Below are 57,671 nucleotides of genomic sequence, written 5' to 3'. Positions count from 1 at the left end.
TAAATGATTATCTCCTCGTGCTAAATTAGCTAATTCAGCGATATCATAATATGCTTTTGCGATATCATTATGCTTGTCAGATAGTAGCGTAAGGTTTTGCAAAATACGTTTTTGATTAGTTAGCTCTTGTTCTACTTGATGAAGCTGTTGCATCGTTTCTTCACATTTTTCATTCGCTTCGTTTGCTGCTTTTTCTAGTAGATCCAAGTCAGGTTTCTGATTTTCTTTTAATTGAACAGATAAAGTAGCTAGACGATCTTTCACACGGTCGAGGCGTTGTTCGTATTCTTTAATCTCTTGTTGGAATTGCTCGATGTGTTCACGCTTCTCTTTTGCTTCTTGGTAGGCTTTTTCTGACTCAAACCCATATTCTTTTAAGGCAGCAGTAAATGCATCGTGTTCTTTGTTCCAAGCTTGCTTCGTTTCACTTAAAAAAGCTTGATGAGATTTTACGGACGATTTCACATCAGCAATTGCTAAATTGTGTTCGTCAATCTGGTGTTTCAGTCTTTTCCAATCCGTAAACCATTGTTCGACTTCTGTTTTTTGGACTTCCATCTCCGCTTGCCACGCTTGCCTTGTTTTTTTAACAGTTGGTATTTCTTCTTTTAATTGTTCGAGCTTTCCTGCTAGTTTAATATATTTCGTATGAATTTCTTCATTTCTTTTTGCATTCTTTTCTAATTCAACTTGTACATTTTCTACCTGTTTTGCTAGGGTTTGCTTCTGTTTCTGCTTTTGATCCATTTCCCCGACTTGCTTTTCTAATCGTTGAAGTTCTTGTTGTTTAGCTTGCTGATTTTTTTGACATGTTTGTCCTAATATTAATAGCTCTTGATCATTTAACTTATCAAAAGTAGTATCGAACGGTTGAACTAGTTCTTCGACCAGTTGTCGTTGACCTTGACCGTTCGATTTTGCATCAATTAATTGATCTTGACAGAGTTCCAATGCTTTCGTTAGCTTATTTATTTCTTCTTGTACTTGCTCATTTGATTGATTAGCGGCAGCTTCATTTTCTGATTTTGCTAGTTTTGGATGTTCCTCAGATCCACAAACAGGACAAGGTGCACCCTCTTCTAGATGTGCGGCAAGTAGCAATGCATGTTGATTTCTTTTTTCTGTTTCTATCTCTTCTAACTTTTTTTGTTGCTTTGTTAACGCTTGTTTTTGGGCTTGGTACTTTTCTTCTACTTTTTTATATTCGGAGCGCAACTGTGTTAACTTAGTGAAGGCAGAAGATAATCGTTCAAATTGTTCTGTCTTTGTAACTGCTTGCGATAACGCTTCTTTCGCTTGGAAATATTGGTTCGTAATTGTTAGATGATCTTCTAACTGTTTTTCTAACGCTTTAAGCTGATCTTGATTGTCTTGCTTTTTCTGTTCTAATTGTTTTTGTTTAGTTCGAGCTTCCTCCTTTGCTTCTTTTACTTGTTTGAGTTCATCGGCGATTTTTTCGTATTGTATCCACTTGGTCAATTGACTCATTTTTGTTTGAATATCTTGCCGTTTTTGCTCCATCTTTTGTTCATTTTGTTGAAAAGCTTGGTATTGAGCGGCAATCGACTCACTTTGTTTCTGTAATTGTTGCCTCTTGTTTTCTAGCGAGGATAAGCGTTGTTGCTGCATTTCCCACTCTTTTTTTCGGTTCTTTAATTGTTTTTCGATCGGCACAATTTGTTCGGCTTTTTCAGCTAATGATACGATCGTTCTTTTGTCTGTGATCTCCGCATTCTTTTGCTCTAATTTCGTTTTTTCAATGAACAGTTGACTTTGTTCATCAAATAGTTCGGCTAATTGTTTACCTTGAAAGAAGTGAGCTTGTCTTTCTTTTCGTACTTCTTCCCTTTTCTTTTTTTCTTCTTCAATCGATAACTTAAGCTTTTGATTTATTTCTATCCGTTCGGTAAGCTCATCCATTACTTCCTTCGTACTATGGTCGGACAAGCCTTCCTCATGCCCATCCAATTTTTCGATTTCTTGTGTTAGTTTCCACTCTATTTGTTCTAATGCTTCTTTTTTCTCTTTCGCTTCTGCTTTCAATGTATCGGTGATGTCACGATAAAAATAGGTGCGAAAGATCTTCTGCAAGATTTCTTCTCGATCTTTACTATTTTCGGCGATTAATTTGCGAAATTCCCCTTGAGGAATCATGATCATTTTTCGGAACTGGTCATAATCTAAACCTAATAACTGTTCGATCGTTTCGTTCACATCTTTTATTTTTGTATGAAGAATCTTTTCTTCCTCTTCTTCGACTTGATAGAATTCTGCTTGAGCTGGTTCTTCCCGCAATCCTTCTCCGCGCTCTTTTGGTCGCATTTGTTTCGGTTGACGTTTCACTAAATACGTCTTTCCTTTTAGTTGAAAAAGAAAGCTAACAGCAGTTAATTGATCGCTAGAAGCAAAATCACTACGAAACGTATCATGCTCTCGTTCACTACCACTTGCTTTCCCATAAAGACAAAAACAAATCGCATCAAATATCGTTGTTTTACCTGCACCAGTAGGACCAGTTACCAAAAAAATTGATTCCTCACCTAGCTGACGAAAATCAATAACTTGTTGCTCATTATAAGGTCCAAAAGCTGTCATGGTTAACATTAATGCACGCATGTTATTGCTCCCTTTCTTGTTTCATTAATTGATCAACCGTTCGATGAATGTGCTCAGCACGATTTGGTGGAATCTCTTCCCCCTTCATTTCCTGGTAAAACGCTTCAAAGAGTTGGGTGTGGGACATTTGCTGTTTTTCTCGAATTTGCTTCATTTCATGTAGACCGAGATTTGATTGCTTTGCTTTACGTTCTAGTCGCAACACATTCGGAAATTTTTTGCGAAGTTTACCGATTGGATCTAATAATTGACCATCATCAAGCAATCGAACGTGCAAATAATCTTCACTAGGGGCAATGTCTTCATTCGAAATTATATCATTGAAATAACCTTCTATTATACGCATGTCTCGTTTCGGGTGGAGTGGAATCCGCTCGATATCCGCTTTGCCACAATCATCGAGTTCAATCATCGTGACCGACTTCTTGTGATTCGCCTCTGAGAAGGAATACTTTAAGAGGGAGCCACTATAACGGATGGTTTCTTTACTCACTTTTTGTGGTTGATGTAAGTGTCCTAAGGCAACGTAATGAAAATCATGGAAAATGTGAGCGTCAATGTAGGGGCTGCCGCCAATCATCGATAAACGTTCTTCTGAATCCGATTCCATTCCCCCTGTGATAAAAGCGTGTGCAATCAAGACATGACGTTCATTCATATCTTCATTACTTTTTATCTGCTGAACTATTTGTTCCATCGCTTCTTGATGCGTCTGTATTTTGTGATCAGGAAACATCGGGCGTACATCTGCTGGTTCTACGTATGGTATAAGATGAAAGTGCACAGGGCCAGATTGATCCGTTAGCGTAATCTTAGGAATTTTTTCTGAAAGTTTCGTTTCAATAAACAGATTGTTCTCTCTAAATAAGCGACTACCAAAATGAAGTCGATCTGGGCTGTCATGGTTACCGGAAGTAATCAGTATTGGCATATTAAAATCAGTGATTAATTCGGTTAATGTCTGATCTAATAATTCAACCGCTTCTTTTGGAGGTACAGACCGGTCGTAAACATCACCAGCTATAATCATGACATCCGGTTTTTCTTGACGAATGATCTGAATTACTTGTTTCAGAACTTCTGCTTGGTCCTCTGTCATATGAACACCATTGACTATTTTGCCAAGGTGCCAATCGGCTGTATGTAAAATTTTCATAACTTCTCCTCCTCTCCTATCTTGTAAACAAGTAAAACTCATTTATGTGAAAATAGACTCTTAGAAAAAGAGCCTATCTTTGTGTTTCGATATAGTCCTCCCATAATTGATCAAACAATCGAAGGGCATCGGTAAATGGAATATTCCATTCTAAATAGCGACTGATTTCATCATAATCACAACTATGTTTTGGGAAGTCGTGATCATGAAACATCCATTCCGCTAATTCGCGTTCTTTTTTTTGACTAGCTAATTTAGCTCCTCGATAACGCATCATGTATTCATGAAAAGATTTCATTCGTAATTACCTCGCTCACTAGCATCTATTTTTTCCGGTCATATTGGATGAAATAATAATCGTAAGGGTTGGCATCATCCTTAACCCCTTTTACTTTACTCGTTTCCTGCCATTGATCTGGATCATACGATGGAAAATACGTATCTCCGGAAAAAGTTTCATCAATATACGTCACATACATTCGATCCGTATAGGGAAGGAATTGCCGATACACTTCCCCTCCACCAAAGATAAAAAAGACCTTTTCTGGATTTTCTTTGTTCCAATTCAATACGGTTTCCATCGAATGAATAACCGTACATCCAGCTTGTGTGTATGCATGATTACTCGTAATAATAACATTCTCTCGTTCTGGTAAAGGGCGATTAAACGTTTCAAATGTTTTTCGCCCCATAATAATCGTGTGATTTTTTGTTGTATCTTTTACAAATTGCAAGTCCCTAGGTATGTTCCAAGGCATCCAATTGTCTTTGCCTATGACGCCATTCTTACTCATTGCGGTTATAATTGCAATCATTTACTAGCTCTCCTTTCTATTCAATTTTTTATACAGCAATCGGAGCTTTGATTGCTGGGTGACTTTGATAATCGACTAATTCGATATCCGTTAATTCTAAATCAAAAATGGATGGAAGTGCTGGATTAATTTTTATTTTTGGTAAGGCATAAGGTGTCCGTGATAACTGTGTTTTCACTTGATCGACATGATTTTGATAGATATGTGTATCCCCTAGTGTATGAACAAATTCCCCTACTTCTAGTCCACATTCGTGTGCCACTAGTTGAGTGAGAAGTGCGTAGCTTGCAATGTTAAATGGTACACCGAGAAAGACATCAGCACTTCGTTGATATAATTGACAAGAAAGTTTCCCATCCGCCACATAAAATTGGAACATCGTGTGACAAGGAGGCAGTGCCATATTACTTGGAACATCTTCTGGATTCCAAGCAGATACAATATGACGTCTAGAGTCTGGATTCGTCTTAATCGAAGCGATCACCTCTTTTAATTGATCAATGGTTTCTCCTTTTGATGTTTGCCAAGCCCGCCACTGTTTACCATACACCGGGCCTAGATCACCATATTTCTCAGCAAATTGGTCATCTTCAATTACACGTTGTTTAAATGCATTCATTTCTTCTCGATAGCTTGCAGCAAAAGCATCATCCACTAAACTACGATTACCAAAGTCCGTCATATCAGGTCCTTGATATTCATCGCTCTCCACCCATCGTTTAAACGCCCACTCATTCCAAATATTGTTGTTATTTTTTAATAAGTATTGAATATTGGTATCTCCTCGAATAAACCAGATTAATTCAGAAGCGATTAATTGAAAGTTAACCCGTTTTGTCGTAAGTAATGGGAATCCTTCTGACAAATCAAATCGCATTTGTGCCCCAAAAACAGAATACGTCCCTGTCCCTGTACGATCTTGTTTTTTATTTCCTTGCTCTAAAATGGTTTGACATAAATCTAAATAAGCTTGTTCATTTTTTGACATGATATCCCTCCGTTACTATTTACCTCTATTGTCTCATATTACAGAATTATTTCATTTGATTCAATAAACATTTCTGACCAATTTAAATCATAGGATAAAGGAGAGAAGAATGTTGTTGATAAAGGAGGCGTTATTCTTGTTAGCAAATGCAAGTCTTGAGCAGATGTTAAAACATTCTGTTGCCTACGGATATGTCATGACACAACCTTTTTCATTCTACGTAGATGCATACCCCATGTTGCAAAATGAGCTATTTAAACAAGATGAAGTTATTATTGCTTACGGGGACCATAGTAACATGGTGCGGGTACTTCAGCAAAAGTTAAACGACTTAACTTACTATGATGAAGAAATTGATGGAGAATTCGGGATATTTACAGAATATGCCCTAAAAAAATTTCAATCCGACCATGATATTACGGCAAATGGCGCCGTTGATGTGGAAACAGTCCAACGACTACTGGAACAGGAAAGGCAACGATACTTAGCCCCGTTAAGAAAAATTGATCAACCTTTAGAGTATGGTGAAATCGGAGACCATGTCAAAACGATTCAAGAAGCACTGTATTACTTTGGGTACTATCTGGAAGAAGTGGATAGCATTTTCGGACCTAAAACAAATAAAGCATTGACCGATTTCCAACAAGATCATGGTCTTACTGTAACGAATGCGGTAAATGATCAACTAATTCAAACAATGGCGGTAGAAAGTGAAGTTCGTGTTTCTTCAGCGCCAAAAGAAGTTTCAGAACAAGAAGAAACGGTAAAAGCTGCGAACAAAAGCGACTATCAAACGTTTGATGTCAATCAGTTGTTACAAGGTGCAAAAGATCATATTGGCACAAGGTATAGTTGGGGCGGTACTTCTCCTGATGGGTTTGATTGTAGTGGATATATTCAATATGTTTTCAAGCAAAAAAACATACAGCTACCTCGTACTGTATCAGAAATGTGGAACGTAGCAACTCGTGTAGATCAACCATCTGTTGGTGACCTTGTCTTTTTCGAAACATACAAAAAAGGACCTTCTCATGCAGGGATTTACATGGGAAATAATCAATTTATCCACGCCAGCGAATCGCGTGGTGTGCAGATTTCTGAACTCAGTGAGAGCTATTGGCAAGAACGTTATCTTGGTGCAAGAAGAATTCAAGTGAATAAGTAAAGAAAAGAAATTCCGTGAGCAAGTAGTAATGTTACTACTTGCTCTATTTTAATTCCACTCAAACAAAGTTTCCTTCATCAAGAAAATACCATTCTCGTTTAAACTGTTCAAGAAATGTATGAAGAAATTCATGCCGGTCATTAGCAATTTTTTTTGCTGTTGTGGTATGCATCTGTTCTTTTAATTGTAATAATTTATCATAGAAGTGTTGGACAGTCGACTGGTCATCAGTTCTTTCTTCTCCTTTATATATCGGTCTGTGTTTACTTCCACCATAACTAAATGCTCGAGCAATTCCAATCGCCCCCAAAGCATCTAGCCTGTCCGCATCTTGAACAATTTGCCCGACTTTTGTTGTTGGTGTTTTCTGTTTACGAAAGGATACGGTTATGATTGCTTCAAAAATTGCTACGATTTGTTGTTGGGATAGTTGAAGTTTCTGTAATAACTGAAGCATCTGTTGTTTTTCTCGTTCTGGATTATCTGTTAATTTTTCATCAATAAGGTCATGAACCCAACCACTAATTTCACATACAAAATGATCCGATTCCTCATGAATCGCAAGGAATTTAACCATTTTTGCTACACGGTACATATGTTCCGCATTATGTCCTGTGGTATCGAAAGCGAATTTTTTTGTAATATATTTCTCTATCTCATGGATTACTTCTTTTTCTTTCATGAATTTCCCCTTTTCTGATTTGTGGCTTAGGAATATTAACTTTAAGTGGAACTTTCTTTAAAAAAATTAGATAAAAAAATAATTTCATGAAGTAATATTCCTTCATTTTTACATAACTATCTACCGTTTTCAATTTCTTGACGATAAAAAATAAGTACGCTATATTATAGCTAAGCAAAGAAGATGTATGGATGACAGATAGCTTCTACAGAAGAAGTGGATGCACGAATGATCCTACGCTTCTGTGTAGCTATCTTTTTTCTGTCCGTCCATATGTTTTATTTGTATTTACTCCCACGTTTAATCGTGGACATTCTTAGGAGGATTGTGTACATGCAAAGTGGTATAGTAAAGTGGTTTAACGCAGAAAAAGGCTATGGTTTTATTGAAACGGAAGATGGTAATGATGTGTTCGTACATTATTCCGCTATCCAAGAAGAAGGATTTAAAACACTAGAGGAAAGCCAAGAAGTAGTCTTTGAGATTGTAGAAGGCGATCGTGGACCACAAGCAACAAACGTTGAAAAAAAATAATCGTAAGACGGTGACAGTTGTCGCCGTTTTTTTCTGAATAGTAAGGGGAGTTATCGATGTTAGAAGTATATGTAGATGGAGCTGCCAGCGGAAATCCTGGTCCAAGCGGTGCTGGAGTAGTAATTAAAAACAAGTTGATTTATCACACGGGACAGTTTTTCTTAGGCGACTTAACCAATCATGAGGCGGAATGGTATGCGGTCATTAAAGCACTAGAAATATGTCAAAAAACCTATCCAGATCAGATTATATCTATTCGTACTGATTCAAAGTTAGTTGTTGATATGATTGAAAGACAGTTCACGAAAAACCCACTTTATCAACCACTTTTGCAGGAGATTCTAACGTTAATGGATGTTTTCCCTTTTTGTTTTATCAAATGGATTCCTGATCAGCAAAACAAAGCGGCAGATAAACTAGCGAGGAACGCCATTTTCACAAAACAAACGATTGTTACTTAATCCCTCTTTCATGGAAAAGCTTTTTAGCTTGCGCAATGGTAATAATATTATTTTCTTTTAATAATTCAAGTAAGCTAATATAAAAGCTCCCATCAAAACTATATTGAATTCGCAGTGTTGTTTCTAAAGCAATTCGAACTAGTTTGTCACTTGCATTCGTATATTGTTTACCAAAATAAATGAAGTGTACTTGTTCGTCAGTTAACTTGAATCCTTTTACCCATAAGTGTTCAATATAATCAGCTAAAGTTCGATCGTTTTTCATCCAATCCTCTCCCCGTTGCTACGCTTGGACAATTTTCTTTCTTTTTTCAAGGTGAACAACCATACTTTCACCTAGTATAATACAAATCAGATTTTGCTGTAAAGCTTTTTATACGAACATACATTTCCGTTCGTGACTTCAGCAGTTTTTATCGTAAAGGCTCTGTTATTGTTTAATGTTGAAATTTGATACCTTGCTAAATTCTTGATATAATCAAATTGAGAACGTACATTCGATTAGTGGCGTGTAAGAATGAGCAAACCGTTTAATAACTTGTTAAAGCACATAGACAAACTGACACATACAGAAAAAGAACGTATTTTTCAATGGGTTAAACGCTATGTTGAACCTTCCTCATCTGTCGGTGGTCGCCTAATTAACGAAATGCGAGAAACTCGTTTTAAGGAAGGGTTTGAATGCCCACATTGTGCTTCAGGACACGTAGTTAGGTTTGGAAAATATAATGACCGCCAACGCTATCGCTGTATGTGTTGCAGTAAAACATTTACTGATACAACAAATACTGTTCTTTACCGAACACGAAAAGGGAATGAGTGGATTACATTTGTTGATTGTATGTTCAAAGATTATTCCCTACGAAAATCTGCCGAAATCGTAGGGGTTACTTGGGTTACACTATTTTATTGGAGGCACAAACTATTAAGTGCCTTAAAACAATTGGATTTTGAGCAATTTGAAGGTATCGTTGAAGTTGACGAGACCTATTTCTTATACTCCGAAAAAGGTAAGCGTGGCATTTCTGACCGCAAACCTCGTAAGCGTGGAGGGAAATCTAAACACAGAGGTATTAGCCACGAACAGGTCTGTGTTCTTGTTGCCAGAGACCGAACAAAAGCAACCGTCTCCAAAGTTGCTTGTATGGGTCGAGTTGTGAAAACTAAGGTCGATAATATGATTGGGTCTAAACTTTCAACAGAAAATGTGTTTGTAACTGACGCTTGGAGAGCATACAAAACCTATGCGAAGGAAAAGGGAATAGAACATTATAGAATTAAATCAAATGATGGGAAGCACGTTATTAAAGGCTTGTACCATATTCAGAATGTAAATGGACTACATTCTCGTATGAAACAGTGGTTAGACCGATTTAAAGGTGTTGCTACAAAATATCTCGATAATTACCTATCTTGGTTTTTGTTCATTGATAGTCGTAGTAATGAAAGTACAAAACACAATATCAAAGAATTCTTGTTATCATCATTTGTATTTGAAATGATAGATACTTATGATAGTTTGCGTCTATCAAAGTTTAGTGTGTAACACTTATTATTTCAACGAAAGAAAAATAATGGGGGAAACGTAATGAAACATATCTTTGCTTTTGAGGGTATAGAGGAATATGAAAAACATCAGGATACGATACAACGATTTAATGAAAAATTGAAGGAATATCAACAGGTACTCGAAAACGAATATGCTTTGAGGGATTTTCCAAAAGCAATTTTATGGACTAATGAAGAATTAGCCACTACTGTGTTCTCGGAAATACCTATTCCTGCCTATACAAATAAAAATTTAATATATATGTCGCCTGATATAGTAACGTGGAGGAATATTCTTGTAAAACAATTAGACGATAAAGAACTTCCAGATGTTAGAAAGTTTTACAAGAATTTTTCTGAAAACCAAGTATTTATCATATTAGCACACGAACTAACACACCATTCAGACTTATTTTTAGATGAATTTGAAGACGAAAGAGAAGATAGTATTTGGTTCGAGGAAGGGATGTGTTTTTATCTACCTCGAAAAATACTATTAAGCGAGAAAGAATTTAATGATATAACTTTTACAGAAATGAAATTAGTAGAAACATTCAATGATAAATACGGAAAACATTCAATAGACAACTTTGGTAGTAATTCATATGAAGGTAATTTATCAAGTATTATGTTTGATTATTGGCGAAGTTATCTCGCTGTAAAGCATTTAGTAGAAGTTCGTGCTAACAATAATCTGAATGCTGTGTTTAAGGAGTATCATAATTGGCATAACGAAGGTCGAAAAGTTCCTTTAACACAGTATTTTGGATTAAATTCTTTCTTTGATTAACCTCTTAAAAGTTATTTTGAATTAATGGAAACCTTTGTAGCATTGGTTTCCATTAATTTTGAGAAAAAACAACACTATAATTTAACAGAGCCATCGTAAAAGAAAAACCGAATCTAACTGAATCATTCAGAAATAGAATCGGTTTCTCTGTTCAATATTCACTTTTGTCATCAACGAAACATTATAACTGATAGATTTTTGAATACTTCTCTGTTAAGTACGCAATTAAATGATCTGCATTCAACCCTTCACCGGTTACATCACGAATAATCTCCAATGGCTTCTTCATTTTTCCGTGCTGATGCACATGTTTCGTCATCCATTCTTTAATTGGAGCAAAGTCACCAGATTGAATGATTGTTCCTAGATCAAGTTCTTGTTTCATTTGATGATGCAATTGAGCAGCATACATATATCCGAGCGCATAGGTTGGGAAGTAACCAAAATCTCCTGCAGACCAGTGAATATCTTGTAATACTCCTTGTTTATTGTTCTTCGGACGGATTCCTAAATAGTCTTCCATTTTTTGATTCCAAGCTTCTGGTAGATCTTTCACTTCTAACTCACCATCAATTAAGTCCTTCTCTAACTCATAACGAATAATGATGTGTAAGCAATAGGTTAATTCATCTGCTTCGATTCGAATAAAACTAGGTTTCACTTCATTGATTGCTTGATAAAATGTAGTGAAATCTAAGGATTGAAAAGCTGCTGGGGCAATACTACGAAATAGATCAAAGTGTGATTGCCAAAAACCTTCACTACGACCAACGAAATTTTCCCAGAATAATGATTGCGATTCATGGATTCCCATCGAAGTACCTGATGCTAATGGTGTTTGATACAATTCAGGAGAGATGTTTTGTTCGTATAATGCATGACCTCCCTCGTGAATCGTACCAAATACAGCCATTCTGAAATCTTTTTCATCGTAACGCGTAGTAACTCGAACGTCTTGTGGATTTATTCCAATTGCGAACGGATGAATGGTTTCATCTAATCGACCAGCTTGAAAGTCATATCCCATCTTTTCAAGAATAGCTAAACTAAATTTTTCTTGATCTTCTTTTGGGAAATGATGCAACAATAGATCAACATCAATTTCAACCTCAGATTGCTCGATTTTTTTCACTAAAGCTGTCAAAGCTTCCTTTACTTTCTGAAAAACTTCATCTAATACGGATGTGGTTAAACCAGATTCATACTTATCTAATAAACCGTTATATTTATTTGTTTCATAGCCCCAGTAAGTGGCGAATTTTTTATTATAGGCAACTAACTGCTCTAAATATGGTTGCAATAAAGAGAAATCATCCTTTTCTCTCGCTTCTTGCCAGACTGATTCTGATTTTGAACGTAATGTTACAAACTCCTTGAATTCATGATCCGGAATTTTGCTGCTACGCAAATAATCTTCTTCACATTTTTCTATCACTTTTTCTAAAACGGCATCGTTTGTCTTCCCTTTTAACTCATCAATATAAGTCTTCATTTGAGAGGAAGTAGATAACTGATGAATTTTTTCAGATAATAACCCAATCACCTCTGCACGTTGTTCCATCCCGTTTTTCGGTATTTTCGTTCGTAAATCCCATTGAATTAAACCAAGTGCTTCTTTGTATGCGTTTTGTTCTTTTAATAAATCCGTAAACTGTTGTTTCATCTTTTCCATTTTAAACCCTCCGATTTACTTGTGTTTGCCGAAGTATTGGTAATAATCGACTTTAATAAAACCATTAAATAATTTTCTTTTTTTCGTTGCTTTTTTTCCATACAATGCTTCAAAGTTTTCATGTGATGTTAATACATAACTACTCCACGAATCGTTTTGGTTCATGACTTTTCCTAATTCCCGATAGATTTTCTCTACTTGCGGTCGATCACCAATTCGTTCCCCATAAGGAGGGTTAGAAATAAGATACCCATTATTTTTTTTTGGAGAGAAATCAGCTGCATGCATCTGTTTCCATTGGATTAAATCTGCTAGTCCTGCCTCGACTGCGTTTTTCTTCGCAATATCTATCATTTTAGGATCTAGATCCATACCAGTAATGTCTAAGGCTTGATCATAATTTGCTTTCTCTTCGGCCTCTTGGAAAGCTTCTTCCCATAAAGATGATGGCAGAAAGGACCAATCCTCACTTGCGAATTCTCGATTAAAACCTGGGGCAATATTTTGTCCGATTAATGCCGCTTCAATTAAAATCGTTCCTGAACCACAAAACAAGTCAACTAACGGGTAATCGGGCCTCCAATTGGTTAATTGAACAAGAGCAGCTGCCATGGTTTCTTTTAAAGGTGCTTCCCCTTGTCCAACACGGTAGCCTCGCTTATGTAATCCTGCTCCAGAAGTATCCAAGGTTAATGTTACAACATCTTTTAAAAGAGCTACTTCAATTCGATAAAGCGCACCGGATTCTGGCATTCTTGAAGCTACTCCATGTTTTTGTTTTAATTTCTCTACAACCGCTTTTTTTACGATCGCTTGACAATCGGATACACTATATAGCGTTGATTTCACTGATTTTCCAAGGACAGGAAATTTACCTTCCTCCGGAATATAATACTCCCAATCCAATGCTTTTGTCTTTTCAAACAGTTCATCAAATGTTTTTGCTGTAAATTGCCCAACAACTACTTTTAAACGATCCGCAGTTCGCAGCCACAAATTGCATCGTGGGATAGCAGAAATATCTGCATCAAACTGAACTTTGCCGTTTTCTACCTGTACATCCTGATAACCAAGGGCTTTTACCTCGTTAGCTACAACCGACTCCAACCCCATTGCTGCCGTTGCCAATAATGTTACTGTTTTCTTCATTAAACTTATCCTCTCTATTTCCGTAAATATGCCTATGAACTATTATAACTCCTATACTAAACAAAAAACCTTTCGACAGCAACTATGCTGTTGAAAGGTTTTTAAATCTTTAGTTAACCAATGAATGTTTTATAAGCCATGTTCTGTCCCAAAGTACTACAAACGGTGGTCAGCCTTGTACCTTGGTGATAACCATCTATCTACAAGTAATCTTGTTACTTGTCCTTGTTTCGGTTCGTTTCCCTACTACAAGATGCCCCTACCAAAATTTGGGTTGCTCACTCGTGGGGTTTACCTCGTTCCACTCAAACTGTTTCCAGTCTGACTACGTCACTGTGGCACTTTCAAGGATATCATAGCATATCTTAAAAAAGACTTAGCTACTTATCCTGCCGTTAATCGAATACTCGATTCCCTTGATTTATGAATTCATCAAGCACGAACACTACAAGCATCGCAGCCTGTGTGAGCATGGACTTTCCTCTGAGCACATACATGCACAGCGATTATCAAAACATTCATTATCTATACGATTCTCATATTCTAATGATTGAACACTAAAATATAGTATAACACGTATACAAAAGAAAAACACCCGTTAAGATTTACCATCTAACAGTCGCTTACGAATCTACATATTTCTTTCCAAAAACAGCCTTTTCTAAATTAGATAATCGCTTTAAAATGTCATAGTTCACTTGATGATTAGATGTCTGCGTGCGAGGTCTTGTTTGTTCTGCTTTTGATTTCAAACGATCGTTTTCTTGTTTTAATTGTTCGATTTGATTGGCGAAAAATTCATAATCTTGAATAATTACATCTAAGAATTCATCCACTTCTTCTTGATTATAGCCTCGCATGGATGTTTTAAAGTTTTTATCTAGAATGTCTTTTGCTTGTAATTGATTTGTTTCTGTTGTCATTATTATTCACCTCTTATTCACAACACTTATTAGTATTTTTTCAAATTTAGGCGCAAATGTCAATCATTCATTCAATAAATTGTTATTATTTTCATTCCATTCTCTAACAATTTCCTCTAAATCAAATGGTGTTAGGTAATAAATTGAATAACTATTGTGCTTCTCTTCTTGTTTCGCTATGTCTAAATAGTATTGAACACTTCCTGGAAATTCCTCATCCACTAAAATTAAGCTAGCATCGCTTTTTTCCAGTAACCACTTATTTTTCGCTTTGAACTGAAATGGACCTTGGTATGGACCTTGGTATAACAATTGAAAAAAATCTGCCTCAGCAACAATCTTTTGATACATTTCTTGTTCCCCTTCTGACCAACGCTTCTCCTGTTCATCAAATGGTGGAATTACTGCATACTTTATTTCATAATTATCTCTAAGATCACGGATAACTTCAGCTGCCCATAGTTCAACGCCTAACTGACCAGAAATCAAAATCCATTCCCCACCATTTTCAATAAAAGCGATGATGGCTTTTCTTAACGCTTCTTTTATAAAAAAAATCTTCGGATCGCTCAGCTTGGCTATATTTAATTCATAGGACTTATATCCAGTCACCGTCATTACTTTTTCCATCTCGCTATCTTCCCCTTTATCCCGGAACGATCGTCCGGTAAGACTCCCGTTTCAAAACATCGAGAATTACCAAACTGTTTAAGTGAACGTAAACCTAGAGGCCCCGCAGATTGATGTTTCACTTTATGTAAAGATACAAAAAAGCTGGAGTCCCAGCTTTTTTGTATCGAAAGTTATCTATCGCCATGGTCTTGCTACTGGTTGTTGCGGTGGGAAAAATGCACCACCATACTGGTTAACATGACTTACTGTATTTTGGTATGATGTCGTGTGTGGATAGAAGTGCGTATTTTTCACTAAATGATGATTCAATACGTTTGTATGCGATGGGTGCACATAGTTCACATTGCTTTGACTACAAGTGTTCACTTGATTAAACTTAGTCGGACAAACCACCGTCTTTGTTGGTCCACAAGTTCCTGGATACATAAATGATCCCCTTTCTGTTATAATAGCTTTTTCTTCAATCAATTAACTTATCTGATTGGTTCACTATTAACTTATGTTAAGAAAGGCGAAGACGTCTAAGACAGATGACCATATTCAGGATATTTTTTTTACTCAATTACGAACTGCTAAGTCGAAAACGTAAAATACAGACTGAAATAATTCCATATACCTTTTTTTGTTAACATCAATATAATAACTATGCATCAACAACAGCTCCATGTTCTCTTTGGTGGAGATAACTTGTTGAGGATGGACAGAAGTAATCACACGCTTTTGGATAAGATCATTTGCCTCTTCTTCCCACGTATCGATCAACTGAAAAAGATGGCTTGTTTCTGCTTTCGCCATGGCAAAAAAATCAGGATCACGTTTGTTCTCCGGTTTTTCTTCGGTTAGATATCTTTGCTTTAACTTTTCTAATTCGCTCTTTAATTGACTCGTGATGTCGAGAAATTTCTTCATTTCAAAATGCCCCCTTCTATTCACTTTATCACGAATTGTATAAAAAGGGGAATCAGTTTGCAACACGCAGCATCCATTGAAGCATTAAAATTGCACTTTATCTACGACTTACAAATTTCTAGCTGGAATAAATAGTTTGGCCAGTGAAAATCGCTTTAATTTCGTTACTTTATTTTTTATTTGTGTTTCCTCAACAACAGTCAAGTGAATGGATGTTTGATTAATCTTATCTTCCATCATCGTTCTTTCTTTTGTTACCCATTGATCTATTTTAATTGTCACCTGTTGATCAACTTTGGTCATATTATCCATCAGTTTTCTAAACTTCATTTGATAAGCTTCTTTCTCGATTATGTCTCGCATTTTTCTCAACTCCATTTTTCGTTTGTTTTGGTTAACTTTGATTTCGACAACTCTTTCTATCTACCTTCCCAACTGACAAAACTAGTGTTTTCTATACAAAACTAGTGTTATAATGCTCTTTATTTACCAAACTATTATTATGATGAAAAAAATAATATAGAAGTAGGATTATAAAATAACCAAAATAGGATTATAATAGGAGTAGGATCAATTGAAGTTATTCTTTCGTGGTTCATTCCTTATATTTTACTCAATTATGCTTTTTTGTTCTCAAAAGTACTAATTATCTGGTATGATACTCTCATGCAGGAGGGAAATGTAATGAATTATCCGAATGGAAAGAAGAATAACAAGATTACTAGCATTTCAAAGAGAAAAAAAGATCCTGACTTCAGTAATCGGGGAATGACTTTAGAAGAAGATATTAATGATACAAACAAATATTATCTGAGTAGAGATATCGCTGTTGTACACAAAAAACCCACACCTGTTCAAATTGTTAAAGTGGATTACCCGAAACGTAGTGCGGCAGTAATTAAGGAAGGATATTTTAAGCAGGCATCTACAACCGATTATAATGGACTTTATCGAGGAAAATATATTGATTTTGAAGCAAAAGAAACAAAAAACAAGACTTCGTTCCCTTTAAGTAATTTTCATGAACATCAGGTCGAACATATGAAATCTATCGTTGCGCATAGTGGTATTGCTTTTATCTTAATTCGTTTCCATTGTTATGATCAAACGTTTTTTTTCCCAGCAACGAAACTTTTTCCGTATTGGGAGAGTCAAAGTAATGGAGGGAGAAAGTCAATCCCTTATCAAGTAATACAAGAACAGGGCTTAGAGATACCGATACAATACCCTGTCAAAATTGATTATTTAAGCATCATTGATCAATTGTATTTTTAGAATGGAGGAAGATGTGTTATGGCAAATAATAGCCAATCACGTACACAAAGAAGAATACAACAAAAAGAAATGAAAAAAAATAAACCATCCATATGGAAAAAAATCATGCTAAGCCTATTAGCAATTTTTCTCCTTACCATTATCGGTGTTGGATCTGTCTTTTCTTATTATATTTTTACAGCACCTGAGCTAGATCATGCGTTATTAGTAGATCCTACCTCCACAAAAGTTTATGATATGAACGCTGAGTTGTTTGCTGATTTAGGCACAGAAAGACGAACATCGGTAAATTATGAAGATTTCCCCGAAGTATTAATTGACGCTGTGTTAGCTGCGGAAGATGTTCGTTTCTATGATCATTCTGGAATCGACATTCGTAGAATAGGTGGTGCAGTGCTCGCTAACGTCTCAAGAGGTTTTGGAGCAGAAGGTGGTAGTACTATTACTCAGCAAGTAGTAAAGGGTGCCTTTCTTTCTACAGACCAAACCGTAAAGCGAAAAGTACAAGAGCAATGGATAGCATTACAATTGGACCGCAGTTATGAAAAAGATGAAATTTTAGAGATGTATTTAAATAAAATCTATTACGGAGCTGGAGCATATGGTGTAGCAACAGCTGCAGAAGTTTATTTCGGGAAAACATTGGATGAGTTAACGTTGCCAGAGGCAGCTTTACTAGCCGGATTGCCACAACGCCCTTCCGCTTATGATCCGACCGTGAATCCTGACTTGGCAGAAAGAAGAATGAATACAGTGCTTAACCTAATGGTTCGCCACGAAAAGATTACTGAGGAAGAAGCAGATGAAGCAAGAGCTGTGTCAATTGAGGATATGTTGAATATTACCCAAAGAAAAGCCACGCCTTATCGTGCTTTTCTTGATCAAGTAGCAAAAGAAATGGAAGATAAATTAGGAATAGACATTTATACGGATTCACTAGAAATTCATACAACATTAGATCCTTCTGCACAACAACATGTTGAACGCGTATTGTCTGAAGATAGTCCAATTAGTTTTCCAGATGATCGCTTGCAATCTGGTATCGCAGTGGTAGATACCCAAACTGGCGCCATTCGAGCGATTGGTGGTGGACGTAATCGTCAAGCGGGTGATTGGAATTATGCCATTCAAGGTGATGGTAGACAACCTGGATCAGCAATTAAACCAATTATTTCGTTTGGACCCGCAATTGAACATTTAAATTGGTCTACTTATGAACAAATTAATGATGATGCGCCATTTGAAGTAACAGGTACGGATCCGATTCGAAATTGGGATCGAAATAATCATGGATGGATGACCGCACGTCGTGCTCTAGAACAGTCCTATAACGTTCCATCCGCCAAAGCGCTAGATGCTGTTGGATTGAGTCAAGCACAAGCATTTGCCGAAGGACTAGGAATCAAATTTTATGATGATCAAATAAATATACGTGACGCTATTGGCGGAACAGAAACTGGAGTTACACCCCTCCAAATGGCTGGAGCTTATAGTGCTTTTGGAAATGCAGGAATCTATAATGAACCTTATGCTGTATCAGAAGTAGTATTTCCTGATGGTCATAAAGAAAGTTTTCGATCAACACCTGAAGCAGCGATGTCTGATTCCACTGCTTATATGATCACTGATATGTTAAAAACTGTAGTGAGTAGTGGTACAGGAACAGCTGCCAACATACCAGGATTGCCGGTAGCCGGGAAAACAGGAACTACAGATAATAATTCTAATGTTTGGTTTGCCGGTTATACAACGAATTATTCCATTTCTATTTGGGCAGGTTATCCAGATAGCAATACCGAAGCTGTCAAAGACACAAGGATTTCGAGGCTATTATTTAAAGAATTAATGTCTAGTATATCATCTGGTAAGGATACTCCAGATTTTGAAATGCCGAATTCCGTTGTTCGCGTCGGTGTTGAACGGGGTTCGAATCCGGCAAAATTACCAAGTGAGTATACACCTGATTCTCAAATTGTTACCGAACTTTTCAAACGTGGTCATGAACCGAAACAATCTTCTGAGCGGTTTGATCAACTTGCAGCCGTAAGAAGTTTAAAAGCCACTTATGATGAAAGCAGTAATCAAATTAACCTATCATGGAATTATGGAAACGAAGATGTTACTTTTGAAGTTAGGTATGGAACCAATGGTTCAGCAAATAATCAATCGACAACCGAAGATACGAGTTTTACAATCAGTAATGTGGAGCGCGGTTCCACATACACGATAGAAGTAAGTGCAGTAAGTAATCGAAATAGTTCCAATAGAAGTGATACCGAACGAATAGAGATAAAAATCCCTGAAGAAGAGGTAGAAGAACCAGAACCGGAAGAACCGGAAGAGCCTGAAGAACCTCAAGAAGAAACGCCTGATCCAGGTAATAATGGGAATAGAGATAATCAAGGGAATTCAGGAAATGATTCAAATTCAGATGACTCATCAAACGATGAAAATGGAGATGATGAAGAGGATGAAAACGATCCTGATGAGGAACCCGATGATGAAGAAACAGACCAGGGCGATTAGTAATTTGGATTAACAAAAAAAAGAGCTAGATTTTTAGCTCTTTTTTGTTTGTTCAAGAATCTCAACTTTCGCAGCTAATTTCTCAACTTCTGTATACAATGCATCTAACTGAATAAATGCGTGATATTGACTTGGATTTTGATCAACATAGTCCAACCGTTCTGACAGGTTGATTGGTTTATGTTTTACTTGTTCCAAAGCTTCCTGATCTAAATGCATGGATGACTTAAGATGATTTAATTCAAGGATAATTCGCAAAAAATTTTTTGTGCATTCCTGCATTGGCTTGATCGCTTCTTTGTATTTTTTTTCTTGAAATAATGTTGAAATGGAATCTCGTTCATCTTTCCAAACTTGAATCAAAGATCTCTTTTCATTACTCATGAATTCGATGCTCCTTTTTGTTTCATCCGCTTTTTTCCTTCTCGACAAAGCACAAGTAAATCGCATTCCTCACAATTTGGGTTGCGTGCTTTGCAGTGGTATCTTCCAAAAAAAATCATCCGATGATGAGTATCGCTCCATTCATCGCGAGGAATTTTCTTCATAAGCGTTTTTTCTACTTCTAAGGGAGAATCTTTCCACCGACAAATGCCTAATCGTTTGGACACTCTCTCTACATGCGTGTCAACGGCAATGGCTGGTTCACCAAAAGCAACAGACGTAACCACATTTGCTGTCTTTCTGCCTACACCTGCTAATGTTTCTAATTCTTCTTTCGTCGTTGGTACTTCCCCATTAAAATGATCAAGTAATGATTGCGATAATTTTTGAATATTCTTTGCTTTATTACGAAATAAACCGATCGATCGAATATCATTCTGTAATTCTTCCAGGGAAACGGACAAATAATCCTCTGGTGTTTTATACTTTTTGAAAAGATCCTTGGTTACTTTGTTCACTAATTGATCTGTGCATTGTGCAGATAATGCTACAGCAATAACAAGTTCAAATGGATTATCATGAACTAACTCACACTCTGCGTCTGGAAACATTCTTTCCATCACGTCTAATACAAATCGAATTTCTGTTTTATTTAGCACAACAATCCCCTCCTTTACTCGTCTTCGAGCCAATTGTAATAAATGGAGTGATCTCTTTTTTGTTCAGTCTGGCCCCTATTACTTTGCTGACTTTGACGATCATGAAATGCTTTCGAATGTTCTCGGGCTTGTCCAACAGAACGGATCCCTTTTCGTTTCCATTCGCGCAAAATTCGATCAATGTATTTAAAATTCAGCTTGCTCATTAACACTGCTTCTCTCAAAGCTGCTTTTATCAGTGCTGGCTCTTGCTCTTCTTCATCAATCCACATATTAATATTTTCAATTTCAAATGGAGAAAGCGTTCGCCCAAACTCTTGTTCAAAAAGAAGGAATATATTCATTGATTCATTGGATGACTGCTCCTGTTTATCTGTTGAATCTTGATAAAGTTTCACCCACAACGGTTCTAATGAATAACGCTCTCCTACCATCGACTGTTCATCATTCGTTTCGATAATTTTTAGCATGTTTCTTTGGAGCAGTTTACGTAATATTGTGCTACATTCCTGTCCATCAAAGGATACTGTTGCTGCAATTTCATCCGGTGTAGGAAAATAAACACCTAATAAAGAGAAGCGATGAATTTGAAGAATAACAATCATTTCTTTTTCTGCGATATTATGTTTGTGATAGTCTGATAACAATTTACTTGGGATCGTTATTTGATCCATTAAAAAATTCTGGTATTGATCTTCCTGTGTCAATTCACTCACCTCTTCAAACATTTTACCATAAAGCGAAACTTCAAGCAGTAGAGATTTTTCCTTATCTTACTAGACCCGTTACACCAATGATTTGTTATACCTTTTATACTATCACCCAACTTTGCGGTAGGGAGAGGCTACCTTTGAAAAACATGCATATGAAAAAGGGATAACTTTTGGAATCTGTAATTATGATGGATTATTCTGTAAAGGGCATTTTAATTTCTTGAATTATTATCCGCTTTTTGAACATAATCACGAAGAATCAACAACCCCCGAGCTTATAACGATCGGGGGTTGTTTTCTTTATGGATATAAACGATTTAACAAACGTGGGAAAGGAATCGTCTCCCGAACGTGTTCTACACCAGAGAACCATGCAACCGTACGTTCTAGTCCTAAACCAAAACCTGCGTGTGGCACACTACCATATTGTCTTAATTCCAAATACCATTGATAAGCATCACCAGAAAGCTGGTGTTCTTCATAGCGCTGTTTCATCAAATCTAGGTCATCAATTCGTTGTGATCCCCCAATAATCTCCCCATAACCTTCCGGCGCAATCAAATCCGCACATAAAACGACCTCAGGACGTTCTGGATCTGGTTTCATATAGAATGCTTTGATGTTAGCAGGATAGTGCGTGATGAACACTGGCATATCAAAACTTTCAGCAATTGCTGTCTCGTGAGGAGCTCCAAAATCTTCTCCCCATTTAATATCGTCAAAACCTTTTTCTTGTAATAACGTAACAGCTTCATCATATGTAATTCTTGGGAATGGTGCTTTGATTTTTGCTAGTTTTTCTACGTCACGATCTAGCGTATTTAATTCTAATTGGCAATTCTTCAAAACAGAGGCAACTAAATAACTTACATAATTCTCTTGCACTTGAAGACTTTCTTCATGATTCATGAAAGCCATTTCCGGCTCAATCATCCAAAATTCAATTAAATGTCTTCTTGTTTTGGATTTTTCCGCACGAAATGTTGGGCCAAAAGAAAATACTTTTCCAAACGCCATGGCAGCCGCTTCCATATAGAGTTGTCCACTTTGTGATAAATAAGCTTCTTCGTCAAAATATTTTGTGTGGAATAATTCTGTTGTGCCCTCTGCAGCAGCACCAGTTAAAATTGGCGGGTCAATTTTGATAAATCCATTTTCATTAAAGAATTCATAAGTTGCTCTGATGATTTCATTTCTTATTTTCATCACTGCATGTTGTTTTTTTGATCGCAACCATAGATGACGGTGATCCATTAAAAATTCTGTTCCATGTTCTTTTGGTGTAATCGGAAAATCAACCGCCGCATGAATAACTTCTAATTCTTTTACTTGTAACTCATAGCCAAATGGAGAACGTGTATCCTCCACAACAGTTCCTGTCACATATAAGGATGTTTCTTGGGTAATATTCTTCGCTAATTGAAAGACCTCTTCCCCAACTTCTGCCTTTACAACGACTCCTTGAATAAATCCCGTACCATCACGTAACTGGAGGAATGCAATTTTTCCGCTTGAACGCTTGTTTGCAAGCCATGCACCCATTTTTACTTCTTTTCCTACATAATCTTTGACTTCCCTTATTGTCTTTTTCACAAAAATACCTCCAAAATTATCCTTCTTATTGTTGATGTCTTTCGATAAAACGTTGTATCCGCTTGATTGCCTCTTCCAATTGATCTAATCCAATTGCATAGGACAAACGAACATTATTTGGCGCACCAAACCCTGAACCAGGAACAAGAGCAACTTTTTCTTCATCTAAAATTGCTGTAACCCAATCTTCCACCGTTTCAAAGCCAGTTCGTTTCACTGCTTCTATAACATTAGGAAACAAGTAAAAAGCACCTTTAGGTTTTATACAACTAACTCCCGGTAATGCAGATATCCATTCAAATGCTTGATCCAGGCGTTCTTTAAATGCAACTTTCATTTCTTCTACTGCATTCGAATCAGATTGGTAGGCTGCACAAGCAGCATACTGAGCAACTGTGGTTGGATTCGATGTTGAGTGTGAAGCAAGGTTTGTCATGGCTTGAATAATATCAACGTTGCCAATTGCATATCCGATTCTCCAACCCGTCATCGAGTGAGACTTTGAAACACCATTAATTATGATCGTACTACTCTTTAGTTTATCCGAAATTTCAGCTATGGAGACATGCTGTTGCTCGGTGTAAATTAATTTTTCATATATCTCATCAGATATTATGTAGATATTATGCTTTAAACAAATTTCACCTAAGGTTGCTAACTCTTCTTTCGTATACATCATACCTGTAGGGTTACTAGGTGAATTGATGATCACAGCTTTTGTTTTATCTGTAATCGCTGCCTCTAACTGTTCAGGAAGTACTTTAAACTGATTTTCTTCTTGAGCAGTAACAAAAACAGGCTTCCCTTCAGCAAGTTTTATTTGCTCAGGATAACTAACCCAATAAGGAGTTGGTACAATTACCTCATCTCCTTCGTTTAACAGTACTTGAAACAAGGTATATAACGCATGTTTTGCCCCTAGTGTCACGATAACTTGATTGGTTTGATAGTCCAATTGATGATCATTTTTCATTTTATCAACAATAGCTTGCCTCAATTCCATAATACCTGCTGCTGGAGTATATTTTGTTAATCCCGCATGCATGGATTCACTAGCTGCATTCAAGATATACTCCGGTGTGTTATAATCGGGTTCACCTGCTCCTAAACCAATGACATCATGTCCTGCTTGCTTAAGCGCCTTCGCTTTCGCTGTAATAGCTAGAGTACTTGATGGTGTTAATGTTTGCACGCGATTTGCTAATTGCATGAAATCACCTTTCTTCTAATTAAATTTTTGGGAAAAAGAAATACCACTATCATAAGAGCCATCATCTAAACGGTAATAATCATAGCTTAAACGGTTGTTAGCATCGATATAAATGAATTCAAGCAATGGTGTAGTACCCCTAATTCCATATTGTTTAGATAAAAGTTCCTTAACGTCCATCTCTTCTTGCCAGGTGTGTGTAACCGTTTCTTTTGATGTTAACTCTGAAAGATGATAAATCAATATTTCTTCTTCATCGTTATCCACTAAAACATAAGCTAGTACTTGCTCATCTTCACTGGTCGTCCCTGTAACGACATGATAAAAAGCATTACCATGATAACGCGAAATGTCATCTATTTCGACTAGCTCTGTTTCAGCAATGACTCTTCTTCTCGTCTGATCAAAGTCTTCTGTTTTGTTTGCTTGAATGGTTTGATACAAATTAATACCATAACCAAGAAACCCAATCAATAAAAGAAACCCAACAACCAAACCGATTTTAAGCCAATTAGGTACGATAGATAGTAAAGATCGCTGTTTCATGATCATCCTCATCTAATGCTAAACCAAACATTAAATCATCTTCTTTTAATGTACGGTTTAAACTATCAACTACTTTGTACAATTCAGGATTGTTTTCTAATGTTACTGTCGCTAGTGTTACAATTTTATCGTTTTTCATTATATCCCAGCTTTCCATTTAGGTTGTATTTAATAAAATCCTTAATTAAGGAATGTTAATAAAAACAGTTTATCTAATTATAACAGGTTTTTCATCAAAATAATGACTGGTTATCGATTTTTTGACTATTTTTGCATTTCTACGGAATAATTTCATAATCATTTTTATTCATACGCACAATCGTTGTACCCACTTGCTTCAATTGATAAACATCAATCCAAAACTGTTCAAGCCGATTAATAATATCTTCATTTACAAGTTCATTCTTTTCGTGAAAAACAATACCCACATGCGGGTCACATGCTTGTAGAAGTTCTTCACTAGGAGAGTATCCTTGACCAAAATTCGCTACTTTTATGATATTTGGATTCAACTGATGATGTTGTATCATTAAATCATGAACAGGATCATCAATACCCATATATAAAATGGTTGTCTCCCCATAATTTAGCAACAGTGTCATCGCACCTCCTGAGTTGGTCGCCAATACTTTCACACTTAAATCACTTTCAAGATTTATAAAGTCATTTTCCTTCAAGAGATGAAGATTCACGTCTAGCTCTGAATAGTGACTTCTCAAAGTACTGTGATTCGATAAATAAAGATCCGATACTTCAAATTCCTCAATAATCGCTCCCGCATTTTCTGCATATTGGTCTGTTTCTTCAGTTAAAAAGAGTCCTTCAATTTTTTTTATGTGTAAATGTTTCAATTTATCAAATAAGGCATCTTTACTATATGCAGAGGCAGTATTGATCAAATAATATCCCTTTTGAGGCGTTTTTATTAACGTTGCTTCTCCGTCTGGGAGATTTAAAAAATAGAGAGATGCTTCTTCTAGTTCAATCACTCCTGTTTGGTAATCCTCAGACGAAAAGGATACCAAGAATGGGATACCGATGCTTATGCACAAAATAATGAATCGCTTGAGACGCATTTACCTACCTGCTTTCCTGAATTATAGCAATAGGATGTGTAATCATAGCGTGCGTCATAACCAAATTTGTGCGATTTCCAATAATTCATTAGTGGAGCGATAGTGAATCGGAACTTTTGGCACTGAATCAATAAAATATTTACCATATTTAGCAGTCATAATCCGATCATCACAAATAAAAATGATGCCCCGATCAGTGGTAGACCGTATAAGTCGACCAAACCCTTGTTTAAAACGAATTACGGCATTCGGTAATGATAAATCCATAAAAGGATTTTTCCCCTTCTTCTTTAACTGTTCAGACTTCACTTGATACACAGGATGGTTAGGGGACTCAAAAGGAAGCCTGACAATAACCACACAAGACAGATCGCTACCTGGTATGTCAATTCCTTCCCAGAAAGAATTGGTACCTAATAATATGGACTGATCAAACGTTTGAAAGTTCTTTTTTAGTCGTTCTCGGCTTCCACTTGAAATACCCTGTGCAATGATAACATAATCATCTGCTAAAATTTCTCGTAATATTTTGTAAGCCTTTTTTAGCATATCATAAGAAGTAAATAAAATTAACATTCTACCTTTCGTTACTTCAGCTAGACTAAAAACAGCTTCACACGTTGCTTCGATAAAAGGATCCATTGCTTGGTATTTTGCTATAGGAAAATCATTAGGAATCAATACTCTCACTTGATCTTCATAGTGATATGGAGAGGGAAGCTTGTGTTCAATCAGTGCAAGATCATTTAAGCCAATTGTCGTTTTAAAATGGTCAAAAGATTTTTTTACACTAATAGATGCACTAGTTAGTACCACACTTTTTCTTTTATCAAACAATTGCTCTTTCAAGACCTTTGCCACATCAATGGGTTGTTGAAACAAGAACACGGCATTTTGAGCACCAGTTGCTTCAATCTCCACCCAACTAATTCGATCGTTCGCTGAGGTTAAATAAAAATAGTTATGAAGTTTTTTTGACAATGCCTCTAATTCGTCTGTTTTTGATAAGAATCGCTCTCTATCAGGACCTTCCATCTGCATGTACAATGCTTCTAACATTGTCGTGAGGTCACGAAGGAGAAAACGAAGTCGACTAACCATTTCAAGACAAATTCGCCAATCTGATGAGTCTTCCTCAACAATGGTATATTGATAGCGTCCCGTATCGTTAATATTTCGATCTTTCTCTTGCTTCCCTTTCACAAAATGAAATAGATAACGAAACAAAGTGTCCGTCTCTTCTTTCGCAGCTTGAAGGGTTTCTTTAAACAGAGATAGATCAGAGTCATTTTTGATACCACCTATTTGATGATGACGAGTTGAAAAAAGTTTCTCTGTACTAGTTAATATTCTTAAACATGAAACATAATCCAATTGTAATCCAAAGTGTTGACCTGTGCTCGCTGCTAAATGATGTGCTTCATCTACAATCACTTTATCAAATTCGGGTAATAAACGATCCTCATGCGTCATATTCGTGCATAACAAGGCGTGATTCGTAATAACGAGATCAGCGGACAGGGCCCGTTCTCTAGCGCGTTGATAAAAGGAATACATAGAAGGCTTAGACGTTGGTTGCAATTGGCCTTCTGCTTCAGAAGATACCATTCGAAAGAAACGTTGTCCACTAGTCGGTAACTGAATTTCGTCGATATCACCGGTTTTTGTTTCCGTTAACCAGACTAATAAAATTGCTTTCGTTAGTACTTGATCATAGTTATCTGTTTTGTGATAACGCAAAGTTTCTGAAAACTTTTTTAAACTCAAATAATGTTGTTTTCCTTTTAGTACGACTACAGTAAAGGGAAAAGGTACAACTTTCTTTAATAATGGAATTTCATGATCCATTAACTGACTTTGTAATAATGTCAGGTATGTACTTATTATAATTCTATCGTTTGTGGAAACTGCTTGATAAATCCCAGCAATCAAGTAGGCTAATGATTTACCTGTGCCTGTTTCAGCTTCAATAATACCGTGCTGTTCACTTTGAAAAATATGATAAATGTGCTCTGCCATTTCTCTTTGGCCAGCTCGTGCTTCATAATTATCCATTTCAGATGCTAATCTTCCATTGTTTGAAAATAATTGATCTAAGAAGGCACCAAACGATTCGATCGAAGTTGGATGTTCTACTTTATGATCCGGAGGCATTTTTTTAATCGCCAACCCTTGGACGACTTCATAGCGATCATCTTCCTCCAACGAACTCTTGGCCTCTTTTTGTCGTGTTGCAAGTATCGTTGCCAAATTGCTTTTTAAATTTGGCTCAATTTTTGCCAGCATTTCAATTGTTCTTAACGGTAAGTTGTTCACTTTATCGATTAATCTTGATAATAATTCGGTTGTAACGTATGCATCAGATAAAGCTCGGTGTGGGTTTTGGTGTTGAAACGATAACCAATCTGCTAATTGGACAAGTTTAAACCCAGGGGCGGTTGGTAATAATATACGCGCTAGTTCAACCGTGTCAATTACTGGTTGAGTTAATGGCGCTAATCCAACACGTTTTAGTTCAGCATTTAAAAAACCTAAATCAAATGGTACATTGTGTGCCACGAAATAAGCATCATTAAACAACGCACGAACTTCACGGGCAACCATTTCAAAAGTTGGTTCGTGAATGACAGATTCATTCGTTATTCCCGTTAGATAAGTGATAAAACGAGAAATATGGACATTCGGATTAATCAAACGATCGTATTGCTGAATGATTTCCCCGTCTTTCCAAACCACCACACCAATTTCAATAATTCGGTCTCCTTTGGCAGGAGAATTTCCCGTTGTTTCAAGATCAATGATTGCAAATTTGTTCATCTTCTCAGCCCCAAGATCTACATTTTCTTTACATAAGGACAAGCTCTTACCAAAATGGTAAGAGCTCGTTTTTTAAAGTTCTGTTAACGGAGGTTCTTGGTCAATAATCTGAGTGATCTGATTATCGTAATCCATTAAAGCAACTTTGGGTTTAAAAGTCGTCAATTCCTCATCCGATACCATTGCATAGGAAACAACAATAATGATATCGTCCTTTTGTACAAGTCTTGCTGCTGCGCCGTTTAGACAAAAGATTTTACTTTTTCGCTCACCAGGAATTACATAGGTTTCCAAACGCGCGCCATTGTTATTATTTACTATTTGAACTTTTTCATGTGGTAAAATCCCTACTTGGTCCATAATGTCTTGATCAATCGTAATGCTACCAACATAATTTAAGTTCGCTTCCGTGACACGTGCGCGATGAATTTTTGCTTTCATCATGGTTCGATACATGTTTATTCCTCCTAGTGTAACAGCTCAGATCATTTCTCTATGGTGTAACAATGATATTATCAATTAAGCGGGCTTGACTGTACTGGACAGCGACCGCTATGATTACTTGTTCATCAATCAAATTAACTGGTGATAATGTAGGATAGGATAGTAATTCCAAATAATCAATTTTACCTGTTATATTTTGTTTCAAATAGGTTTTAACTTCATTCACTATCATAACAGGATTTTTTTGACCGTCAATTATTTTTTGCTTTCCTAATTGCAAAGCTTGATATAAGTGTTTAGATTCTAGTCGCTCTTGCTCTGTTAAGTAAACATTTCGACTACTTTTTGCCAAACCATCTGGTTCACGAACCGTGGGTACCATCTTAATTTCGATCGGAAAATTTAAATCCGTTACCAGTAAATCAACAACTGCTACTTGTTGTGCATCTTTTAATCCAAAGTAGGCTCGACTTGGTTGTGTAAGATGGAATAACTTCGTTAATACCGTAATCACACCTTTGAAATGACCAGGGCGATTACGATCACATAGTACGCCTATACGACTAACTACATCCATTGTAACACCCATTGAATTAGGATACATCTCTGAAATATCAGGAAGAAATAAAATATCTACTTGTTCCTTTTCTACAATTTTCCTATCCCTTGCTTCATCACGAGGGTATTTATCGAAATCTTCATTCTCACCAAATTGAAGTGGATTAACAAAGATGCTAGCAATCACAATATCGTTTTCTTTCCGTGCTTGTCTCATCAAAGCGATGTGACCATCATGTAAATATCCCATTGTCGGGGCAAATCCGATCGTTTTCCCTTGAGACCTTAGTAGGATCGCTTGATCTTGCATTTCTTTTACAGATCGAATTATTTTCATGGACTATTCCCCCATCTTTTCAGGTAAAACAGTGTTTGGATCCAACAAATAACTATGTTTTTCTTCTGGGAAATTATTTGCTTTTACATCTGCTACATACTCTGAAATTGCATGTTTCGTTACTTGATTTACATCCGCATAGGTTTTCACAAATTTAGCTAGGCGATCTACACCATATTGTAAAAGATCATGATAAACTAACACTTGTCCATCACAATCAACTCCTGCCCCAATTCCAATCGTGGGAATAGTTAGACGACTTGTAATTGTTGCTGCTAGTTGCTTCGGTACACATTCTAATACACAAGCGATTGCTCCATGAGCTTGTAAAGCTTCTGCATCATGAATTAATTTTTCTGCACTTTCCTGGTCCTTACCTTGCACTTTGAAACCACCAAACACATTTACCGATTGTGGCGTTAATCCAATATGAGCAACAATTGGAATTCCCGCATTTGTTAATCTTTGAACGACAGTAAGGATTTCAGGAGATCCCCCTTCAACCTTAAGAGCTTGTGCTCCGGTTTCTTGGAAAATTCTTTTGGCTTGTTTCATGGAGTCTTCCAGGGATATATGATAAGACATAAATGGCATGTCCACTACAACAAATGTATTTGGTGCTCCTCGTGTAACAGCTTTCCCATGATGAATCATATCATCTACTGTGACTTGAATGGTTGATTCATATCCTAACACTACCATTCCTAAAGAATCTCCAACTAAAATCATATCAACATTAGCTTGCTCAACGAGCTTCGCTGAAGGATAATCATATGCCGTGACCATCGTAATTTTTTCCTTATCGTACTTCATATTTTTTAATGATATCGTATTTTTCATAACAAAACACTCCTCATATAAAGTGAAACTTCAATCAGGGGGTGGTTTCTCCACTGATTGTTAGCCCTAAAGGATGACCTAAAGGCCCTTGAACCATTCGGGGTGCTAGCGTCCGTTGCTCGAACGTAAACAACATTAATTCTCTTGTTGTTTTGAAGTGAGAGTCTTACGGACGGTTGCTCCGGGATAAAGTGAAACTTCAATCAGGGGGTGGTTTCCCCACTGATTGTTAGTTGAACCATTCGGGGTGCTAGCGTCCGTTGCTCGAACGTAAACAACGTTAATTTTCTTGTTGTTTTGAAGTGAGAGTCTTACGGACGGTTGCTCCGGGATCAGATGAAAACCAATCAATCTCCGCTGAATAGAGAGAATCTATGCGTCCTGACTCGGTCTCCATTAACAAAGCTCCATCCTCTGCAATTCCACGAATGAACCCTTTTTGCTTAGCCTTTCCTGTTTGATAAGTAACTTCCTTGTTCATTTTATAAGCATATTGTTCCCAGCTTGCTTTTATCAAATGAAAACCCTCATCTAAATATTGCTGATAACGACGTTCTAAGCATTCTAGCAATAGTTGAATAAACGTTGTTTGATGAAAAGTTTTACCTGTTTCTATTTGCAAAGATGTTGCTATTTCTCTCACCGAAAGATCCATCTCTTGATACGACTGATTTACATTGATGCCAATGCCAATGACAAGATAATGAATTTTATCTTGTTCAGCTTGCATCTCTGTTAAGATTCCGGCAAGCTTGCGATTATTCAGTAACAGGTCGTTTGGCCATTTAATGGCGGGAGTGGTTTGGGATATCTGTTCGATTACTTCTGCCAATACAGTAGCCGTTACTAATGTAAGTTGGGGCGCCTTCATTGGTGAGATATCTGGCCGTAAGACGACACTTAACCAAATACCTTGATCATTATCAGAATACCACTGTCTACTCAAACGCCCTCGACCATTCGATTGTCTATTCGCAACAATCACTGTTCCATGATCACAACCTTCTTGAGCATATTCAATAGCAGTTGTTTGTGTAGACGAAATACGATCATGGTGAACAATCTCTTTCCCTAGCCACTTCGTATGTAATCCCCATTGAATTGTATTTGCGCTTAGTTTATGAGGTACTTCTACAATTCTATAGCCTTTGTTAGGGACTGCCTCGAACTGGTATCCGTCTTTCTCCAACTGCTTCATTTGCTTCCAGACAGCTGTCCTTGAAATTTCTAATGTTTCTGATATCCATTGACCAGAAACAAAAGAACCTCCTTGTTTTGCAAGTAATTCGATTAATTGTTCTCGGGTGGATGACACGAATTGACCCACTCCTTTATGGCATCAATGTTATTATCTATTTGATTTTCTACTACCGCATACTCTATTCGGTTCAGAAGTGTTTGTATCCATTGACCTTTAGCACGATCTGGATACCATATAATGATATCAGTCCCTGAAACCGCTAACTCTTTTCTTGATTGAATCGCTAAATGTTTCCTTCTCGCTTTTAGATCACCCACAACAAAGGAGTGAAATAATGCTTTCACTAGACGAAAGAAACTTTCATAGAGTGATTCAGGAAACTTATAAATTAGCCAATTGGACAATCCATCTACTTTGTATTCTACTAATGATGTTACTAACTGCTCTGCATTTCGGAATGTTTCCTTGGACTGTTTAAAACTTTTTGTTAGTTGCTTCATATCTACTTGATCGTCTTTCATTTTTAGATAAGCAAAACATTCATATAGTTTTAATAAGGAAATCGGAAGATCATATAAACATTTGATAAGAGATCGATCGAAATGCAAAACAGGGAAGTAAGTCCAGACATTTAGCTCTTTAAAGAGTTTTAGAGCAGTTCTAAAATTGGCACCAGCTAACATTTTCTCAAACTCAACAGATATACGTTCGATCGCTAAGTGTTTGATGAGATGAATTTGTTTACTTATTGCCGTTAACGTAGCCGGTTCCACTTCAAGATCTAACTGACTAACAAATCGTAAAGCTCGTAACATTCTTAATGGATCTTCCGTAAATCGATCCTCAGGATTACCGACAGCTCGAATTAATCGACGCTCTATATCTAATTTCCCCGAATAAGGATCGATGATTTTACCTTTCTTATCCATGGCAATCGCATTAATCGTAAAATCTCGTCGTGCTAGATCATCATAAATAGAACGCACAAATTCAACTTGATCAGGATGTCGATAATCTGTATAACCAGTTTCTGTACGAAAAGTAGTTACCTCAAAGGATTGGTGATTGTATCTTACAATTACCGTACCATGTTCAATTCCTACTGGAATTACTTTTGTGAAGATCTCTTGGATTTCTGTCGGTGTCGCTGATGAGGCAATATCGACATCATGAATTTTTCTGTCATTCAAAAAATCTCGAACTGCTCCACCAACAATATAAGCACGATGACCTTTTGCTTCGATCTCTTCTATTATTTTAATTGCATTATAAAAAGTTGATTCAAACATATTACTCACCCATTAAGACAGCGTCGTAGATTTGTAAATATTGTTTCAAAATTTTTTCAGAGGAAAAATTATCGCTAACATGATTTAGTGCATTTATGGAAAATCTGTTCCATTTTTCATTATTCTTTAGCAAATCAATTGCATGTTTGGCTGCATTATCTATATCGCCTAATGGAACAATAAATCCATTTTCACCCGGTACGATAACTTCAGGTATACCGCCAATTTCTGTCCCAATACAAGGAACACCACATGCCATGGCTTCGATTAATACCAATCCAAAACTCTCTTTTTCCGACATTAGCAGTTTAAGGTCAGCAATGGAGAACAATCCCGCAATATCATTTTGTTTCCCTAGAAATAATACTTGATCTTGAATATTTAGGTTTTTTACAAGTTCGTACATCTCTGAATATTCAGGACCATCACCAACCAATAATAATTTTGCTGAGACTTGTTCTTGAACATTGGCAAAGGTTCGAATGACATCTTCTATCCTTTTTACTTTTCGAAAATTTGATATGTGAATAAGTACTTTTTCTTCAGGTTTTATTTTGTATTCTTTTTTTAATCGTTCATTTGATCGATAATAGTACTCTGTTTGATCAACAAAATTATACACTACATCGATTTTTTTTGTTATATCAAGCATATTAATGGTTTGCTGGACAAGACTATCGGATACAGCGGTAACTGCATCCGAATACTCAATCCCATATTTTATCATCTTCGTTAAACTACGATCAATCCCTAATACTGTTATATCGGTACCATGTAAGGTTGTAACAATTTTCACGTCGTGAGTCGCCATTTGTTTTGCTAAAATAGCACAAATGGCATGTGGCATTGCATAATGGACATGCAAAATATCAAGTTGTTCAGCATCAATAACCTCAGCCATTTTATTTGCTAATGCTAAATCATATGGTGCATGTTGAAATACTGGGTAGTGATTCACTTCAACTTGGTGAAAATATATACTAGGATACACTTTATTAAGCCGAAAAGGAACACTCGATGTAATAAAATGCACCTCATGCCCTTGTTCAGCTAATAGTTTGCCTAGTTCTGTTGCCACAATACCGGAGCCACCGACGGAAGGGTAGCAAGTAATACCAATTTTCATCATGTATTACTATCCAAGTTATCTACATCACGTACAATTTCTCGCCAAGCAAAAAAACCAGCCTCTAATGCACGAATAACGATCTCAGCACCAGCCAAATTCGTTACAAGTGGGATTTGATGAACATCACAAAGACGCATCAAGGCACTAATGTCCGGCTCGTGAGGTTGAGAAGTCAATGGATCACGGAAGAAAATAATTAAATCCATATCGTTTTCTGCAATTTTTGCACCTATTTGTTGATCTCCACCAATTGGGCCGGATTGAAAACGAACAACGGATAATCCAGTAGCATCTTGTATTTTTTGCCCGGTTGTGCCTGTTGCAAATAGTTCATGTTCTGCTAAAATGTGACGATAAGATGTTGCAAATTGAATCATTTGTTCTTTCTTTTTATCATGTGCGATTAAAGATATTTTCATTTTTTCATCTCCCTAAATTTTATTCTTTATCCAACATTAAGTTTTCTAAACCATAAACAAGTTCGTCCATGTTCACTACATGATCAATAGCAAACTTTATTCCTGACATAAAGGACTCTCGATGAAAAGAATCGTGTTGTATGGTTAAGTTTTCACCTGGCCCAGCAAAAATCACTTCTTGATGAGCAACAAGACCTGGTAACCGAACACTATGAATTCGCATTCCGTCAAAATCAGCACCCCTTGCTCCGTCAATCGTTTCTTGTTCATCAGGGTGCCCTTGTACTTTTTTCTTTCTACCTTCTTGAATTAATTCAGCAGTTTTTACAGCAGTACCTGATGGTGCATCTAATTTTTGATCATGGTGTTTTTCAATGATTTCTACATCAGGAAAATACTTTGCTGCTAATTTTGAAAATTGCATCATCAAAACAGCACCCATTGCAAAGTTTGGGGCAATAACTGCACCTGTCTTTTGTTTCTTAGCTAGCGAGGATAACTCCGTTATCTGTTCCTTTGTAAACCCTGTTGTTCCTACCACTGGACGAATACCGTTTTCGATCGCTTTTTTTGTATGACGATAACCAACTTCCGGACTTGTTAGATCAATTAAGACATCGGCTTCTTCATTGGAAAAGCAACGGTCAATATCATTATAAAACAATGCATCAAAATTTGGTAACCCTTCAATTTCTTTCACTTTTTTTCCGTCGTTATGTAAATCAATGCACGCTACTAATTCCAAATCCTCTTGTTTTTCAATCATACGTAAAGCTTCACTTCCCATTTTACCACTTGCTCCCGCAACAACAACACGAACTTTACTCATCCTGTTCACACTCCACTTCTTTTTTTGTCCATCTGTCTTTATCTCTTGTTTCGATTTTTGTCATCGACTGATCAAAAGCATCTTCCAAATTGATATGTAATGAGTTTGCAAAAGACAACAATACGAATAGTAAATCACCTAATTCGTTTTCGATTGTATTTTCGTCTTCTGTTATTTTTTTCGGTTTTTCTCCATAAACATGATTTACTTCTCTAGCTAATTCACCTATTTCTTCACTTAACCGAGCAATCATAGTTAAAGGACGGAAATAGCCTTCTTTAAATTGAGAAATATATGTATCAACGCGATCTTGCATGTCATGTAGAGTAGCTTTATTTTGACCTTCCATTATGATCTCCTTTTTAACATCCTTCTAGTACTCCTAAAATACTTCTTCTCTAATGTTAGCGAAAACTCATTCATTTGACAAATCTTTTAGTTAATTTGTCGAAATAATTTTGTGCAAGCAGAAAAACCGGTCTAATAATGACCAGTTTTTCTGTTTGTAATTAAAATTTGTTTGCTAAATCCATCATTGTTTATGACTAAGTTTGAATAAACTGTACATTAACGAATCATCCCGCTACGTCAGCAAATGGATTCCCTTTCCGTGGGCACAGCCTCAGCTAACTTGGTAAAGAAAAACACTTTACCAAGTGGATCTTCGGCTTGTGCTGTTCCCACAGGAGTCTCATCCATTTGCTGACTTCGCTGGTTATCAGAAACATTTGAAGTGTGTTTTTTATGCAGCTTTTAGGAGCTAAACTAGCGGATCAAATTACATTGGCGACACTCCTGCAGGAATAGCGAATGTTTTTGATGGGACGAGTAATCGCAGTCCCACGAGCTGAAGATCCACTCGGAAGTGCATTTCTTCCGAGTTAGCTGAAGCCGCGCCTGAGGAAAGGGGGCCAATTTCATTTGAGTAGCAGTTAGAGAGCACTACAGCACTGTTTGTGTCAAATTCTTTTTGGGAACGATATGTTTGTGAAACAGGGGATAATCTCGGCTCTCGTAATAAAAAAGACAGCTAACCTTCATGGTCAACTGTCTCTTTATTACTATTAATCATCATTAGAAAAGTGTGATACTGATCATATGCTAGCCACCATGATATCTTTCATAACTAAACATTCATACTCATTCATTTGAGTTCATTTTGTCGTTAGTCTTCTTTTGTTCTAGTCTTTCTTTCTTCTGCTCAGCCTGATATTTCCGAAAACCAACATACGTCAAAGTGAGGGCAATAACCCCCAAAATAATTAAAGAAAAAGTAAGAAAAGATATTTTATTTTGTGGCTCCGGTGGAGTTGTTAAAATATCCAGAACACTTAGGGAAGCCATACGTTTTAATCCATTTAATACAGTATAAGCTACTAATTGACCATACCAGCCAGCAACCATTAAGATCCCTTCTTTCACAAGTAAACTACAATTAGCTTATGAAAATATCGGGATTTGTAGAACTAATCATATTGATAGGTAAGTTGACTATTTTTGTGAATAGTTAAATAATAAGCAAGACCTATGGAGAGCATGCTTAACCAAAAAGTAAAATAACCGATTTCATTCATATATACATCTAAACTATGGTATCTAGGCATCATTTGATAAACATAATCAATAAAATCATTATGTAATGTCCAAACACTTGCAACAACAAGATGTCGCATTTTTATGCGATAAAAAGGAGCATATAAAAGGCCCTGAACAGCCATAGCCGCATGGGAACCAATTAACATGTAGCCTGCCCAGCTAAGGTCACCTGATACAATAAGCGTCAATATATTCATGACGACAGCCCATATCCCATACTTAAAGAGAGTTACTAATGCTAACGCTTCAATATAAGGGACATTTTTCCCGAAAATAAAGAACAGCAAAAAAATGGTGAAAAACAAACTAGCTGTAGGACTGTCTGGCACAAACACTTTAAAAATAGCTGGCGTTCGGGCAAGTTGATTTTCGTACCAATAATAGCCATAAATTGTTCCAAAAAAATTAATGAACAACAACATGATCAAGAAGGTTCGATTACGTAAAAGAGTAAAAATAAGATTCACTGTAGTTTCCTCCGCAAACAAGAAACCCCTTCCAATTGGTTGGGGTTCAGATATATTATTAAGATTATCATGTTAAAATCGATCTTACAAGTTCCTTTGTACACTAAATATTTTCATCATATGATTTTGTTAATGCCTGCAATTGTTCTAGATACACTTCAAAAGCAGCTTGATCACGGTTATCAAGAGCGGAATCAATCATTTGATGAAGATGCTTTTTTTGTGTTTGAAAAACAGTATAATCAATAAACTCTTTTGCGAGTTCTTTTTCTCTTTTCGTAATAAAGAAATCGTCAGGCAAATACGGATTATCTTCAAGCACAGCAATATAATGTGTATTTTGATTGGCGTTCTCGAAACACAATTGAATATAAATTGGTTCATCTCTATTTAACCGAATATCATGAAAAGATTTTTCAGCATCTGTAGTTACAATATGATTTTTATAGAAACGAAAAGGAACATCATTAGAGCAGTGGCTTGAAATAATGATTCCTCGTGGGCAAAAACGCGCTTCACGAATAAAGTGTACGTTCGCCAACAACGTGTCGTGGTTTGTTAAATAATTTAAGATCCAAACACTTTCACGCTTTTTCAGTTGATAATTTTTTAAAAACCAATGAATAAATTCCTTCTTATCCTGAACTGATACCGAAGTACTCAAACTTCTTCCCTCCTAATCATCGTTTAGGAAAGTAACACATATGATGAATTGGATGCCTTCACCCCTCTAAAATGTCATTATGCCTTTAATCTAGATAAGTATGCTTCTAATTCTGTGTCACTAGGTTCAATAGCTAAATACCGAGTGAAAATGGAAATCGCGTCATTTTTCCTCCCTTCTTCAACTAAAAAGTACCCATACTCCTTAAGGAAATCACTATCATCCTTAAATGTATTGTATGCATCTTGATAAAATTTTAATGCTTGCTGATATTCTTCTTCCTTTTCTAAAGCTTTGGCAAGCTCCCATTTATAGTATCCATCTTCTTCCCCTTGATCTATAATATGTGTGAGCAGGTCAATTATTGCTTGAAAATCTTCATCATCCTTATAATTTTCTACTAAAAATAATACCGCCTCTTTAAAACCTGGGTCAATTGCTACTGCTTCGCGAACAAATTGATAACCTTTTTCTGATTCCCCAATTTTTCGTGCCAGCATACCAGCTAGCAGAAATAAGTCTTTATTCAACGAATCCATGGCCAAGCCTTTTTTAGCCGTTGAATAGGCTTCCGGAATTAAGCCTTCTGATTCATAAACTTCTGCTAAGTATTGATATACAGAAGGGTATTCAGGATCTAGTTCTAATACTTTTTCCCACGATTTAATCGCAATATCTAAGCGATTTGCCTGGAAGCCAATAAAACCATAACGAAATAGTGTCTCTGTATCGTCTGACTCAGCCGTCTGATAATGCTCTAGTGCTGTTTCAAACTCTCCGATCGACGCATTAGCCTCTGCTAATCGATGTGAGATATCAATAGCTGCAAATACTTTTTGTTCCCGATATACTTTTTCGTAATGAGTGATCGCTTTTTGATATTCACCATTAGAAAATGCCAATTCGGCAAGAGCAAAGTCAATTAATAGTTCACTTGGCTCTAGTTGCTTAGCTTGTAACAGTTTTTGTTCTGCTACTTCAAACAAGCCCTGAGCTTGATAAAGGTCTGCCAATAGCAATAAGACGCTTAAGTATTGCGGATCCTTTTCATTTATGCTATTTAATAATTCAATTGCTTCTGGATCTTCTTCTAAATCGATATGTATTTCGGCAAGCGCAATTTTCACATCTGCTTCATCGGGGTATTTTGGTAGCAAATCATATAAAACTTCCTTTGCTTCGGTAATTAACCCTAATTCTTGATATAAATCAGCAATTGTAAATAATTCCTCTTCTTCCGCATGAGGTAGATGATTTGCTAATATGCGAAGTGCTTCTTCCGTATTGTTTTGTTCAATTAAATCGATGGCACGATATATTTTTTCCATGTCTTCACTCAACCCTTCTAAACACAAGATATCCTAAGAATAGCTTCATCATACCGAAAAAATTACAATCAAGCAATCATTAGCAAATAAACGAATCTTAGTTTCTGTTGTTTGAAAAATTATAAACTAATTTCTGTACTCTAAAGTGTTATTTATGCACGACGAAAAAACACCTTCCATTAGTCACAACATGACTTCTAGGAAGATGCTTAAGTAGTAGTTCGCAGTAAAATAAAAGTTATTCTTCTTACCGAACAAACTTTTTTCTTATTTTTTCAGTTTTGCTAAATCATCAAAAAATGTGGGATAGGAGATATTTATCGAATCCGGTTGGTGCAAAATAGTATCTGATTTTGCAATCAAGGAAGCGATAGCTATCATCATTCCAATTCGATGATCGCCATGAGAATCTGCTTCTCCTCCAGTGATCGGCGTTCCACCTTCAATGATCATCCCATCTTCTGTAGCTTCTATTTTTGCTCCCAGCTTATTTAATGTATGAACAACAGAAGCGATTCGATCTGTTTCTTTGTATCGCAATTCTTCAGCATCCCGAATGATTGTCGTTCCCTTTGCTTGTGTAGCTAGTAAAGCAACAATCGGTATCTCATCAATCATGCGCGGAATAATGTCGCCATCAATATCTGTTGCTTTTATGTCTGAAGATTCAACTGTAATCTTACCAATCGGTTCACCACCAATAAATTTTTCTTCTTCCACGTTGATCTTTACATTCATTTTCTGTAAGACATCGATAATCCCCGTGCGTGTTTGATTTAACCCAACATCAGTGATTGTAATTTTGCTTCCTGGTACAATTGCAGCAGCTACTAGGAAGAATGCTGCAGAAGAAATATCACCTGGTACTTGAATGTCTGTTCCTGTTAGGGTTTGCTCTCCTTTTACCGAGATTTTATTTCCATCAATAGAAATTTCTCCACCAAATGCTTGAAACATGTTTTCCGTATGATCCCTTGTTTTCGTTTCTTCAATAACCTCGGTCATTCCATTGGCAAGTAGCCCAGCTAAAAGAACGCCAGACTTAACTTGAGCACTCTTCACTGGTGGATGAAAAGTAATCGCTTGTAATTGTCCACCTCGAGTAGAAATTGGTAAATATTTACCATTAAAACGACCATCAATCTTCGCACCCATTTCACGTAGTGGGACTGCAACACGATCCATCGGGCGTTTTGTTAGTGATTCGTCACCAAACAAAGTCGTGTGAAAAGGTAATCCTGCTAAGACACCAAGTAACAGTCTAGCTGTAGTACCCGAATTGCCTAAATTAATCGGTTTTAAAGGTTCTTCTAATGCTTCTACACCATTACTTTCTATCGTTACGCGTTGCTCTTCTTTTTTTATCTTTACGCCCATTGCTTGAAACGCATGAATAGTTCTCATACAGTCTTCTCCATCTAAAAAATGAGAGATAACTGTTGTTCCCTTTGCAAGTGATCCGAATATAATAGCACGGTGCGATATCGATTTATCTCCAGGCACAAGCATATTTCCAACTAACGGTGATGTTATTGGGTGTAATGTAATCTGATTCATAAATAAATATACTCCCCTCTACTCCTCCAGCATCGTTTCATAGCCATTCTTTGTGAGATGACGATGACTAGCTAACTGGTCTTCTTTTGTTACAAAACTTAAACGAAGTACTCCAGTGATACCTTCACGAATCTCGAGAATCTCTATATTTTTAATACTAATATCTTTTTCTGCTAATAATGAAACAACTTTTAATAGCGCTCCTGTTTGATCGAATATATCAACAAATAGATCATAAAATGCAGGAATAGCGCCTCGTTTTGTCTTGTCTAATCCGTCTCGGAATTCTTTCGCCTGCACTAAATAATCATACATCTCAACTTGATTGTCTGTTTGAAGCAATTGTTGTAAATCATTCATTTCCGCAATCCAATCCGTTAATAATCGAGAAATTACATGCTTATTTTGGAAGAATATATCTTGCCACATTGCTGGATTACTCGATGCGATTCTCGTAATATCACGAAATCCACCTGCAGCAAGGCTCGGAATTTTTTCATGTTTTGTTTGCCAACTTTTTGCTTGATGTACAAGTGAAGAAGCAATGAGATGTGGAAAATGTGAGATAACACTTGTCATTTCATCATGTTCCTCTGGGTTTAATTCAATAAAAGTACTTTTTGTCCCTGCTAATACATCTTTTAAAAGTGCTATTTTCTCTTTTGGACAATCATTCGTTGGTGTTAAAATGTAAATTGCGTTTTCAAATAAATGTGATTTCGCTGCTTCAATTCCTTTTTTGTGTGAACCTGCCATTGGATGACCACCAATAAATGTTACCAATGGTGATGTAATACACTCAGCCGCTTTCTCAATTGATCCTTTTACCGAGGATACATCCGTAATTATGATCGGTTTCTCCAAATTAACCTCATTGATCTTATGGATTAATTCAATCGTTTTAGATACCGGTGCAGCTAGAATACAGATATCGGCTTGCTTGATACCAACTTTAAAATCTGCAACACCCTCATCTAAAATTCCGTTCTCTACTCCATAAGCAATCGCTTTAGGGTCTATATCATAACCGATCAAATGATTATCGTTATTTTCTTTCATACTTAATGCTAGTGACCCACCAATTAAGCCAAGTCCAGCAATCAATATCGTTTGTGCCACAATGATTTAATTCTCCTTTGAATCCACAGTTAAAAATGTCCGAATGTGTTCTTGAAGCTCTTTCATATCTTCTTTTTTTCCAATTGTAATTCTTACACCATTTGGATGGCCCAATGCCTCACCGGATCGAATAATAAAACCTTTACTAAGTAAGTGTTCAAAAAGCGAGTCACCACTAACTGGTAAGGTAACAAATACAAAATTCGTTTCTGAATCATAATATTTTAATTCCATTTCATCGAAAAAAGACAACAAGTCGGCTTTGTTCTTCTTTGTTTCTTCTAAGGAATAATGTAAAAACTCTTCGTCCTGTAGTGCTATAATAGCAGACTTTTGTGCGACTTTTGTTGTATTAAATGGCCCTCGTGCAACATTGAGGGCATTACTTACCACTACATTTGCTACACCATAACCGATCCGAAGACCTGCTAATCCGTATGCTTTAGAAAATGTTCGAAGCACAATTAAATTCGTGTAGTCCTTAAGTGCTGCAATCGTATTTGGCGCATTATCAGCAGTTATATACTCATAATAGGCTTCATCAACTACTACAAGAATATCACTCGGACATTGCTGCATAAACGTTGACAAGGAAGTACTGTTAATCATGCATCCAGTTGGATTATTCGGAGTGCATAGCCAAATAATTTTTGTCTGCTCATCTACCTGATCCAACATCCCTTGCAAATCATGATAACCATTAATTAATGGCACTTCTTTTACTTCTGCACCTTGGATTAATGCATTGTGTTTGTATTGTGGAAATGTCGGCTTAGCAATAATGGTATTTGTTCCTGATTCTAAATATGTACGGCAAATAATATCAACAATTTCATCAGAACCACATCCAAACACTAATTGATCAGGATCAACTTCAAGACGATCACTAAGCAATTGTCGCAATTCCGTTGCATAACCATCTGGATAAATTTCTAAGTTTTTTGTCAAATCTACTATTGCTTGTTTTACATTATCTGAAAAACCAAATGGATTCTCATTCGACGCTAATTTTACTATCCTTGTTAAGTTGTATTCTTTTTTCACGTCTTCTATTTGCTTACCTGGGGTGTACGGTGACATCTGATTGAAAATATTTTTCGCTTGCATCATAAACGCTCCCTACTTTACTTGAGTAAATCTGGTCTTAGTTTTTTTGCTTCATGGTGATACACATGAGCGATCTCTTGCTGATCTTTCGAAGTGTTGATCGTCATCATAATTCGAATACACTTAGCTAAACCACCTGGAACATCAATCTCTTGCATACACATTACCGGAACATAGCTCCAACCTTCAATTTCTCGAATTGGTTTTGCGGGAAATGTAGCATTAAGATCTGCTGTAACAGATACAAGCACGGTAGCAACATCGTTCGGATAAATCTCATTCTGAGCGATCATTTCTTCAGCCAATGTTTGGGTATGTAAGATAATTTCATCTGCATTATTTTCAGATACTGTTGTTGCACCTCTTACACCACGAATCATCGATCCACCAACTCTCGTAAAAATTGTTCTAGTAATCCGATTAATGTGAAATCCTCAATGGATTCCGTGATAGGCTCACCCAGTTCTCTTAATAAAACCATCTGAACACTTTGTTTCTTTGCTTTTTTATCCTTTTTCATTCGATTAATTAGATTATTCACATTAATCGTTGGTGGTAATGCAATCGGATAGTGGTTTCTTTTTAGCCACTCGAATAAACTTTGATAAGGTAATTCCGTATGGAAATGTGCTTCACTAACTTTTATTGCAAATAACATCCCAATTGCAACAGCCTCACCATGTGTTAATTTTCCATAACCTAGTTCAGACTCTAATGCATGGCCTAATGTGTGCCCGAAGTTCAAATATTGTCGAATATTGGACTCTTTCTCATCGAGTTCAACAATATTCGCCTTCACTTGAATGCCACGAAATAAGTGATTCATGAGTTGATCATCTAATAATGGTTTTGTTAAATCAACTTCTTCAATGTCTTCCCAAAATGGTTGATCATGAATAAAACTATGTTTAACAATTTCAGCATAACCAGATCGTATTTCCATTAAAGGGATCGTATGAAGTGTGTCTACATCATATACAACTGCTTGCGGAGGATAGAAGCTACCAATCAAGTTCTTTCCTTCTGGGTGATTAATTGCTACTTTTCCACCGACACTACTGTCATGAGCAAGAATGGTTGTTGGCATCTGGATAAAATCAATTCCTCGCATAAATGTAGCAGCAACAAAGCCAGCCAAGTCTCCAACCATACCGCCTCCTAGAGCGATAATCAAACTGTCTCGGTCTAAACCAGATTGAATCACTTCCGTAATGATATCAAAGTAAACACGGGCGCTTTTGGAACTTTCACCCGCAGGAACAACCGTATAATTTACTGGAAAAGAAGGCTCTAATGATTGAAGGACATCCGGTAAGTATAATGGCTCTACATTGCTGTCCGTAATAATAAATATTTTACTGTAAGATTTGTTAATAAAGCGCTCCATTTGAAAGCGTAAACCTGGGCCAATCGAAACAGCATATTCATTTGTACTAGTTTTGACAGAAATAGAATCCATTAAAAACACCTTACTTCTTCGCGATATTGGTCAAACACTTCTTTCAGTTTAGGAAATTGATCATTAGGGAATTGTTCCAACACAGCTTTAGCGATCTCAAATGCTACTACATGTTCCATCACAACAGCCGCAGCTGGAACCGCGCATGAATCTGATCGTTCGATACTTGCTTGAAAAGCTTCTTTGGTTTCTATATCTACACTTTGCAAAGGTTTATACAAGGTTGGAATAGGCTTCATAACGCCCTTGACTACAATTGGCATACCAGTAGTCATACCGCCTTCAAAACCACCAAGGCGGTTGGTTTTACGATAGTAACCTTCTGCTTCACTCCAACCAATTTCATCGTGAACTTCGCTACCATTACGACGGGCGGCTTCAAATCCAATTCCAAATTCTACTCCTTTAAAAGCGTTAATACTTTGAACAGCAAATGCAATTCTAGCATCTAGTTTGCGATCGTAATGAACATAAGAACCGATTCCAGCTGGTAATCCCTCCACATAAACTTCGCAAACACCACCGATCGAATCTCCGTCTGCTTTCGCTTGATCAATCGCATCCATCATTTTTTTCCCATTCGTATCATCTAAACAGCGCACAGGCGATTCTTCAGAAATCCTCTGCTTATCTTCAAAAGACAGCTCCTTTTGATCTTCTGCCTTAATCCCTGCAATTTCACGAACATATCCAACAATATTAATGCCAAGATGGTTAAGTAAGGTTTTAGCAACAGCACCTGCAGCAACACGTGCTGCTGTTTCTCTAGCAGATGATCTCTCTAAAATGTTCCGCATATCACGATGACCATATTTTATCGCACCATTGAGATCTGCATGACCAGGTCTAGGCCTTGTTACTGTTCTACGAATATCTCCATCCATATCAATGGGGTCTTCACCCATAATGTCCTCCCAATGCTTAAAATCATCATTTTTTACTACCAAGGCAATTGGTGAACCTAAGGTATAGCCATGGCGTACTCCACCGGCAATATCGACTAGATCTTTTTCTATCTGCATACGTTTTCCTCGACCGTGACCTTTTTGTCTACGTAATAAAGATTCATTAACATTTGCACTTGTTAATGGCATCAAAGAAGGTACACCTTCCACAATCGTAGTTAACTGTTTTCCATGCGATTCTCCTGCTGTTAGATAACGCATTAGAATCCCCCCTAATTTGTATGTAATTTTTATTAAATATAACACACCTCACGAGGTCTGTGTGTAGTAAATTAATAGATTATTCTTTTTTTTCTAAAAGTTTTGTCTAGGACCTGTTCTTTTTTGATCATGAATTGTGGGAACCTACTTATCTTTCTGATAAAAGAATGTATCAATTACACGAAAATTATATTTTTCTGGGGTAAAAATTTGCTCTGTACTTCCAACAAAAAGCACCCCTTGTTCATTCAACGATTGGCTAAATTTTTGATAGATCTCTGTTTTTGCTTCTTCTGTAAAGTATATTAGTACATTTCGACAGACAATTAAATCAAAATCTGTTGGATACGGGTCAGATAAAAGATTGTGCTTTTTAAAAGTAATTGCATTTCTGAGCTTCTCATCAATCACATATAACGAACCGTCCTGTTTGAAATACTTCTCTTTTAATTCTTTTGGTACTTCTTTTAATGCTCGTTCGGTATAAATGCCTTTTTTTGCTCTTTCTAAAATTTTGTCATCAAGATCTGTTGCTATAATCGTAACATTAGAAAGATCAACATATTGGCTGAGCATCATTGCGATCGTATAAGGCTCATCTCCAGTTGAACATGCGGCACTCCAAATTTTAATTTTTTTTGATCTTTTTAATTTTTCAGGAAGTATTTTATTTTCTAATACATTCCACCGGACTGAATTGCGATAAAATTCAGACACATTAATAGTCATTTTGTCCAAAAATTCTGCCATCAATTCCGTATCACTAGCTAGCGCCTTATAGAATGATTGAAAGTTATCAAACCCTTTCTTATCTCGTAATGAAGTTAATCTCCGTTTCATTTGAACTTCTTTATATAAAGAAAGATCTATTCCTGTGTGTTTTTTGATAGATTGTGTAAACGCTTGGTAATCAGACATTTTCTTCTTCTCCTTCTTCTCATCCCGTGTAGAGCGCAACTTCAGTAAATGGGGTTTTATACCTATTTGCTATTGATTGGTTAACTGAACCACCCAAAGTATTGCGTTTGTTACGCTCACTTAAATCACGTTGGCTGTTTTATTGATTTGATGTGTTAGTCTTAAAGACGGTTGGTCAGGATAAATAAATAGTAAAAACCTCGCCAATGACGAGGAAACGAATAATATATTCATTGGAAGCACTATGTTTTTCTTTTACCGATATAAATCGCTATTTGTTCGAAAGTTTGCTTCGCCTTTACATCTGGTAAAGCTTTTAAAGTTGAAAAAGCTTTTTGCAAGTAAGCTTCACTAATTTGATAGGACCGTTCAATAGCGTCCGAATGCTTTATTAATTCAATAATTGGCTCCATTTCGATTGATGTTGGTTCCTTTGTTACAGAAAAGATTTTTTTCAATTGATGTGAAACCTTTTGATCTTGCAGTGCAATTAAAGTTGGTAATGTGATCTGCCCTTGAATAAGATCACTTCCTGCTGGCTTACCTAACTGTTTACTTGAAGCAGTAAAATCTAAAATATCATCAATGATCTGATAGGATATGCCAACATAGTATCCATAGAGATAAAGTTTCCTTTGAACAAATTCGGGGGCGTCTACTGCAATAGCACCTAACTGACAACTAGCAGCGATTAACAAGGCTGTTTTTCGTCTTATTCTTCTTAGGTAATCTTTAAAACTTTGATTTAGCCGATATTTATCCTCAATTTGCTTCATCTCACCTAAGGTTAGTTCTACCATAGTTTTAGAGAGTAACTGATGCGCAGTAGGAGTATTCAAAGTGGACAGGCATTCAAGTGCTCGAGCGAATATGTAATCACCAGTATACATTGCTGTACGGTTATCCCAGTTAGCTTTAACGGTTGGCTTTCCTCTTCGTAGTTCCGATTCATCAATCACATCATCATGAACTAATGATGCCATATGAATTAATTCCAATGTGATAGCAGCTGTTTTCACTTTTTCTAAGTCATAATCACCAAATTGTGCCGCCAACAACACAAATACAGGGCGTAATCTCTTCCCTCCCGCATGAAGCAATTGCGACGATGCCTCAGCTAGAACAGGATGTTCTGCTCGTAAAGTTTCTTGTAACTCCTGTTCAATAACCTTTAGATCGGCATTTAGGTAGGAATAGGTTAGGGCTAATTTCATATTTTTCACCTTTATACATTAGTTTATCGTACAACTTAGCAAATAATTTAACTTTGTTGATTAACCTTGTTCTAAGAGCGAAGAGAAATCAGGCGTTTCATCGTGAAAAAAATCCTCTAATTCCGTTCTCAATAAAAAAAATTGACTAGGTAACTCATGCAACAAAGAACTCGATTTTTCCCAGTATTTATTCATTGCTTTTTCAATCGTTTTTACGCAATCATGTCTTGTAATTCCACTAACAAGATCGGTATTTAGTGCATTAAGCACTGGCGTATTTTTATTCATTAAAAAGTTATGCTTTTCTTTTGTTAATTTGCTAGTTAAGAGCCAATTCTCAGCAAATTCATTGATATCAGGAAACCTAAGGTGCTCCCCTACCCTCGTAATTAATTTTGCTTCTAATTTCTTCAGGCGAGAAAGAAAAATAGTAAGTGTCTGTTGTTTTTCATAATACATATACATTTTTAATTCATTCATCTCTTTAATTGCAGATGCTAACGTATGTATCATTGGTACATCATTTAGTTTGGAAAGTATGTAATAATATAATCCACTGTAATAATCTCCAGCTAAAACAGTAAGTTGTCTACTTTTCTTTTTTTCACTAGATTCATTACTATTTGTTTCGGAAACTAAATCATGTGTATCTAACGCAATCTGAACTAACATTGTTGTAATAATGTATTTTTTCTTTTCTTCAATTTCAAGTGGTGTAGCCTCAATTAGATGATATAAAAGAATAAGTTTATTTTGGTCAATGATCGGTGTTTGAATATATTTTTGTAAATAACGATGTTGTAAAATATGTTTTAGTTCTTCTTCAATATTCTCCAACGATAATTCCACCGTATCATCTCCTAACGTTGTTGACCTGTTTTCACTCATTTTTATTATTATAACACAAGCTTATCGATTCCGGTAAAGCATTAACCTGAGCGAACTTCCCCAAAGCTAGATTGAATAATAGCTTTCCCTTTTATTTTCATTGCAGAAGTGTGTTCCGTAAATTGTACAACAAGTAACTCCCCTTCATCAAGCTTTTCAGCATGATGAAATTTGGTATTTTGCCCTCTTGTTAAACCAATTACTTGTACACCATCTTCTAATGCCTTGATGATAAAATGATCTCCTTGCATAAGCTCACTCCTTTATATTTCAGTATATGTATATCAACTATATTTACAATAAAAAAATGGTAAAAGAAAAAGGATGCAAATTTTGCACCCTTCTTCTTGCCCCTATGTAAAGGATTATTTCACGATGTCTTTAAGGGCTTTACCTGGTTTAAATGCTGGAACTTTGCTAGCTGGGATTTCAATCTCAGCACCTGTTTGTGGGTTGCGACCTTTACGGGCAGCACGCTCACGTACTTCAAAGTTACCAAAACCAATTAATTGTACTTTTTCGCCTTCTTTAAGTGAATCCATGATAGATTCAAAAACCGCATCAACAGCTTTTGTTGCATCTTTTTTAGACAATTCACTTGATTCAGCAACGGCATTAATTAGATCTGTTTTGTTCATGATATTCACCTCCTCCCAAAATCAAATAAGTTGAAGCATACGAACTTAAATGGTCCATAATCCATTTGTTCACATTTTTTGGTGATCCTATACTTCTATCCATCAATTAAATGATGACAAGCCTTATAATATACGACTTTTCCCCTAAATTCAACAAAAATTACAATATTAATTAAATTTGTTCTATATACCTATACAAAAATGATGCTTTTTAATCATATAGATGGAAAATTCATTAAAGTACTAGGAGATTTAAGTGCATCTTAACATAGGGTTTAGCTTTGAGGCAAATAATAAACGTTACTGTATTAATCATCATTGTGGAATATACAACAGAAGATGATATTTATAAAGATTCCTTTTGTTATCTATCCATTATGCCAAAATCCGCGGTAATGATGGATTTAAAAATAATTACTGTAGATAATGAAACGTATTTTAATATAAAATTCTAGTTGCAAAACAATCGATATAATAACACCTATTAAATCCTCAATAGGAAGCAACAGCTCGTTATCACACAGTTTTTCCTTAACATTTACTCCAACACTTTTGTATTCACTATTCGCTCTGTTAAAACTGTCACCTTTTTTGCACAAAAAAGAACGACTTGAGTACCAAGCCGTTAAAGAATGATTGCTATTAAGCCTCCAGAACCTTCATTTACAATCCGTTCTAGAGTCTCTTTTAATTTATATCTTGCATTTTCAGGCATTAATGAGATCTTACCTTGAATGCCTTCTCGAACGATGGAGCTTAGAGATCGACCAAAAATATCTGATTCCCAAATAGATAACGGGTCATCCTCAAAGTCTTGCATTAAATACCTTACGAGCTCCTCACTTTGTTTCTCTGTTCCGATTATTGGAGCAAATTCTGATTCTACATCCACTTTGATCATATGGATAGAAGGTGCAACAGCTTTTAAGCGAACTCCAAATCGTGCACCTTGTCTGATGATTTCTGGCTCATCTAAGCTCATATCTGCAATAGTTGGTGCTGCGACACCATATCCTGTTTGCTTGACCATTTGCAGAGCATCCGCTACCTGATCGTATTCACGCTTTGCATTTGCAAAATCTTGCATCAGTTCTAGCAAGTGATCTTTCCCTCTAATTTCTTCACCAACAATTTCTTTGAGGACTTGATCATACAGGTGACTTGGTGCATCCAAATCAATTTCAGCGATCCCTTCGCCCATCTCAATGCCAGCAATTTGCGCGTGATCAATATGATCATATTGATCAAAATAACCAACGACGCGGTCTACATCTCGCAACCTCTTGATATCTTTCACTGTTTCTTGAATAGCATTTTGATAACTTGTTCTTAACCAATGCTCTTCATCTAGCACCATCACCCAGCTTGGTAAGTTAACGTTAACTTCTAGAACTGGGAATTCATAAAGTGCTTCACGTAAGACATTATAAACATCATCTTCTTGCATACTTTCTACACTCATTGCTAAAACTGGAATATCGTACTGTTCAACAAGCTCTTGACGAAGTAACTCTGTTTCTTGTTGATAAGGTTGTACGGAATTTACAACCATAATGAATGGTTTACCAACTGCCTTTAGTTCTTCTACCACTCTTGTCTCAGCTTCCAAATAATCTTCTCTCGGAATATCACCTATTGTGCCATCTGTTGTGATAACAACCCCAATAGTAGAATGCTCTTGAATTACTTTCCTTGTTCCAATTTCAGCTGCTTCATGAAAAGGGATAGGTTCTTCATACCATGGTGTATGAATCATTCTAGGGCCATTCTCATCTTCAAACCCTTGTGCACCATTGACGGTATATCCTACACAATCCACCAACCGTACATTTACATCCAGTCCCTCATCTACTTGCAAAGAAACTGCTTGGTTTGGAACAAACTTTGGTTCCGTAGTCATAATAGTCTTTCCTGCAGCACTTTGTGGAAGTTCATCTTGCGCACGGGCACGGTCACCTTCATCACTTATGTTTGGTAAAACTACTTTTTCCATAAACTTTTTGATAAACGTTGATTTTCCCGTGCGAACTGCTCCGACAACACCTAAATAAATGTCACCGTTCGTTCTTTTCGAAATATCTTTAAAAATATCTACCTTTTCCAAATGATCCCCTCCCGGTCTTCAACCTAAACGAATACGAATCTCTGACATTTAAAGTCTATGACGTTGTCCCACAAGAATATAACCTCAAAAATAAAAAAACCAAGATAGAAGGGGCAATTCTATCTTGGTTCGACTAAATATAATACCCAGGGCAACTTTAAAATGAATGCTTGTGCGTTATATTTTATGCGTAATATTGGTTTATTGTATCAACACTTGCCTAGTATTCACTATTTTTTAAACAGTTGTCCTAAAGTACTAATATCTTTAGGCATTTTATTCTTTGTAATCGATTGAACTAGCTTATCTTCTTTTTCAGGTGAAATCGGTTTGTTAGCCATGTTTGCGAGTTGTCTTACAAGTGATCGGACAGTTGCTTCATCTGTAAAATCAGCATTTTGGACAGAGTTAGCTACCTTAATAATTTCTTCAGCACTAATATTTGATTTGCTTTGAATTTGCTCGAACATATTTTTTTGAAAATCGTTCACAAGCTCTCCTCCTTGACTATATTTCTCATCATACTATATGCAAGAAGGAGTAAACCTGTTAATCTTGATAATGCTCTTTTAACATCGCATGTACTTCATCTGTTTCCTGACGACGCATCCTTGTCATCAATTGGTCTACAACATCCCTTGGCTCAGCAGATTCAAACAGAATATGATAAATACCGGTCGTAATAGGCATTTGTATCCCTTTTGCTTCAGCAAGTTGATATGCTGCTTGAGCGGTCCGAACACCCTCGACAACCATTCCCATTTGATCTAAAACAGAATCTAACGTGTGACCCTTAGCAAGCAAATTACCCGCTTTCCAATTCCTACTATGTACACTCGTACACGTAACAATAAGATCACCCACTCCCGTTAAGCCAACGAAGGTTAGTGGATCCGCCCCCATTGCCGTGCCTAGACGAGCGATTTCGGTCAACCCCCTAGTTACAAGGGCAGCCTTTGCATTGTCTCCATAGCCAAGTCCATCAGAAATACCAGCACCTAGTGCAATAATATTTTTTAAAGATCCACCTAACTCCACACCAATTAAATCTGTTCCTGTGTATACACGAAAATGCTGATTCATAAATAAATCTTGTGCGCGTTTCGCAGCTACCTTGCTTCTTGAAGCAGCAGTTACTGTTGTTGGTTGTTTAATGCTTACTTCTTCTGCATGACTAGGCCCAGATAAAACAACAATTTCTTCAAATAGTTCGCGCGGAAGTTCTTCTTCCATCATTTCAGAAATACGTTTAAACGTGACTGGTTCAATGCCTTTTGTTCCATGAATCATGGTAACCTTGTGTTTCAACACTGCTCCAACCTGTTTACACACTGATCGAATTGCAGTTGTCGGAAGTACAAAAATGATAGCAGAAACTTGTTCTACTGCGTCAGATAGATCATGATATGCTTGTAATCCTGCAGGTATTGTAACTCCAGGCAAATAGTTATTATTGGTATGTGTTTCATTCATTTCTTTTGCATGACTTTCAATATGTGTCCATAAACGCACATCATGACCATTATCGTGTAATACCATTGCTAATGCAGTTCCCCAACTTCCAGCACCTAATACAGCAACTTTTCCCATGAAATAGTCCTCCCCCTTTAGCTTCGTCTTCGAGCAAAAATCTTTATCGGTGTGCCTTCAAATCCAAAAGCATCTCGTATACGGTTTTCTAAGAAACGCTCATAAGAAAAATGTAACAATTCAGGGTCATTAACAAACACCACAAAACTTGGCGGTTTAACCGCAACTTGAGTAGCATATAAAATCTTTAATCGTTGACCATTCTTCGTTGGTGTAGGATTGGTTGCAACGGCATCCATCACAACATCGTTCAAGACATTAGTCTCCACTCTTTTTGAGTGATTCTCACTTGCTATTAAGACTTGTGGAATTAATGTGTGAATTCTTTTTTTCGTTAGAGCTGACAAAAACACGATCGGAGCATAGTCTAAAAACGGAAAATGCGCACGCACTTTCTCTTCAAATGCCTTCATCGCTTTTTCATCTGATTCTACCGTATCCCATTTATTTACTACAATTACAACAGCTTTTCCTGCCTGATGGGCATACCCAGCAATTTTTTTATCTTGTTCAATGATGCCCGTTTCGGCATCAATTAGTGTTAGCACAACATCCGAACGTTCGATTGCTTTTAATGCTCGTAATATGCTATACCGCTCTGTAGCTTCGTATATCTTTCCTCTTTTACGCATACCCGCGGTATCAATAATGACAAAATCACGATCCTCTTTATGAAAAGGCGTATCAATGGCATCTCGGGTTGTACCAGCAATCGAGCTAACAATCACTCGCTCTTGTTGTAAGATCGAATTTACCAAAGATGATTTCCCTACATTTGGCCTGCCAATCAAACTAAAGTAGATCGTATCTTGATCAACGGATTCTACTTCAAGATTAGGAAAATAGTCGACAACTTTATCTAATAAATCTCCTAACCCCAATCCATGTGTTCCTGAGATTGGGTATGGTTCACCAAATCCGAGGCTGTAAAACTCATAAATCTCATCCCTCATTTCAGGATTATCTACTTTATTTACCGCTAAAACGACAGGTTTATTCGATTTGTATAAAATCTTAGCAACCTCTTCATCTGCCGCAGTAATCCCTTCACGAGCGTTGACAAGAAAAATAATAACATCCGCTTCTTGTATAGCCATATCTGCTTGTTCACGCATTTGAACAAGTAATGGTTCGTCACCTAATTCAATTCCACCTGTATCAATCAAATTAAAATTTGTTGTTAACCACTCTGCTTCTGAATAAATTCGATCTCTCGTTACACCCGGTGTGTCTTCAACAATGGAGATCCTCTCTCCAACAAGTCGATTAAAGATTGTCGATTTCCCCACATTTGGTCTTCCTACTATTGCTACAATTGATTTTCTCACGAAAGGTACATCCTTCCCAAATTCTTCTATTATTGTTTCCTTGTTAGTTCTTTGATAATCATCACGAACCTTAACTTATACATTTTAGCAAAAGCAGTATGATTAAACAACCTTTCCATTCACAACCAACTAGTACTATGATCAATATAATCCTGTTTAATTCGTCTGCTCTTCCAACTTTTCAAGCAACTTTTTATATTTATATTTACCTTGTTTCCATTGTTGAAACATAAATAGAAAGGCGATTTGAATCAAAATCAAATGAATGAAACGAATATCACCAAGTCTCATCGACCAAGCTAGTTGAGATACAAAGATAACGTAAAAAAATTCACCTAATAATAGGGGGAAACTAGCAATTAAATAACGTTTCACAACCGAATTTGTAACGAGAAATGCAACCAACGTATATATTGTTGTTAAAATCATCGCATCCGGAATAAATAACCATATCGGTCTTACAATCAAGATGAATTTCAAACCAGTATAACTAATTGCAAGAAAAAATATTACCGCTAGAAGCTCTAAGCTTTCCTTCTGCTTTAAAAGAATTAACAAATAAGTGATCGTTAATAGTACATAAGACATATATAATTCTAGTCCAAAAATGATGAATGTTGATTGTGATAGAGATATCACTATTAACGTAAGAGCAGCTAGCCTGTTTCGAAGTTGAATATTTGGAAAGAAAAAAGTGATAATAATCCAAAATAACCAACTTAACCAATAGAAAAACATCTCATCACATCCCTTCCTTAGCCATTATAACTAGAAAAAGAAATTTCAAACGATTTTCCCTTTAAAAACAAAAAACTTGTGCACAATTTTTGTGCACAAGTTTTTTATTATTTGTATTTATCTAACTGGTTACCAATCATATCACCCAAGGAGAAACCGTTATTCTCTTCTTCTTTTTGATAAGATTGCAGTTCTTTATGATCTTGTTCTTCTTGAATCTCTTTAATACTTAATGAAATACGTTTTTCGTCTTCGTTAATATCTAAAACCTTTACATTAACGGTTTGTCCAATTTCTAATACTTCTTGAGGTGATCCAATATGTTTTGTTGCAATTTGAGAAATATGAACTAAACCTTCTACTTGTGGTAAAACTTCAACAAAAGCACCAAAGTGTACTAATCTCTTTACCGTTCCATCTACAATATCACCCACCTGTAGCTTTGATTCGATATTTTCCCATGGACCTGGTTGCGTGGCTTTCATAGACAAAGAAATTCTTCCTGTTTCTTTATCAACAGACAACACTTTTACTTTTACGGTCTCACCTTCAGAAACGACATCACTAGCTTTATCCACATGATCGTGAGCCAGCTGTGAAATATGAACAAGTCCGTCGATGCCTCCTAAATCAACAAAAACACCAAAGTCTGTAATGCGAGCAACCTTTCCTTCGAGTACTTCGTTTTCCACTAATGACTCTAGTACTTGTTGTTTCTTTGCAGCATCTTCCGCTTCTGCTACCGCGCGATGAGATAAGATCACACGATTTTGGCTCTTATCCAACTCAACAACTTGTAAGGTTAGACTTTTATCTTGATAATCAGAAAAATCTTCAACAAAATGTGTTTCTACAAGCGAAGCGGGGATAAATCCACGCACGCCTACATCAACAACTAACCCACCTTTTACTACTTCCTTAACGGTAGCTTCAAACACTTCTTTGTCATTAAATTTTTGCTCTAATGATTGCCATGCCGCTTCTGCGTCAACAGCTTGTTTTGACAATACCACTTCATCGTCAGATATTTTTTTTATTTTTAATGTTAATTCATCATCAACAGATACAACTTCGTTTGCATTTTCTACATGAAGACTTGACAATTCACCAATTGGAACAATACCATCTGTCTTCCAGCCAATATCGACTAATACCTGTTTATCTTCAACCTTTACTACTTTACCAGTCACCACTTCACCAACAGTCAACTCTTTAAAGTCTGACACTTCTTCGTTCATTTCATCCATGAAAAAATCCTCCTTCAATTTGCGACAAAAATAAATTAAGATATTCTTTTTTCTAACTTCTAACATTTCTTATCGTTTGTCAAGCAATAGCAAATATTTTTTACAAATTATTTTGTTTTAATTTTTTGATCTCATTCATTATCTTATCTGTTGCTTCTTTTGCTGAAGCTTTTTCGTTTCTTAGTTGCTCCATATCAACAGGTTTCCCATAGACAATTTTTAACCTTTTTCCTTTTTGATAAGGTCCGATAATAGCACAGGGAACAACGTTAGCATTTGAACGCAATGCAAAGAACCCGATTCCGGACAAACCTTCCCCAATTTCGCCCGTTTTACTTCTCGTCCCCTCAGGAAACAAACCTAGCGCCTTCCCATCTTCTAATATTTTTAGCACGGTTCTTAAAGCGTTACGATCTTTCATTCCACGCTTAATCGGAACCGCTCCTAAGCTATTCATAAGTAACCGTAAAAGTCTCTTTTGGAATAATTCTTCTTTCGCTAAAAAATGAAGGTCACGTGGACAAGATCCCCCTACAATTGGTGGATCAAAATTAGAAATATGATTAGAACAGACAATTAAAGGTCCTGATTTAGGTATATTTTCTTTTCCAATAACTTGCATTCGATAGATTGGTTTTAAGACAAACCAAACCAGAG

The 57,671-nt window shown here is 36.5% G+C and carries 62 protein-coding genes and 1 other RNA gene (2 of these 63 cut by a window edge); 8 read left to right on the top strand and 55 right to left on the bottom strand.

What is annotated here, in order from left to right:
• The 5 genes from OWO01_RS01620 to OWO01_RS01600 all read right to left on the bottom strand — a co-directional run.
• Positions 1–2,616, bottom strand: partial view of an SMC family ATPase gene (locus OWO01_RS01620; RefSeq protein ID WP_268778677.1) — the 5' portion only. It extends 489 nt beyond the left edge of the window; only the first 2,616 of its 3,105 coding nucleotides appear in the window; its start codon is at positions 2,614–2,616; its stop codon lies beyond the left edge, outside the window.
• Position 2,617: 1 nt separating this feature from the next.
• On the bottom strand, positions 2,618–3,772 hold the full coding sequence (locus tag OWO01_RS01615; RefSeq protein WP_268778676.1) for an exonuclease SbcCD subunit D: 1,155 nt from the start codon (positions 3,770–3,772) through the stop codon (positions 2,618–2,620).
• Positions 3,773–3,845: 73 nt separating this feature from the next.
• Entirely contained in the window at positions 3,846–4,070 is a 225-nt protein-coding gene (locus OWO01_RS01610; protein WP_268778675.1) for a YozE family protein, read from the bottom strand.
• A gap of 25 nt (positions 4,071–4,095) precedes the next feature.
• Complete coding sequence (locus tag OWO01_RS01605; protein WP_268778674.1) at positions 4,096–4,587, bottom strand: dihydrofolate reductase; 492 nt, start codon at positions 4,585–4,587, stop codon at positions 4,096–4,098.
• Between the two features lie 28 nt (positions 4,588–4,615).
• Positions 4,616–5,575 (bottom strand): thymidylate synthase, encoded by a 960-nt coding sequence (locus tag OWO01_RS01600; protein ID WP_268778673.1) that lies wholly within the window; start codon positions 5,573–5,575, stop codon positions 4,616–4,618.
• Between the two features lie 136 nt (positions 5,576–5,711).
• On the opposite strand from OWO01_RS01600, the gene OWO01_RS01595 reads away from it, so the two are divergent.
• A complete protein-coding gene (locus OWO01_RS01595; protein WP_268778672.1) occupies positions 5,712–6,740 on the top strand; it encodes a C40 family peptidase in 1,029 nt (342 codons plus the stop codon).
• A 58-nt stretch (positions 6,741–6,798) separates the two neighbouring features.
• On the opposite strand, the gene OWO01_RS01590 is transcribed toward OWO01_RS01595, so the two are convergent.
• Complete coding sequence (locus OWO01_RS01590) at positions 6,799–7,422, bottom strand: HD domain-containing protein (protein ID WP_268778671.1); 624 nt, start codon at positions 7,420–7,422, stop codon at positions 6,799–6,801.
• A 333-nt stretch (positions 7,423–7,755) separates the two neighbouring features.
• Between OWO01_RS01590 and OWO01_RS01585 the strand changes: the two genes are divergently transcribed.
• Together OWO01_RS01585 and OWO01_RS01580 are read left to right on the top strand one after the other, a co-directional pair.
• Positions 7,756–7,956 carry a cold-shock protein gene (locus OWO01_RS01585; protein ID WP_268778670.1) on the top strand — a complete coding sequence of 67 codons (201 nt, stop codon included), beginning with the start codon at positions 7,756–7,758 and terminating at the stop codon, positions 7,954–7,956.
• A gap of 56 nt (positions 7,957–8,012) precedes the next feature.
• On the top strand, positions 8,013–8,417 hold the full coding sequence (locus tag OWO01_RS01580) for a ribonuclease HI family protein (protein ID WP_268778669.1): 405 nt from the start codon (positions 8,013–8,015) through the stop codon (positions 8,415–8,417).
• On the opposite strand, the gene OWO01_RS01575 is transcribed toward OWO01_RS01580, so the two are convergent.
• Entirely contained in the window at positions 8,410–8,682 is a 273-nt protein-coding gene (locus OWO01_RS01575; RefSeq protein WP_268778668.1) for a DUF6123 family protein, read from the bottom strand. The genes OWO01_RS01580 and OWO01_RS01575 overlap by 8 nt on opposite strands.
• Before the next feature lie 252 nt (positions 8,683–8,934).
• Between OWO01_RS01575 and OWO01_RS01570 the strand changes: the two genes are divergently transcribed.
• The gene (locus tag OWO01_RS01570; RefSeq protein ID WP_268778667.1) at positions 8,935–9,963 is read left to right on the top strand and encodes an IS1595 family transposase; all 1,029 of its coding nucleotides are present in this window, start codon (positions 8,935–8,937) and stop codon (positions 9,961–9,963) included.
• 42 nt (positions 9,964–10,005) lie between these two features.
• A complete protein-coding gene (locus tag OWO01_RS01565) occupies positions 10,006–10,755 on the top strand; it encodes a hypothetical protein (protein ID WP_268778666.1) in 750 nt (249 codons plus the stop codon).
• A 181-nt stretch (positions 10,756–10,936) separates the two neighbouring features.
• Here OWO01_RS01565 and OWO01_RS01560 read toward each other — a convergent pair whose 3' ends face one another.
• The 8 genes from OWO01_RS01560 to OWO01_RS01525 all read right to left on the bottom strand — a co-directional run bounded on the left by OWO01_RS01560 (position 10,937) and on the right by OWO01_RS01525 (position 16,404).
• Positions 10,937–12,427, bottom strand: coding sequence for a carboxypeptidase M32 (locus OWO01_RS01560; protein ID WP_268778665.1), 1,491 nt, complete (start codon positions 12,425–12,427; stop codon positions 10,937–10,939).
• 15 nt (positions 12,428–12,442) lie between these two features.
• A complete protein-coding gene (locus tag OWO01_RS01555; RefSeq protein ID WP_268778664.1) occupies positions 12,443–13,576 on the bottom strand; it encodes a THUMP domain-containing class I SAM-dependent RNA methyltransferase in 1,134 nt (377 codons plus the stop codon).
• 127 nt (positions 13,577–13,703) lie between these two features.
• Positions 13,704–14,094: RNase P RNA component class B (gene rnpB, locus OWO01_RS01550), an RNA gene on the bottom strand.
• Positions 14,095–14,199: 105 nt separating this feature from the next.
• Positions 14,200–14,499 (bottom strand): cell division regulator GpsB, encoded by a 300-nt coding sequence (gene gpsB, locus OWO01_RS01545; RefSeq protein WP_268778663.1) that lies wholly within the window; start codon positions 14,497–14,499, stop codon positions 14,200–14,202.
• A 63-nt stretch (positions 14,500–14,562) separates the two neighbouring features.
• A complete protein-coding gene (locus tag OWO01_RS01540; RefSeq protein ID WP_268778662.1) occupies positions 14,563–15,129 on the bottom strand; it encodes an SLOG family protein in 567 nt (188 codons plus the stop codon).
• Positions 15,130–15,306: 177 nt separating this feature from the next.
• On the bottom strand, positions 15,307–15,558 hold the full coding sequence (locus OWO01_RS01535) for a CotD family spore coat protein (RefSeq protein WP_268778661.1): 252 nt from the start codon (positions 15,556–15,558) through the stop codon (positions 15,307–15,309).
• Positions 15,559–15,690: 132 nt separating this feature from the next.
• Entirely contained in the window at positions 15,691–16,041 is a 351-nt protein-coding gene (locus OWO01_RS01530) for a DUF1798 family protein (RefSeq protein ID WP_268778660.1), read from the bottom strand.
• A gap of 108 nt (positions 16,042–16,149) precedes the next feature.
• Entirely contained in the window at positions 16,150–16,404 is a 255-nt protein-coding gene (locus OWO01_RS01525; protein ID WP_268778659.1) for a hypothetical protein, read from the bottom strand.
• A 321-nt stretch (positions 16,405–16,725) separates the two neighbouring features.
• Here OWO01_RS01525 and recU point away from each other — a divergent pair, with 321 nt between their 5' ends.
• Positions 16,726–17,316: a Holliday junction resolvase RecU gene (gene recU, locus OWO01_RS01520; RefSeq protein ID WP_268778658.1), complete on the top strand. Its 591-nt coding sequence runs from the start codon at positions 16,726–16,728 to the stop codon at positions 17,314–17,316.
• Between the two features lie 18 nt (positions 17,317–17,334).
• A complete protein-coding gene (locus tag OWO01_RS01515) occupies positions 17,335–19,842 on the top strand; it encodes a penicillin-binding protein 1A (protein WP_268778657.1) in 2,508 nt (835 codons plus the stop codon).
• A gap of 33 nt (positions 19,843–19,875) precedes the next feature.
• Here OWO01_RS01515 and OWO01_RS01510 read toward each other — a convergent pair whose 3' ends face one another.
• The 33 genes from OWO01_RS01510 to OWO01_RS01350 form a co-directional block, all read right to left on the bottom strand.
• Positions 19,876–20,226, bottom strand: coding sequence for a YpoC family protein (locus tag OWO01_RS01510; protein WP_268778656.1), 351 nt, complete (start codon positions 20,224–20,226; stop codon positions 19,876–19,878).
• The gene (gene nth, locus OWO01_RS01505; protein WP_268778655.1) at positions 20,223–20,885 is read right to left on the bottom strand and encodes an endonuclease III; all 663 of its coding nucleotides are present in this window, start codon (positions 20,883–20,885) and stop codon (positions 20,223–20,225) included. The genes OWO01_RS01510 and nth overlap by 4 nt, the downstream gene beginning before the upstream one ends.
• A gap of 14 nt (positions 20,886–20,899) precedes the next feature.
• The gene (locus OWO01_RS01500; RefSeq protein ID WP_336283688.1) at positions 20,900–21,601 is read right to left on the bottom strand and encodes a DnaD domain-containing protein; all 702 of its coding nucleotides are present in this window, start codon (positions 21,599–21,601) and stop codon (positions 20,900–20,902) included.
• A gap of 297 nt (positions 21,602–21,898) precedes the next feature.
• Complete coding sequence (asnS, locus tag OWO01_RS01495; RefSeq protein WP_268778653.1) at positions 21,899–23,191, bottom strand: asparagine--tRNA ligase; 1,293 nt, start codon at positions 23,189–23,191, stop codon at positions 21,899–21,901.
• A 25-nt stretch (positions 23,192–23,216) separates the two neighbouring features.
• Positions 23,217–24,401 (bottom strand): pyridoxal phosphate-dependent aminotransferase, encoded by a 1,185-nt coding sequence (locus OWO01_RS01490; RefSeq protein ID WP_268778652.1) that lies wholly within the window; start codon positions 24,399–24,401, stop codon positions 23,217–23,219.
• A gap of 15 nt (positions 24,402–24,416) precedes the next feature.
• Positions 24,417–24,947: a cell wall elongation regulator TseB-like domain-containing protein gene (locus OWO01_RS01485; protein WP_268778651.1), complete on the bottom strand. Its 531-nt coding sequence runs from the start codon at positions 24,945–24,947 to the stop codon at positions 24,417–24,419.
• Positions 24,913–25,086, bottom strand: a complete 174-nt coding sequence (locus OWO01_RS01480) for a YpmA family protein (RefSeq protein ID WP_268778650.1) — start codon at positions 25,084–25,086, stop codon at positions 24,913–24,915. Before OWO01_RS01480 ends, OWO01_RS01485 begins: the two co-directional genes overlap by 35 nt.
• A 139-nt stretch (positions 25,087–25,225) precedes the next feature.
• Positions 25,226–26,023: an MBL fold metallo-hydrolase gene (locus OWO01_RS01475; RefSeq protein ID WP_268778649.1), complete on the bottom strand. Its 798-nt coding sequence runs from the start codon at positions 26,021–26,023 to the stop codon at positions 25,226–25,228.
• A gap of 54 nt (positions 26,024–26,077) precedes the next feature.
• Positions 26,078–28,840, bottom strand: coding sequence for an ATP-dependent DNA helicase DinG (dinG, locus tag OWO01_RS01470; protein WP_268778648.1), 2,763 nt, complete (start codon positions 28,838–28,840; stop codon positions 26,078–26,080).
• A 72-nt stretch (positions 28,841–28,912) separates the two neighbouring features.
• The gene (panD, locus tag OWO01_RS01465; protein ID WP_268778647.1) at positions 28,913–29,296 is read right to left on the bottom strand and encodes an aspartate 1-decarboxylase; all 384 of its coding nucleotides are present in this window, start codon (positions 29,294–29,296) and stop codon (positions 28,913–28,915) included.
• A 37-nt stretch (positions 29,297–29,333) separates the two neighbouring features.
• Positions 29,334–30,179 (bottom strand): pantoate--beta-alanine ligase, encoded by an 846-nt coding sequence (panC, locus tag OWO01_RS01460; RefSeq protein ID WP_268778646.1) that lies wholly within the window; start codon positions 30,177–30,179, stop codon positions 29,334–29,336.
• A 3-nt stretch (positions 30,180–30,182) separates the two neighbouring features.
• Complete coding sequence (gene panB / locus OWO01_RS01455) at positions 30,183–31,019, bottom strand: 3-methyl-2-oxobutanoate hydroxymethyltransferase (RefSeq protein WP_268778645.1); 837 nt, start codon at positions 31,017–31,019, stop codon at positions 30,183–30,185.
• Positions 31,020–31,299: 280 nt separating this feature from the next.
• Positions 31,300–32,334, bottom strand: coding sequence for a biotin--[acetyl-CoA-carboxylase] ligase (locus OWO01_RS01450; RefSeq protein ID WP_268778644.1), 1,035 nt, complete (start codon positions 32,332–32,334; stop codon positions 31,300–31,302).
• Positions 32,310–33,509: a CCA tRNA nucleotidyltransferase gene (locus tag OWO01_RS01445; protein ID WP_268778643.1), complete on the bottom strand. Its 1,200-nt coding sequence runs from the start codon at positions 33,507–33,509 to the stop codon at positions 32,310–32,312. The genes OWO01_RS01450 and OWO01_RS01445 overlap by 25 nt, the downstream gene beginning before the upstream one ends.
• Position 33,510: 1 nt before the next feature.
• Positions 33,511–34,638 (bottom strand): N-acetyl-alpha-D-glucosaminyl L-malate synthase BshA, encoded by a 1,128-nt coding sequence (gene bshA, locus OWO01_RS01440; RefSeq protein ID WP_268778642.1) that lies wholly within the window; start codon positions 34,636–34,638, stop codon positions 33,511–33,513.
• Complete coding sequence (gene mgsA, locus OWO01_RS01435) at positions 34,635–35,057, bottom strand: methylglyoxal synthase (RefSeq protein WP_268778641.1); 423 nt, start codon at positions 35,055–35,057, stop codon at positions 34,635–34,637. The genes bshA and mgsA overlap by 4 nt, the downstream gene beginning before the upstream one ends.
• A 19-nt stretch (positions 35,058–35,076) precedes the next feature.
• A complete protein-coding gene (gene dapB / locus OWO01_RS01430) occupies positions 35,077–35,886 on the bottom strand; it encodes a 4-hydroxy-tetrahydrodipicolinate reductase (RefSeq protein WP_268778640.1) in 810 nt (269 codons plus the stop codon).
• Positions 35,879–36,235: a nucleotide pyrophosphohydrolase gene (locus tag OWO01_RS01425; RefSeq protein WP_268778639.1), complete on the bottom strand. Its 357-nt coding sequence runs from the start codon at positions 36,233–36,235 to the stop codon at positions 35,879–35,881. The genes dapB and OWO01_RS01425 overlap by 8 nt, the downstream gene beginning before the upstream one ends.
• Positions 36,236–37,026: 791 nt before the next feature.
• The gene (locus OWO01_RS01420; protein WP_268778638.1) at positions 37,027–37,290 is read right to left on the bottom strand and encodes a sporulation protein YpjB; all 264 of its coding nucleotides are present in this window, start codon (positions 37,288–37,290) and stop codon (positions 37,027–37,029) included.
• A 62-nt stretch (positions 37,291–37,352) separates the two neighbouring features.
• Positions 37,353–37,949: a lipoprotein heptaprenylglyceryl N-acetyltransferase LhaT gene (gene lhaT / locus OWO01_RS01415; RefSeq protein ID WP_268778637.1), complete on the bottom strand. Its 597-nt coding sequence runs from the start codon at positions 37,947–37,949 to the stop codon at positions 37,353–37,355.
• 103 nt (positions 37,950–38,052) lie between these two features.
• Entirely contained in the window at positions 38,053–38,613 is a 561-nt protein-coding gene (locus OWO01_RS01410; RefSeq protein ID WP_268778636.1) for a ReoY family proteolytic degradation factor, read from the bottom strand.
• Positions 38,614–38,690: 77 nt separating this feature from the next.
• Positions 38,691–39,941, bottom strand: coding sequence for a tetratricopeptide repeat protein (locus OWO01_RS01405; RefSeq protein ID WP_268778635.1), 1,251 nt, complete (start codon positions 39,939–39,941; stop codon positions 38,691–38,693).
• Positions 39,942–40,208: 267 nt separating this feature from the next.
• On the bottom strand, positions 40,209–41,498 hold the full coding sequence (gene aroA / locus OWO01_RS01400) for a 3-phosphoshikimate 1-carboxyvinyltransferase (protein ID WP_268778634.1): 1,290 nt from the start codon (positions 41,496–41,498) through the stop codon (positions 40,209–40,211).
• 18 nt (positions 41,499–41,516) lie between these two features.
• Positions 41,517–42,617 carry a prephenate dehydrogenase gene (locus OWO01_RS01395; protein ID WP_268778633.1) on the bottom strand — a complete coding sequence of 367 codons (1,101 nt, stop codon included), beginning with the start codon at positions 42,615–42,617 and terminating at the stop codon, positions 41,517–41,519.
• A 6-nt stretch (positions 42,618–42,623) separates the two neighbouring features.
• Positions 42,624–43,724 (bottom strand): histidinol-phosphate transaminase, encoded by a 1,101-nt coding sequence (gene hisC, locus OWO01_RS01390; protein WP_268778632.1) that lies wholly within the window; start codon positions 43,722–43,724, stop codon positions 42,624–42,626.
• A 17-nt stretch (positions 43,725–43,741) separates the two neighbouring features.
• A complete protein-coding gene (gene aroH / locus OWO01_RS01385) occupies positions 43,742–44,104 on the bottom strand; it encodes a chorismate mutase (protein ID WP_268778631.1) in 363 nt (120 codons plus the stop codon).
• Positions 44,101–45,183: a 3-dehydroquinate synthase gene (aroB, locus tag OWO01_RS01380; RefSeq protein WP_268778630.1), complete on the bottom strand. Its 1,083-nt coding sequence runs from the start codon at positions 45,181–45,183 to the stop codon at positions 44,101–44,103. Before aroB ends, aroH begins: the two co-directional genes overlap by 4 nt.
• Positions 45,183–46,349, bottom strand: coding sequence for a chorismate synthase (gene aroC / locus OWO01_RS01375; protein WP_268778629.1), 1,167 nt, complete (start codon positions 46,347–46,349; stop codon positions 45,183–45,185). The genes aroB and aroC overlap by 1 nt, the downstream gene beginning before the upstream one ends.
• A 144-nt stretch (positions 46,350–46,493) precedes the next feature.
• Complete coding sequence (locus tag OWO01_RS01370) at positions 46,494–47,267, bottom strand: CheR family methyltransferase (protein WP_268778628.1); 774 nt, start codon at positions 47,265–47,267, stop codon at positions 46,494–46,496.
• Between the two features lie 242 nt (positions 47,268–47,509).
• Positions 47,510–48,481, bottom strand: coding sequence for a heptaprenyl diphosphate synthase component II (gene hepT, locus OWO01_RS01365; RefSeq protein ID WP_268778627.1), 972 nt, complete (start codon positions 48,479–48,481; stop codon positions 47,510–47,512).
• Between the two features lie 60 nt (positions 48,482–48,541).
• A complete protein-coding gene (locus tag OWO01_RS01360) occupies positions 48,542–49,330 on the bottom strand; it encodes a heptaprenyl diphosphate synthase component 1 (RefSeq protein ID WP_268778626.1) in 789 nt (262 codons plus the stop codon).
• An 80-nt stretch (positions 49,331–49,410) separates the two neighbouring features.
• On the bottom strand, positions 49,411–49,620 hold the full coding sequence (mtrB, locus tag OWO01_RS01355) for a trp RNA-binding attenuation protein MtrB (RefSeq protein WP_268778625.1): 210 nt from the start codon (positions 49,618–49,620) through the stop codon (positions 49,411–49,413).
• A 114-nt stretch (positions 49,621–49,734) separates the two neighbouring features.
• Positions 49,735–50,007 carry an HU family DNA-binding protein gene (locus OWO01_RS01350; protein ID WP_268778624.1) on the bottom strand — a complete coding sequence of 91 codons (273 nt, stop codon included), beginning with the start codon at positions 50,005–50,007 and terminating at the stop codon, positions 49,735–49,737.
• Positions 50,008–50,288: 281 nt separating this feature from the next.
• Here OWO01_RS01350 and OWO01_RS01345 point away from each other — a divergent pair, with 281 nt between their 5' ends.
• Positions 50,289–50,462 (top strand): hypothetical protein, encoded by a 174-nt coding sequence (locus tag OWO01_RS01345; RefSeq protein WP_268778623.1) that lies wholly within the window; start codon positions 50,289–50,291, stop codon positions 50,460–50,462.
• A gap of 170 nt (positions 50,463–50,632) precedes the next feature.
• Here OWO01_RS01345 and spoIVA read toward each other — a convergent pair whose 3' ends face one another.
• The 7 genes from spoIVA to OWO01_RS01310 all read right to left on the bottom strand — a co-directional run.
• A complete protein-coding gene (spoIVA, locus tag OWO01_RS01340) occupies positions 50,633–52,111 on the bottom strand; it encodes a stage IV sporulation protein A (RefSeq protein ID WP_268778622.1) in 1,479 nt (492 codons plus the stop codon).
• Positions 52,112–52,341: 230 nt separating this feature from the next.
• On the bottom strand, positions 52,342–52,602 hold the full coding sequence (locus tag OWO01_RS01335; protein WP_268778621.1) for a stage VI sporulation protein F: 261 nt from the start codon (positions 52,600–52,602) through the stop codon (positions 52,342–52,344).
• Positions 52,603–52,660: 58 nt separating this feature from the next.
• Positions 52,661–53,701, bottom strand: a complete 1,041-nt coding sequence (locus OWO01_RS01330) for an NAD(P)H-dependent glycerol-3-phosphate dehydrogenase (protein ID WP_268778620.1) — start codon at positions 53,699–53,701, stop codon at positions 52,661–52,663.
• 17 nt (positions 53,702–53,718) lie between these two features.
• Positions 53,719–55,029: a ribosome biogenesis GTPase Der gene (gene der, locus OWO01_RS01325; protein ID WP_268778619.1), complete on the bottom strand. Its 1,311-nt coding sequence runs from the start codon at positions 55,027–55,029 to the stop codon at positions 53,719–53,721.
• 156 nt (positions 55,030–55,185) lie between these two features.
• Positions 55,186–55,767, bottom strand: a complete 582-nt coding sequence (locus tag OWO01_RS01320) for a YphA family membrane protein (RefSeq protein WP_268778618.1) — start codon at positions 55,765–55,767, stop codon at positions 55,186–55,188.
• A 107-nt stretch (positions 55,768–55,874) separates the two neighbouring features.
• A complete protein-coding gene (gene rpsA, locus OWO01_RS01315) occupies positions 55,875–57,014 on the bottom strand; it encodes a 30S ribosomal protein S1 (protein WP_268778617.1) in 1,140 nt (379 codons plus the stop codon).
• A 100-nt stretch (positions 57,015–57,114) separates the two neighbouring features.
• A protein-coding gene (locus tag OWO01_RS01310; protein ID WP_268778616.1) for a lysophospholipid acyltransferase family protein crosses the window boundary here: on the bottom strand, positions 57,115–57,671 show its 3' portion. The gene runs 25 nt beyond the window's last position; 557 of the gene's 582 nt are visible here — the last part of the coding sequence; its start codon lies beyond the right edge, outside the window; the stop codon is at positions 57,115–57,117.

Source organism: Natronobacillus azotifigens, assembly GCF_026805325.1.
Taxonomy (GTDB): Bacteria; Bacillota; Bacilli; order Bacillales; family Amphibacillaceae; genus Natronobacillus; species Natronobacillus azotifigens.
The sequence above is the reverse complement of the archived record's forward strand: the minus strand, read 5'-3'. Positions and strand labels throughout refer to the sequence as shown.

Bases quoted from the DNA above. Each gene is read 5' to 3' on its own strand.
- aroC (WP_268778629.1), bottom strand. From the start codon at position 46,349: ATGCGTTATCTAACAGCAGGAGAATCGCATGGAAAACAGTTAACTACG.
- OWO01_RS01480 (WP_268778650.1), bottom strand. From the start codon at position 25,086: ATGAAAAACGATAAAATTGTAACACTAGCGACAGTAACATTAGAAAAC.
- OWO01_RS01615 (WP_268778676.1), bottom strand. From the start codon at position 3,772: ATGAAAATTTTACATACAGCCGATTGGCACCTTGGCAAAATAGTCAAT.
- OWO01_RS01565 (WP_268778666.1), top strand. From the start codon at position 10,006: ATGAAACATATCTTTGCTTTTGAGGGTATAGAGGAATATGAAAAACAT.
- mtrB (WP_268778625.1), bottom strand. From the start codon at position 49,620: ATGCAAGGAGATCATTTTATCATCAAGGCATTAGAAGATGGTGTACAA.
- OWO01_RS01560 (WP_268778665.1), bottom strand. From the start codon at position 12,427: ATGGAAAAGATGAAACAACAGTTTACGGATTTATTAAAAGAACAAAAC.
- dapB (WP_268778640.1), bottom strand. From the start codon at position 35,886: ATGAGTAAAGTTCGTGTTGTTGTTGCGGGAGCAAGTGGTAAAATGGGA.
- OWO01_RS01590 (WP_268778671.1), bottom strand. From the start codon at position 7,422: ATGAAAGAAAAAGAAGTAATCCATGAGATAGAGAAATATATTACAAAA.
- gpsB (WP_268778663.1), bottom strand. From the start codon at position 14,499: ATGACAACAGAAACAAATCAATTACAAGCAAAAGACATTCTAGATAAA.
- OWO01_RS01420 (WP_268778638.1), bottom strand. From the start codon at position 37,290: ATGGTTGCTGGCTGGTATGGTCAATTAGTAGCTTATACTGTATTAAAT.
- panC (WP_268778646.1), bottom strand. From the start codon at position 30,179: ATGAAAATAATTCGATCTGTAAAAGAAATGCAAGATCAAGCGATCCTA.
- aroA (WP_268778634.1), bottom strand. From the start codon at position 41,498: ATGAATCAGATTACATTACACCCAATAACATCACCGTTAGTTGGAAAT.
- OWO01_RS01585 (WP_268778670.1), top strand. From the start codon at position 7,756: ATGCAAAGTGGTATAGTAAAGTGGTTTAACGCAGAAAAAGGCTATGGT.
- OWO01_RS01540 (WP_268778662.1), bottom strand. From the start codon at position 15,129: ATGGAAAAAGTAATGACGGTGACTGGATATAAGTCCTATGAATTAAAT.
- OWO01_RS01425 (WP_268778639.1), bottom strand. From the start codon at position 36,235: ATGGAAGGTCAAAATAAAGCTACTCTACATGACATGCAAGATCGCGTT.
- OWO01_RS01555 (WP_268778664.1), bottom strand. From the start codon at position 13,576: ATGAAGAAAACAGTAACATTATTGGCAACGGCAGCAATGGGGTTGGAG.
- mgsA (WP_268778641.1), bottom strand. From the start codon at position 35,057: ATGAAAATATCTTTAATCGCACATGATAAAAAGAAAGAACAAATGATT.
- aroB (WP_268778630.1), bottom strand. From the start codon at position 45,183: ATGGATTCTATTTCTGTCAAAACTAGTACAAATGAATATGCTGTTTCG.
- panB (WP_268778645.1), bottom strand. From the start codon at position 31,019: ATGAAAAATACGATATCATTAAAAAATATGAAGTACGATAAGGAAAAA.
- OWO01_RS01575 (WP_268778668.1), bottom strand. From the start codon at position 8,682: ATGAAAAACGATCGAACTTTAGCTGATTATATTGAACACTTATGGGTA.
- OWO01_RS01485 (WP_268778651.1), bottom strand. From the start codon at position 24,947: ATGAAACAGCGATCTTTACTATCTATCGTACCTAATTGGCTTAAAATC.
- rpsA (WP_268778617.1), bottom strand. From the start codon at position 57,014: ATGGATGAAATGAACGAAGAAGTGTCAGACTTTAAAGAGTTGACTGTT.
- OWO01_RS01570 (WP_268778667.1), top strand. From the start codon at position 8,935: ATGAGCAAACCGTTTAATAACTTGTTAAAGCACATAGACAAACTGACA.
- OWO01_RS01510 (WP_268778656.1), bottom strand. From the start codon at position 20,226: ATGAGTAATGAAAAGAGATCTTTGATTCAAGTTTGGAAAGATGAACGA.
- panD (WP_268778647.1), bottom strand. From the start codon at position 29,296: ATGTATCGAACCATGATGAAAGCAAAAATTCATCGCGCACGTGTCACG.
- OWO01_RS01535 (WP_268778661.1), bottom strand. From the start codon at position 15,558: ATGTATCCAGGAACTTGTGGACCAACAAAGACGGTGGTTTGTCCGACT.
- OWO01_RS01320 (WP_268778618.1), bottom strand. From the start codon at position 55,767: ATGTTTTTCTATTGGTTAAGTTGGTTATTTTGGATTATTATCACTTTT.
- OWO01_RS01490 (WP_268778652.1), bottom strand. From the start codon at position 24,401: ATGCAATTAGCAAATCGCGTGCAAACATTAACACCATCAAGTACTCTA.
- hepT (WP_268778627.1), bottom strand. From the start codon at position 48,481: ATGAAATTAGCCCTAACCTATTCCTACCTAAATGCCGATCTAAAGGTT.
- bshA (WP_268778642.1), bottom strand. From the start codon at position 34,638: ATGATGAAAATTGGTATTACTTGCTACCCTTCCGTCGGTGGCTCCGGT.
- OWO01_RS01330 (WP_268778620.1), bottom strand. From the start codon at position 53,701: ATGGGAAAAGTTGCTGTATTAGGTGCTGGAAGTTGGGGAACTGCATTA.
- dinG (WP_268778648.1), bottom strand. From the start codon at position 28,840: ATGAACAAATTTGCAATCATTGATCTTGAAACAACGGGAAATTCTCCT.
- OWO01_RS01525 (WP_268778659.1), bottom strand. From the start codon at position 16,404: ATGCGAGACATAATCGAGAAAGAAGCTTATCAAATGAAGTTTAGAAAA.
- hisC (WP_268778632.1), bottom strand. From the start codon at position 43,724: ATGCAAGCGAAAAATATTTTCAATCAGATGTCACCGTACACCCCAGGT.
- recU (WP_268778658.1), top strand. From the start codon at position 16,726: ATGAATTATCCGAATGGAAAGAAGAATAACAAGATTACTAGCATTTCA.
- OWO01_RS01600 (WP_268778673.1), bottom strand. From the start codon at position 5,575: ATGTCAAAAAATGAACAAGCTTATTTAGATTTATGTCAAACCATTTTA.
- OWO01_RS01405 (WP_268778635.1), bottom strand. From the start codon at position 39,941: ATGGAAAAAATATATCGTGCCATCGATTTAATTGAACAAAACAATACG.
- OWO01_RS01610 (WP_268778675.1), bottom strand. From the start codon at position 4,070: ATGAAATCTTTTCATGAATACATGATGCGTTATCGAGGAGCTAAATTA.
- aroH (WP_268778631.1), bottom strand. From the start codon at position 44,104: ATGATTCGTGGTGTAAGAGGTGCAACAACAGTATCTGAAAATAATGCA.
- OWO01_RS01370 (WP_268778628.1), bottom strand. From the start codon at position 47,267: ATGTCTGATTACCAAGCGTTTACACAATCTATCAAAAAACACACAGGA.
- OWO01_RS01605 (WP_268778674.1), bottom strand. From the start codon at position 4,587: ATGATTGCAATTATAACCGCAATGAGTAAGAATGGCGTCATAGGCAAA.
- OWO01_RS01580 (WP_268778669.1), top strand. From the start codon at position 8,013: ATGTTAGAAGTATATGTAGATGGAGCTGCCAGCGGAAATCCTGGTCCA.
- OWO01_RS01475 (WP_268778649.1), bottom strand. From the start codon at position 26,023: ATGCGTCTCAAGCGATTCATTATTTTGTGCATAAGCATCGGTATCCCA.
- OWO01_RS01515 (WP_268778657.1), top strand. From the start codon at position 17,335: ATGGCAAATAATAGCCAATCACGTACACAAAGAAGAATACAACAAAAA.
- OWO01_RS01530 (WP_268778660.1), bottom strand. From the start codon at position 16,041: ATGAAGAAATTTCTCGACATCACGAGTCAATTAAAGAGCGAATTAGAA.
- OWO01_RS01350 (WP_268778624.1), bottom strand. From the start codon at position 50,007: ATGAACAAAACAGATCTAATTAATGCCGTTGCTGAATCAAGTGAATTG.
- OWO01_RS01445 (WP_268778643.1), bottom strand. From the start codon at position 33,509: ATGTTTGAATCAACTTTTTATAATGCAATTAAAATAATAGAAGAGATC.